We start from the raw sequence: 50,888 nt of genomic DNA, 5'->3' as shown, positions 1-50,888 counted from the left end.
GGTGGGCGCCACCTGGTTCTTCATGAACAAGGGCGCATCCGCTCCGGCGCCGGACCCGGCCCTGGCCAACGTCAAGCCGGCGGCGATCTACGAGCCGCTGGCACCGGCCTTCGTGGTCAACTTCAACCAGAATGGCCGCCAGCGCTACATGCAGGTGAGCATCACCATGCAGGGCCGCAGCCAGGCCGACCTGGACGCGCTCAAGGTGCACATGCCGGTGATCCGCAACAACCTGGTCATGATGTTCTCCGGGCAGGGCTTCGACACCCTCGCCAGCAGCCCGGTAGGGCAGGAGATGCTGCGCCAGAAAGCCACCGCGGTGGTTCAGGAAGTGGCGCAGAAAGAAGTCGGCAGGCCGGTCGTCGACCAGCTGTTGTTCACCAATTTCGTATTGCAGTAGGAGCACATAGATGGCCGTGCAGGACCTGCTGTCCCAGGATGAAATCGACGCCCTGCTGCATGGGGTGGACGATGGTCTGGTACAAACCGAAAGTGCCGGCGAGCCCGGCAGCATCAAGAGCTACGACCTGACCAGTCAGGACCGTATCGTCCGGGGGCGCATGCCGACCCTGGAAATGATCAACGAGCGTTTCGCCCGCTATACCCGCATCAGCATGTTCAACCTGCTGCGTCGCTCCGCCGACGTGGCGGTGGGTGGCGTGCAGGTGATGAAGTTCGGCGAGTACGTGCATTCGCTGTACGTGCCCACCAGCCTCAACCTGGTCAAGATCAAGCCGTTGCGCGGTACCGCGCTGTTCATCCTCGACGCCAAGCTGGTGTTCAAGCTGGTGGACAATTTCTTCGGCGGCGACGGCCGCCACGCCAAGATCGAGGGCCGTGAGTTCACCCCCACCGAGCTGCGCGTGGTGCGCATGGTGCTGGACCAGTGCTTCATCGACCTCAAGGAAGCCTGGCAGGCGATCATGCCGGTCAACTTCGAGTACATCAACTCCGAGGTCAACCCGGCCATGGCCAACATCGTCGGCCCCAGCGAGGCGGTGGTGGTATCGACCTTCCACATCGAACTGGACGGCGGTGGCGGCGACCTGCACGTGACCATGCCGTACTCGATGATCGAGCCGGTGCGCGAGATGCTCGACGCCGGTTTCCAGTCCGACCTGGACGACCAGGACGAACGCTGGGTCAAGGCCCTGCGCGAGGACGTACTGGACGTGGCCGTGCCGGTGTCGGCCACCGTTGCCCGGCGCCAGCTCAAGCTGCGCGACATCCTGCACATGCAGCCTGGCGATGTGATTCCGGTGGAGCTGCCCGAGCATCTGGTGTTGCGCGCCAATGGCGTGCCAGCGTTCAAGGCGCGGTTGGGTTCGCACAAGGGCACCCTGTCGCTGCAGATCATCGACCCGATCGAGCGCCGCTGACGGCGGGCCGGTCGCTTTAAACGTATTGAAAGGTTGTCGAGGAAATCATGGCTAACGAAAACGAGATCAACTCCCCAGAGGAACAGGCGCTGGCCGATGAGTGGGCTGCAGCGCTCGAGGAAACCGGCGATGCCGGCCAGGCGGACATCGATGCACTGCTCGGTGGCGACAGCGGCGCCAGCAACCGCCTGCCGATGGAAGAGTTCGCCAGCTCTCCCAAGCCTAACGAGCATGTCAGCCTCGAAGGCCCGAACCTGGACGTGATCCTGGACATTCCGGTGAGCATCTCCATGGAAGTGGGCAGCACCGAGATCAACATCCGCAACCTGCTGCAGCTCAACCAGGGTTCGGTGATCGAGCTCGACCGCCTGGCTGGCGAGCCGCTGGACGTGCTGGTCAACGGCACCCTGATCGCCCACGGCGAGGTGGTGGTGGTTAACGAGAAGTTCGGCATCCGCCTGACCGACGTGATCAGCCCCAGCGAACGTATCAAGAAGCTGCGCTGAGTGAAGCGCATGGTGCGGGCCGTTTCGGCCCTGGCGGCGCTGCTGGCCAGTGAAGCGGTGATTGCCGTCGGCGAAACGGCTGCGGCGCCCACAGCTGTACCGGGTGGCCTGGGGGCGCAATTGGCGCAGATGGTCTTCGGCCTGCTGCTGGTGGTGGGGCTGATCTTCTTCCTGGCCTGGCTGCTGCGGCGCATGCAAGGCAGCGCGCAGCGCGGCGCCCAGGTGATCGAGATCGTCGGCAGCCGCGCCATCGGCCCGCGCGACCGGTTGCTGCTGGTGCAGGTCGGCAAGGAGCAGATTCTTATCGGCCATACGCCGGGCAGTATCGAAGCCCTGCATGTCATGGCCGAGCCTGTCGAGGTGCCCGCAGCGGCACGCCAGGCCACGCCGGAGTTCGCCCAGCGGCTGCTCGAGCTGATGGGCAAGGATCAGAAGGACAAGAAGTGATGATGGGCGCCCTGCGCATGCTGTTCACCCTGGCGCTGCTGCTGGCTGCGCCATTGGCCCTGGCCGCCGACCCTTTGTCGATACCGGCCATTACCCTGTCCAGCGGGGCGGACGGGCAGCAGGAGTACTCGGTCAGCCTGCAGATCCTGCTGATCATGACGGCGCTGAGCTTCATTCCGGCGTTCGTCATCCTGATGACCAGCTTCACCCGCATCATCATTGTCTTCTCCATCCTGCGTCAGGCGCTGGGCCTGCAGCAGACCCCGTCCAACCAGGTGCTCACCGGCATGGCGCTGTTCCTGACCATGTTCATCATGGCGCCGGTGTTCGACCGGGTGAACAAGGACGCCCTGCAGCCGTACCTGGCCGAGCAGATGACTGCCCAGCAGGCGATCGACAAGGCCCAGGGGCCGCTGAAGGACTTCATGCTGGCGCAAACCCGGCAAAGCGACCTCGACCTGTTCATGCGCCTGTCCAAGCGCACCGATATTGCCGGCCCCGACCAGGTGCCGCTGACCATCCTGGTCCCGGCCTTCGTCACCTCGGAGCTCAAGACCGCGTTCCAGATCGGTTTCATGATTTTCATCCCGTTCCTGATCATCGACATGGTGGTCGCCAGTGTGCTGATGGCCATGGGTATGATGATGCTGTCGCCACTGATCATTTCGTTGCCGTTCAAGATCATGCTGTTCGTGCTGGTCGATGGCTGGGCGCTGATCATGGGTACCCTGGCCGGCAGTTTCGGCGGTGTCTGACACCCAAATGGAGAGCCTGACATGACGCCAGAAGTCGCAGTCGACCTGTTTCGTGACGCGTTGTGGCTGACCACGCTGATGGTGGCGGTGCTGGTGGTGCCGAGCCTGCTGGTCGGCCTGGTGGTGGCGATGTTCCAGGCTGCCACCCAGATCAACGAACAGACCCTGAGCTTCCTGCCACGCCTGCTGGTGATGCTGATCACGCTGATCGTCGCCGGGCCTTGGCTGGTGCAGAAATTCATGGAATACATCACCGGGCTGTACACCAACATCCCGCACCTGATCGGTTGACGCCGCCATGCTGGAGTTGACCAACGCGCAGATCGGTACCTGGGTCGCCACGTTCATCCTACCGCTGTTCAGGGTGACGGCGGTGCTGATGACCATGCCGATCTTCGGCACCAAGATGCTGCCGGCCCGGGTTCGCCTTTACGCGGCCGTGGCCATCACCGTGGTGATCGTGCCGGCCCTGCCGCCCATCCCCGAGTTTGAACCGCTGAGCCTGCGCGGCCTGCTGCTGTGCGCCGAGCAGGTCATCGTCGGGGCGTTGTTCGGTTTCTCGTTGCAGCTGTTGTTTCAGGCCTTCGTGATTGCCGGGCAGATCGTCGCGGTGCAGATGGGCATGGCCTTCGCCTCGATGGTCGACCCGGCCAACGGCGTCAACGTCACGGTGATCAGCCAATTCCTGACCATGCTGGTGAGTGTGCTGTTCCTGTTGATGAACGGGCATCTGGTGGTGTTCGAGGTGCTGACCGAGAGTTTCACCACGCTGCCGGTGGGCAGCGCCCTGGTGGTCAATCACTTTTGGGAGATGGCCGGGCGCCTGAGCTGGGTGATGGGCGCCGCACTGCTGCTGATCCTGCCGGCGATCGCCGCGTTGCTGGTGGTCAACATCGCCTTCGGCGTGATGACCCGTGCCGCGCCCCAGCTGAACATCTTCTCCATCGGTTTCCCGCTCACCCTGGTGCTGGGCATGGGGATCTTCTGGGTCGGCCTGGCCGACATTCTTTCCCACTACCAGGCACTGGCCAGCGAAGCGCTGCAGTGGCTGCGTGAACTGGCACGGGCGCGCTGAGCATGGCCGAAAGCGAGAGCGGGCAGGACAAGACAGAGGAACCCACCGAGAAGCGCAAAAAAGACGCGCGGGAAAAAGGTGAGATCGCCCGTTCCAAGGAGCTGAACACGGTTGCCGTGACCCTGGGGGGCGCGGGCGGTGTGCTGGCCTTCGGCGGCTATCTGGCGGAAACCCTGATGAGCCTGATGCGCATGAACTTCAGCCTGACCCGCGAAGTGATCGTGGATGAGCGCAGCATGGGGGCGTTCCTGCTGGCATCGGGCAAGATGGCCATCTGGTCGGTGCAGCCGATCCTGATCCTGCTGTTCGTCATTTCCTTCGTCGCACCCATCGCCCTGGGCGGGTTCCTGTTCTCCGGCAGCCTGATGCAGCCCAAATTCAGCCGCCTGAACCCGCTGTCGGGGATCAAGCGCATGTTCTCGATGAATTCGCTGACCGAGCTGCTCAAGGCCCTTGCCAAATTCATCATGATCCTGGTGGTGGCGCTGGTGGTGCTGGTCAGTGACCGTGAGGCGCTGTTGGCCATCGGCAAGATGCCGATGGAGCTGGCGATCATCCAGGCGCTCCAGGTGGTCGGTTGGAGTGCCTTGTGGATGGCTGCGGGGTTGCTGCTGATCGCTGGGCTCGACGTGCCGTTCCAGCTTTGGCAGTCGCACAAGAAGCTGAAGATGACCAAGCAGGAAGTGACCGACGAGTACAAGAACTCCGAGGGCAAGCCCGAGGTCAAGCAGCGCATACGCCAGCTGCAGCGCGAGATGTCGCAGCGGCGCATGATGGCGGCGGTGCCCGATGCCGACGTGATCATCACCAACCCGACCCACTATGCCGTGGCCTTGCAGTACGACCCGGAAAAAGGCAGTTCGGCGCCGCTGCTGCTGGCCAAGGGCACGGACTTCATGGCCTTGAAGATTCGCGAGATCGGCGTCGAACACAAGGTGCAGATCCTCGAGTCGCCGGCCCTGGCGCGGGCGATCTACTACTCCACGGAAATCGAGCAGGAAATCCCCGCCGGGTTGTACATGGCGGTGGCGCAGGTGCTGGCGTACGTGTTCCAGATCCGCCAGTACCGCGCCGGCCGGGGCAAGCCGCCGGAGCCGTTGAAGAAGGACCTGCCCATCCCCGACGACCTGCGGCGCGACAGCTGAGCCGGGCGCTCGCGGCTCAGAGCTCGCTGACGAAGGTCCCGGTGCCGTCGAGGATGTTGCGCAGGGTCAGCGCCACTTCGTCCAGGTCGGTGCCGGCGGAGGTCAGGATGATCTCCAGCGCCTCATCGCCCTTCAGCGCGTCACGGTCGCCTGCGGCCACCTCGATCAGCAGCCGCGATTCACTCAAGGTCACCTTCAGCCCATCCAGGGTCGACGGCTCGTCATCCAGGGTCAGGTCGACCGTATCCTCGTCCGGGTAGCGGGTCAGCAGGAACATCTGGCCCTTGTCGCTGTGGCAGCACAGGGTCGCCATGTTGTCTTCCTCGTCGTCACAAGGGGTGGCGAAGAGCAGGGCGGTTTTCAATTGCATGGGCAGCTCGGGTCGGTAGTCAAAGGCGCAAGCTTCAGCCTCAGGGTTCGGCAGGTCAAGCGTTGCGGCCCAATTCTCGGATTTTGCCGATTGCGGCGCGAAGCTTGCAGCCCGAGGCTTGCTGCCGGTCATTGACCGAATATGTCGCAGCGCTGCAAGCCGGAGTGACCGTTCAGTCGTTAAGCTCCCCAGTCGATGGGTTCCCGTAAAGGCACAGCCACCGGGCAGTCGCTTTTGCAGGTACCCAACGCTTCCGTCTTGCCACGGGTTGGCTATGGTTGATCCGTACAAGGCGCACGCACGCGACGCTTCACCTATAAAAGCCCAAGCGGAGTACCACAGATGGCGTTCTTCACCGCAGCCAGCAAAGCCGACTTCCAGCATCAACTGCAAGCGGCCCTGGCGCAGCACATCAGCGAACAGTCCCTGCCACAAGTGGCACTGTTCGCCGACCAGTTCTTCGGCATCATCTCTCTGGACGAACTCACTCAGCGGCGGCTGTCCGACCTCGCCGGCTGCACGCTTTCCGCCTGGCGCATCATCGAGCGCTTCGACCCCGAACACCCGCAGGTGCGGGTCTACAACCCCGATTACGAACGCCACGGCTGGCAATCCACCCACACCGTGGTCGAGGTGCTGCATCACGACCTGCCGTTCCTGGTCGACTCGGTGCGTACCGAACTCAACCGCCGCGGCTACAGCATCCACACCCTGCAGACCACCGTGCTCAGCGTACGCCGTGGCAGCAAGGGCGAACTGGTCGAGCTGCTGCCCAAGGGCACCCAGGGCGAGGGCGTCAGCCACGAATCGCTGATGTACCTGGAGATCGATCGCTGCTCCAACAGCGCCGAGCTCACTACCTTGACCAAGGAGCTGGAGCAGGTGCTGGCCGAAGTGCGCGGCGTGGTCGCCGACTTCGAGCCGATGAAGGCCAAGATCCACGAACTGCTGGCACTGGTCGAGCAGAACGCCTTCGGCCCGGCGCAAAACGACAAGGCCGAGGTGAAGAGCTTCCTGTCGTGGCTGCTGGACAACCATTTCACCTTCCTCGGCTATGAAGAGTTCACCGTCCAGGCCGATGCCGACGGTGGCCACCTGGTCTACGACGACGCCTCCTTCCTCGGTCTGACCCGCCTGCTGCGCGCCGGCCTGGGTGCCGATGACCTGCGCATCGAGGACTACGCCGTCGCCTACCTGCGCGAGCCGCGCCTGCTGTCGTTCGCCAAGGCCTCGCAACCGAGCCGCGTGCACCGCCCGGCCTACCCGGACTACGTGTCGATCCGCCAGATCGACGCGGACGGCAATGTGCTCAAGGAATGCCGCTTCATGGGCCTGTACACCTCGTCGGTGTACGGCGAGAGCGTGCATACCATCCCTTACATTCGCGGCAAGGTGGCCGAAGTCGAGCGCCGCTCGCACTTCGATCCCAAGGCCCACCTGGGCAAGGAACTGGCGCAGGTACTCGAAGTGCTGCCGCGCGACGACCTGTTCCAGACCCCGGTCGACGAGCTGTTCAGCACCGCCATGTCGATCGTGCAGATCCAGGAACGCAACAAGATCCGCGTGTTCCTGCGCAAGGACCCGTACGGCCGCTTCTGCTACTGCCTGGCCTACGTGCCCCGCGAGATCTACTCCACCGAAGTGCGGCAGAAGATCCAGCAGGTGCTGATGGAGCGCCTGAAGGCCACCGACTGCGAATTCTGGACCTTCTTCTCCGAATCGGTGCTGGCCCGCGTGCAGCTGATCCTGCGCGTCGACCCGAAGAACCGCATCGATATCGACCTGCAGCAGCTGGAAAACGAAGTGATCCAGGCTTGCCGCTCGTGGCATGACGATTATTCGGCGCTGGTGGTGGAAAACTTCGGCGAAGCCCAGGGCACCAACATCCTCGACGACTTCCCGAAAGGCTTCCCGGCCGGCTACCGCGAGCGCTTCGCCGCCCATTCGGCGGTGGTCGACATGCAGCACGTGTTGAACCTGTCGGAACACAAACCGCTGGCCATGAGCTTCTACCAGCCGCTCACGCAGCTCGGTGAACGCACGCTGCACTGCAAGCTGTACCACGCCGATACGCCGCTGGCGCTGTCGGACGTGCTGCCGATCCTGGAAAACCTCGGCCTGCGCGTGCTCGGCGAGTTCCCTTACCGCCTGCGCCATGCCAGTGGCCGTGAGTTCTGGATCCACGACTTTGCCTTCACCTACAGCGAAGGCCTGAACCTGGATATCCAGCAGCTCAACGACACCTTCCAGGATGCCTTCGTCCATATCGTCAAGGGCGACGCCGAGAACGACGCCTTCAACCGCCTGGTGCTGACCGCCGGCCTGCCGTGGCGCGACGTGGCGCTGCTGCGCGCCTATGCCCGCTACCTGAAGCAGATCCGCCTGGGCTTCGACCTGGGTTACATCGCCAGCACCCTGAACAACCACACCGACATCGCCCGCGAGCTGACCCGGTTGTTCAAGACCCGTTTCTACCTGGCGCGCAAGCTCACCCAGGAAGACCTCGACGACAAGCAGCAGCGCCTGGAACAGGCGATCCTCACCGCCCTGGACGAGGTGCAGGTGCTCAACGAGGACCGCATCCTGCGGCGCTACCTGGACCTGATCAAGGCCACCCTGCGCACCAACTTCTACCAGCCGGACGCCAACGGCCAGAACAAGTCGTACTTCAGCTTCAAGTTCAACCCCAAGCTGATCCCCGAGCTGCCCAAGCCGGTACCGAAATTCGAGATCTTCGTTTATTCGCCGCGGGTCGAGGGCGTGCATCTGCGCTTCGGCAACGTTGCCCGTGGCGGCCTGCGCTGGTCGGATCGCGAAGAAGACTTCCGCACCGAAGTGCTGGGCCTGGTCAAGGCGCAGCAGGTGAAGAACTCGGTGATCGTGCCGGTGGGCGCCAAGGGCGGCTTCCTGCCGCGCCGCCTGCCGCTGGGCGGCAGCCGTGACGAGATCGCCGCCGAGGGCGTGGCGTGCTACCGCATCTTCATCTCCGGCCTGCTCGACATCACCGACAACCTCAAGGACGGTGGCGTGGTGCCGCCAGCGAATGTGGTGCGTCACGATGACGACGACCCGTACCTGGTCGTCGCTGCGGACAAAGGCACCGCGACCTTCTCCGACATCGCCAACGGCATCGCCATCGACTACGGCTTCTGGCTGGGCGATGCGTTCGCCTCGGGCGGCTCGGCCGGCTACGACCACAAGAAGATGGGCATCACCGCCCGTGGCGCGTGGGTGGGCGTGCAGCGCCACTTCCGCGAGCGCGGCATCAACGTGCAGGAAGACCCGATCACCGTGGTGGGGGTCGGCGACATGGCCGGTGACGTGTTCGGCAACGGCCTGCTGATGTCGGAAAAACTGCAGCTGGTGGCCGCGTTCAACCACCTGCACATCTTCATCGACCCGAATCCGGACCCGGCCACCAGCTTCGTCGAGCGCAAGCGCCTGTTCGACCTGCCGCGCTCGGCCTGGAGCGACTACGACACCAGCATCATGTCCGAAGGCGGCGGGATCTTCCCGCGCAGTGCCAAGAGCATCGCCATCAGCCCGCAGATGAAGGAACGCTTCGCCATCGAAGCCGACCGCCTGACCCCGACCGAGCTGTTGCACGCCCTGCTGCAGGCGCCTGTCGACCTGCTGTGGAACGGCGGTATCGGCACCTACGTCAAGGCCAGCAGCGAAAGCCACGCCGATGTCGGCGACAAGGCCAACGATGCCCTGCGCGTCAACGGCAACGAACTGCGCTGCAAGGTAGTGGGCGAGGGCGGCAACCTGGGCATGACCCAGCTCGGCCGTGTCGAGTTCGGCCTCAATGGCGGCGCCACCAACACCGACTTCATCGACAACGCCGGTGGCGTGGACTGCTCCGACCACGAGGTCAACATCAAGATCCTGCTCAACGAAGTGGTGCAGGCCGGCGACATGACCGAGAAGCAGCGTAACCAGCTGCTGGGCAGCATGACCGACGAAGTGGCCGGGCTGGTGCTGGGCAACAACTACAAGCAGACGCAAGCGCTGTCGCTGGCCGCGCGCCGCGCCCGCGAGCGGATTGCCGAGTACAAGCGCCTGATGGCCGACCTCGAGGCCCGTGGCAAGCTGGACCGCGCCATCGAGTTCCTGCCCAGTGAAGAGCAGCTGGCCGAGCGCCTGGCCGCAGGCCAGGGCCTGACCCGCGCCGAGCTGTCGGTGCTGATCTCGTACAGCAAGATCGACCTCAAGGAGCAACTGCTCAAGTCGCTGGTGCCGGACGACGACTACCTCACCCGCGACATGGAGACCGCCTTCCCGCCGTCGCTGGTGACCAAGTACGCCGACTCCATGCGCGGCCACCGCCTGAAGCGCGAGATCGTCAGCACCCAGATCGCCAACGACCTGGTCAACAACATGGGCATCACCTTCGTGCAGCGCCTGAAGGAGTCCACCGGCATGAGCCCGGCCAACGTGGCCGGCGCCTACGTGATCGTGCGCGACATCTTCCACCTGCCGCACTGGTTCCGTCAGATCGAGGCCCTGGACTACCAGGTGCCGGCCGAGATCCAGCTGACCCTGATGGACGAGCTGATGCGCCTGGGCCGCCGCGCCACCCGCTGGTTCCTGCGCAGCCGGCGCAACGAGCAGGACGCTGGCCGTGACGTCGCCCACTTCGGGCCGAAGATCGCCCAGCTTGGGCTCAAGCTCGACGAACTGCTCGAAGGCCCGACCCGCGAGCGCTGGATGGTCCGTTACCAGGGCTTCGTAGAAGCCGGTGTGCCGGAACTGCTGGCGCGCATGGTGGCCGGTACCACGCACCTGTACACCCTGCTGCCGATCATCGAGGCGTCGGACGTGACCGGGCATGATCCTGCGCAGGTGGCCAAGGCGTTCTTCGCCGTTGGCAGCTCGCTGGACCTGACCTGGTACCTGCAGGAAATCAGCAACCTGCCGGTGGAAAACAACTGGCAGGCGCTGGCCCGCGAAGCATTCCGCGACGACATCGACCTGCAGCAGCGGGCGATCACCATCTCGGTCTTGCAGATGGCCGATGCGCCGGAAGATATGGACGCCCGCGTGGCCCTGTGGTGCGAGCAGCACCGGGTGATGGTGGAGCGCTGGCGCGCCATGCTCGACGACCTGCGCAACGCCACCGGTACCGACTATGCGATGTACGCGGTGGCCAACCGCGAGCTGGTCGACCTGGCGATGAGCGGGCAGGCGGCGGTGATTCCGTCCTGATCCAAGCGTTGCAATGAAAAAAGCCCCGGCAGTGATGCCGGGGCTTTTTCATTTCATTGGGGGAGGCGTGGGAGCGGGCTTGCCCCGCGATAGCGTCCGGTCAGGCCATGGTCAATCGCGGGGCAAGCCCGCTCCCACGCTGTCCGTACCGAACCTGTTCCCACAGGTCTGCAGCGGCTTACTTGAAGCGCCGCTCCACGCCTTTCTCCACCAGGATCTTCGCCGAAATCTCTTCCACCGAAAAATGCGTGGAGTTGATGTTGGGAATGTTCTCCCGGCGGAACAGGCTTTCCACCTCGCGCACCTCGAACTCACATTGGGCGAAGCTCGAATAGCGGCTGTTGGGCTTGCGTTCGTGGCGGATGGCGGTCAGGCGGTCGGGGTCGATGGTCAGGCCGAACAGCTTGTTGTGGTGCTTCTTCAGCACCGCTGGCAGCTGCAGGCGCTCCATGTCGTCTTCGGTCAACGGGTAGTTGGCGGCGCGAATACCGAACTGCATGGCCATGTACAGGCAGGTCGGGGTCTTGCCGCAGCGCGACACGCCGACCAGGATCAGGTCGGCCTTGTCGTAGTAATGGGTGCGCGCGCCGTCGTCGTTGTCGAGGGCGAAGTTGACCGCCTCGATACGCTCCATGTAGTTGGAATTGCCGCCGATCGAGTGGGATTTGCCCACGGAATACGACGAGTGGGCAGTCAATTCCTGCTCGAGCGGGGATAAAAACGTCGAAAAGATGTCGATCATGAAGCCATTGGACGTAGCCATGACTTCGCGGATGTCCTGGTTGACGATGGTGTCGAAGATGATCGGGCGAACCCCGTCGCGCTCGGCCGCCGCGTTGATTTGCTGGACCATGGCCCGGGCCTTGTCCAGCGTATCGATGTAGGGGCGGGTGAATTTATTGAACGGAATGCTCTCGAATTGTGCGAGCAGGCTCTGCCCCAACGTTTCTGCAGTGATGCCGGTACCGTCGGAGATGAAAAACGCGGTTCGTTTCATTTGCACCTGGGGGCCTTAAGCTGCCGAAGATTTCTGGATATGATAGGTTCGGTTTGCCGAACGCGGTTGCTCGGCATTCTCACTTATTTTCCAGGTCCAGGCCACAAGCGTCCCGGCCCAGTCGCAGAGCAGACAGGCGGGCGCCCTTGAGCTTTTCCAATACAGTTAGTGGAGAGATCACCTTGGTAGAGTACGTAGTTTCCCTCGATAAGCTCGGCGTCCATGATGTGGAGCATGTGGGGGGCAAGAACGCATCCCTGGGCGAGATGATCAGCAATCTTGCCGGTGCCGGCGTTTCGGTGCCGGGCGGCTTTGCCACTACGGCTCAGGCGTACCGCGACTTTCTCGAACAGAGTGGCCTGAACGACCGTATCCACGCCGCGCTCGACGCGCTGGACGTCGATGACATCAATGCCCTGACCAAGACCGGCGCACAGATCCGCCAGTGGGTCATGGAAGCCGAATTCCCGGCACGCCTGGATTCGGAAATCCGTACGGCCTTCGCCGCAATGGCCGCCGGCAACGACAACATGGCGGTCGCCGTGCGTTCCTCGGCCACCGCCGAAGACCTGCCGGACGCCTCGTTCGCCGGCCAGCAGGAAACCTTCCTCAACATCCGTGGCGTCGACAACGTGATCCGCGCGGCCAAGGAAGTCTTCGCTTCGCTGTTCAACGACCGTGCCATCGCCTACCGCGTGCACCAGGGCTTCGACCACAAGCTGGTTGCCCTGTCCGCCGGCGTGCAGCGCATGGTCCGCTCCGAAACCGGCACCGCCGGCGTGATGTTCACCCTCGACACCGAGTCGGGCTTCCGTGACGTGGTGTTCATCACCGGCGCCTACGGCCTGGGTGAAACCGTCGTGCAGGGCGCGGTCAACCCGGACGAATTCTACGTACACAAGAACACCTTGCAGGCCGGTCGCCCGGCGATCCTGCGCCGCAACCTGGGCAGCAAGGCGATCAAGATGGTCTACGGCGACGAAGCCAAGGCCGGCCGTTCGGTCAAGACCGTCGAGGTCGACCGCGCCGAACGCGCACGCTTCTGCCTGAGCGACGCCGAAGTGGCCGAGCTGGCCAAGCAGGCGATGATCATCGAGCAGCACTACCAGCGCCCGATGGACATCGAGTGGGCCAAGGACGGTGACGACGGCAAGCTGTACATCGTTCAGGCCCGCCCTGAGACGGTGAAGAGCCGTGCCAGCGCCAACGTCATGGAGCGCTACCTGCTCAAGGAAAAAGGCACCGTGCTGGTCGAAGGCCGTGCCATCGGCCAGCGCATCGGCGCCGGCAAGGTACGCGTGATCAAGGACGTGTCGGAAATGGACAAGGTCCAGCCCGGCGACGTGCTGGTCTCGGACATGACCGACCCGGATTGGGAGCCGGTGATGAAGCGCGCCAGCGCCATCGTCACCAACCGCGGCGGGCGCACCTGCCACGCGGCGATCATCGCCCGTGAACTGGGTATCCCGGCTGTGGTCGGTTGCGGCAACGCCACCCAGGTGCTCAAGGACGGCCAGGGCGTGACCGTGTCCTGCGCCGAAGGCGACACCGGCTTCATCTTCGAAGGCGAACTGGGCTTCGACGTCAAGCAGAACTCGGTGGACGCCATGCCGGAACTGCCGTTCAAGATCATGATGAACGTCGGCAACCCGGACCGCGCGTTCGACTTCGCCCAACTGCCCAACGAAGGTGTGGGCCTGGCGCGCCTGGAGTTCATCATCAACCGCATGATCGGCGTGCACCCCAAGGCGCTGCTGAACTACGCGGGCCTGCCGCCGGAGCTCAAAGAGAGCGTCGACAAGCGCATCGCCGGCTACAGCGACCCGGTCGGCTTCTATGTCGAGAAGCTGGTCGAGGGCATCAGCACCCTGGCTGCGGCCTTCTACCCGAAAAAGGTCATCGTGCGCCTGTCGGACTTCAAGTCCAACGAATACGCCAACCTGATCGGCGGCAAGCTGTACGAGCCGGAAGAAGAAAACCCGATGCTGGGCTTCCGCGGCGCCTCGCGCTACATCAGCGAGTCGTTCCGTGACTGCTTCGAGCTCGAATGCCGCGCCCTCAAGCGCGTGCGCAACGAGATGGGCCTGACCAACGTCGAGATCATGGTGCCGTTCGTGCGCACCCTGGGCGAAGCCAGCCAGGTCGTCGACCTGCTCGCCGAGAACGGCCTGGCCCGTGGCGACAACGGCCTGCGCGTGATCATGATGTGCGAGCTGCCGTCCAACGCCATCCTGGCCGAGGAGTTCCTCGAGTACTTCGACGGCTTCTCCATCGGTTCCAACGACCTGACCCAGCTCACCCTGGGCCTGGACCGTGACTCGGGGATCATCGCCCACCTGTTCGACGAGCGTAACCCTGCGGTCAAGAAGCTGCTGGCCAACGCCATCGCCGCGTGCAACAAGGCCGGCAAGTACATCGGCATCTGCGGCCAGGGCCCATCGGACCACCCGGACCTGGCCAAGTGGCTGATGGAGCAGGGCATCGAGAGCGTGTCGCTGAACCCGGACTCGGTGCTCGAGACCTGGTTCTTCCTGGCCGAAGGCCAGGGCGCAGCCTGATGTACTGATCAGGGGCGTGTGCCGCGCCCCTGCATCGATTCGTGGGAGCGGGCTTGCCCCGCGATGGCGTCAGCGCCGACACTGGTGTCGCCTGGCCTGACGCCATCGCGGGGCAAGCCCGCTCCCACGTTTTCATCTACTAACAGTTTGTGAAGCCATGCAAAGCAGCAGCACCCAATTTCCCGTCGCGTTGCTCAGTGCCGAGCGCCGCGGCGACCTCAGCGAAGACGTCTACCGGATCAAGGCCGGCAACAGCCCCGATTCGAGCGTCGAGCTGGCCGTCACTCGCCTTGGCCTGGCCGACCAGGGTCGTGCCCAAGGCGTGCCGGTCATTCTCCTGCACGGCAGTTTTTCCAATCGGCGCTTCTGGTACTCGCCCAAGGGCATCGGCCTGGGTGCCTACCTCGCCCGCGCCGGTTTCGATGTATGGATCCCGGAGATGCGCGGCCATGGCCTGTCGCCACGCAACCGCGCCTGGCAGCACAACCGTGTGGCCGACTATGCGCGCTATGACCTGCCGGTGATTGGCGCTTTCGTCCAGGAGCAGGCCGGGCAGTCGCCGCACTGGCTGGGCCATTCCCTGGGCGGCACCACCCTGGCCGCTGCGCTGGGCGGTGGCTACCTGGCCAGCGCGCAGGTGGCCAGCGCGGCCTTCTTCGGCGCCCAGGTCAGCCGCGTGTACTGGCCGCTCAAGGTGCCGCCGGTGGCGTGGGGCGCGAAGCTGCTGCTCAAGCGTTTTGACCAGATCAGCGGTTCGCGGCTCAAGCGCGGCCCGGAAGACGAGCCGATTGGCCTGGCGCTTGAAAGCCTGCGCTGGAATTGCCTGTTCGGCAGGTTCGGCGACAAGGACCGCGACTGGTGGGCGGGGCTGGCCGAGGTCGATGTGCCGGTGTTGGCCGTGGCCGGGGCAGGGGATTTCCAGGACCCGGTGTGGGCTTGCCGCAAGCTGTTCGAGCAGTTGGGCGGTGACAGCAAGCAGTTCCTGCGTTTGGGGAAGGAGCAAGGCTTCGATGCCTTCGGGCACGTCGACATGCTGGTCAGCAAGGCGGCGCAGGCCCAGGTGTGGCCGTTGGTGGAGCGCTGGTTGCGTGACCCCTTGCTGCCGGTGCATGAATCGACGGTGGTGGCGGAGCCTGTGCCTGTCAGCTGATGCCAGGGTTGGCCCCTTCGCGGGTAAACCCGCTCCCACAGGATTTCACACCTCTCCTGTGGGAGCGGGTTTACCCGCGAAAAGGCCGGACCAGGCAAAAATAAATTGACTGCTCGGTCCCGGATGACTGCCATGCCTTGCAAGGTGTAGCCTTGGTCCCACCTTCGCTTTCGTTGTGACTGACAGGAGTTTCCCATGCAGCATTACGTAACGCCCGACCTCTGCGACGCCTACCCAGACCTCGTCCAGGTGCTCGAACCCATGTTCAGCAACTTCGGTGGCCGCGACTCGTTCGGCGGCCAGATCGTCACCATCAAATGCTTCGAAGACAACTCGCTGGTCAAGGAGCAGGTCGAACTCGACGGCAAAGGCAAGGTGCTGGTGGTCGATGGCGGTGGTTCGCTGCGCCGTGCGCTGCTGGGCGACATGCTCGCCGAAAAGGCGGCGAAGAGCGGCTGGGAAGGCCTGGTGATCTACGGCTGCGTGCGCGACGTCGACGTGCTGGTGCAGACCGATGTGGGTGTGCAGGCCCTGGCCAGCCACCCGATGAAGACCGACAAGCGCGGTATTGGCGACCTCAACGTCGCGGTGACCTTTGCCGGGGTGACCTTCCGCCCGGGCGAATATGTGTACGCCGACAACAATGGCGTGATCGTCTCGCCAAGCCCGCTGAAGATGCCCGAGTGACGCGCGGCGCGCGCTGATGGAGCTTTGATGTTCGAGGAAGACAACGCGCAGTGGGGGCTGGTGCATGCCCTGGTGCTCGATGGCAAAGGCGGCGCGCGTTCGATTGCCCGTACCGAGCTGGACGATCTGCAGCTGCAGCCGCTGGAGAGCCTGTGGCTGCACTGGGACCGTAGCCATCCGCAGACCCGCACCTGGTTGCTGCACGACAGTGGCCTGAGCGAGTTCGCCTGCGACCTGCTGCTGGAAGAGAACACCCGACCGCGCCTGCTGCAGCTGGCCAACGAGCAGATGCTGCTGTTCCTGCGTGGGGTCAACCTCAACCCGGGTGCAGAGCCCGAGGACATGGTTTCGGTGCGCATTTTTGCTGAGGCGCAGCGGGTCATCTCGCTGCGCCTGCGGCCGCTGCGCGCCAGCGACGAGGTGCTGCAGCAACTGGACGAGGGCAGGGGGCCGAAGTCGGCGTCCGAGCTGTTGCTGCTGATGGGCGAGTTGCTCACCGAGAAGGTCCAGGCGCTGGTCAGCGACCTGTCCGAGGCGGTCGATCTCGAAGAAGAGAAGGTGGAGGCCGACGAACGGTATGCGCCTGAGCAAGGCAGCCTGCAGCAGATTCGTCGACGTGCCGCCGGCCTGCGCCGATTCCTTGCCCCGCAGCGGGATATCTACGCCCAGTTGTCGCGCAACAAGTGCAGCTGGTTCGCCGATCCCGACAGCGACTACTGGAACGAGCTCAACAACAGCCTGATCCGTTATCTAGAAGAGCTGGAACTGGCCCGCGAGCGCGCAGCCCTGGTGCTGGAAAGCGAGGATCGGCGTCGCAGCGAGCGGATGAACCGGACCATGTACCGCTTCGGCATCATTACCTGCATCTTCCTGCCCATGAGCTTCATCACCGGCTTGCTGGGCATCAATGTCGGCGGCATTCCGGGCTCGAACAGCCCTTATGGTTTCCTGTTCGCCAGCTTGATCGTGCTCGGCCTGGCGGTGGGGCAGTGGCTGTTGTTCCGCAAGCTGCGGTGGGTCTAGATGGCGTGCGGCCTGTTCTGTTCTCATCCTGAAACATTCGTCCCACATCCCTGTGTGACCCATCGCTCGCAGCTCTCGTCTTTGACTGACACTGCGCGAGGTGCCCATGCACGATCCGTTTGAAGAATCCCTGCGTGACCTGCTCAAGGCGTCACCCTCCGGCCAGGAGCGCGACGACGCCGCCTGCCTGGGTCGCGTGCTCAAGACCGCCAACCGCCAGGTCGGCGCGGGCGATCTGTTCAGCCTGCTGGGCCGTTGGAGCCAGGCACTGATGATCGCTGTCAACAATGGCTCGGCGCATGTCGCGCCAGTGCGTCGCAATGCCACCCGCAACCCTGCCTCCGGCAGAAACGTAGATAAGGCCGATTGAATATGGAACTCGATCTCTGGACCCAGAGTCTGGTCACTGCCATGACTGCCCTTTGGACCAAGGTGGCGAACTTCATCCCCAACCTGTTCGGGGCGCTGGTGGTGGTGCTGCTTGGTTTCGTCGTGGCGAAGCTGCTCGACACCCTGCTGTCCAAGCTGCTGGCAAAATTTGGCCTGGATCGCCTGATGAGCGGTACCGGGCTGACCAAGATCCTTGCTCGGGCGGGGATTCAGGTGCCGATTTCGACGCTGGTCGGCAAGATCGTCTACTGGTTCGTGCTGTTGATCTTCCTGGTCTCTGCCGCGGAATCCCTGGGTCTTGAGCGGGTCTCGGCTACGCTGGACATGCTCGCCCTGTACCTGCCGAAGGTATTCGGTGCGGCGCTGGTGCTGCTGGCCGGTGTGCTGCTGGCACAGCTGGTCAACGGTCTGGTGCGCGGCGCTGCCGAAGGTATCGGCCTGGAGTACGCCGCCGGTGTCGGGCGGATTGCCCAGGGCCTGGTGATCATCATCAGCATCTCGGTCGCGATCAGCCAGTTGGAGGTCAAGACCGACCTGCTGAACCATGTGATCGTCATCGGATTGATTACCGTTGGTCTGGCAATTGCATTGGCAATGGGCCTCGGCAGCCGTGAAATCGCCGGGCAGATTCTTGCCGGAATCTACGTGCGCGAACTCTATCAGGTCGGCCAGCAGGTGCGGATTGGCGAGGTCGAAGGGCATATCGAAGAGATTGGCACGGTCAAGACGACGCTGCTCACCGATGATGGCGAACTGGTGTCGCTGTCCAATCGCGAGCTGCTCGAGCAGCGCGTAAATAGCCGCTAACCGCACAAAAGCTGTTAATGTATGCCGCCGCGAAAATCGGCCCTAGGGGCTGAGCGGCGACATTGACCCGACTGTCGGCCAGATCCGCATTGAATAAAGTTCATTTGCCGCCCATGCGCTATGACCCCCGGGAGCTCACCGACGAGGAGTTGGTGGCGCGTTCGCATGAGGAGCTGTTTCACGTTACCCGCGCCTATGAGGAGCTCATGAGGCGCTATCAGCGCACGCTGTTCAATGTGTGTGCGCGGTATCTGGGGAACGACCGGGATGCTGACGATGTCTGTCAGGAGGTGATGCTCAAAGTGCTGTACGGGCTGAAGAACTTCGAGGGTAAATCCAAGTTCAAGACCTGGCTCTACAGCATCACCTACAACGAATGCATTACCCAGTACCGCAAGGAGCGTCGCAAGCGCAGGTTGATGGATGCCCTGAGTCTGGACCCTGTCGAAGAGGCGTCCGAGGACAAGGCTCCGAAACCGGAAGAGAAAGGCGGGCTGGATAAATGGCTGGTGCATGTGAACCCGATCGACCGGGAAATCCTGGTGCTGCGATTTGTCGCGGAGCTGGAATTCCAGGAGATCGCCGACATCATGCACATGGGCCTGAGCGCCACGAAAATGCGTTACAAGCGCGCGCTCGACAAGCTTAGAGAGAAATTTGCTGGGCTCACTGAAACTTAGTGGCGATCAAATATCTCTAACCACCCGGCGAGTTCTGCTAGACTTGCCGTCGAGTTGTCCCCCGGATGTTGGTGGGACTGCTTAACTATCACCAGATGGGGATTTAACGGATGAAATTGAAAAACACCTTGGGCTTGGCCATTGGTTCGCTTGTAGCCGCCACTTCGTTTGGCGCTCTGGCACAAGGTCAAGGCGCCGTTGAGGTTGAAGGCTTCTACAAGAAAGAATTCTTCGACAGCCAGCGCGACTTCAAGAACGACGGCAACCTGTTCGGCGGTTCGGTCGGTTACTTCCTGACCGACGACGTTGAACTGCGTCTGGGCTACGACGAAGTACACAACGCCCGTGGCGAAGACGGCAAGAACATCAAGGGCTCGAACACCGCCCTGGACGCTCTGTACCACTTCAACAACCCGTACGACGCCATCCGTCCATACGTTTCGGCCGGTTTCTCCCACCAGTCGCTCGGCCAGACCGGCCGTGGTGGTCGTAACCAGTCCACCTTCGCCAACGTTGGCGCTGGCGCCAAGTGGTACATCACTGACATGTTCTACGCCCGTGCCGGCGTTGAAGCTCAGTACAACATCGACCAGGGCGACACCGAGTGGGCCCCGAGCGTTGGTATCGGCCTGAACTTCGGCGGTAGCCCGAAGCACGCCGAAGCCGCTCCAGCTCCAGTTGCTGAAGTCTGCTCCGACAGCGACAACGACGGCGTTTGCGACAACGTCGACAAGTGCCCTGACACCCCAGCCAACGTTACCGTTGACGCTGATGGCTGCCCGGCTGTTGCCGAAGTCGTTCGCGTTGAGCTGGACGTCAAGTTCGACTTCGACAAGTCGGTCGTCAAGCCAAACAGCTACGGCGACATCAAGAACCTGGCTGACTTCATGAAGCAGTACCCACAGACCACCACCACCGTGGAAGGTCACACTGACTCCGTCGGCCCAGACGCTTACAACCAGAAGCTGTCCGAGCGTCGTGCTGGCGCTGTCAAGCAGGTCCTGACCCAGCAGTACGGCATCGAATCCAGCCGTGTTGACTCGGTTGGCTACGGTGAGACCCGTCCGGTCGCCGACAACGCCACCGAAGCTGGCCGCGCCGTTAACCGTCGCGTAGAAGCTCAGGTAGAAGCCCAGGCCAAGTAATTGGTTTGAAGCTTCACGAAAAACCCGGCCTCGGCCGGGTTTTTCTTTGCCTGGGATTTTTGGGGCGTGTCAGCCCGCCAAAGCACGAAAGCGCTCGATACCCGCCTGTACCGCCCCCACCACCTCACCGATCACCAGAATTGCCGGGCTGCGCAAGCCAAAGGCCAATGCGTCCTCTTCCAGCGCCGCCAGGTGGCTGCGGCACTCGCGCTGCTGCGCCAATGACGCATTCTCGATCATCGCCACTGGCGTGCCGGGCGCCATCCCGCCTTCCAGCAAACCGCGGCGAATCTGCTCCAGCCGCGCTACGCCCATGTACAGCACCAGCGTCGTGCCGCCCTGGGCCAGCGCTTGCCAGTTCAATTCGCTGTCGTCCTGGGTGTGCGCGGTCAACAGCGTCACGCCACGGCTGACGCCGCGCAGCGTCAGCGGAATGTCGCACTGGGTGGCCCCGGCCAGCCCGGCGGTGATGCCGTTGACCACCTCCACCTCGATGCCGTGGCCGCGCAGCCACAGCGCCTCTTCGCCGGCGCGGCCGAAGATGCATGGGTCGCCGCCCTTGAGCCGCACCACGCAGCGCCCCTGGCGGGCGTGGCGCAGCATCAGGCGCTGGATGAAGGCCTGGGGCGTGGAGCGGCAACCGCCGCGCTTGCCCACGGCAATGACCCGTGCCTGCGGGCAGTGCGCCAATATGGCTGGGTTGACCAGATCGTCGATCATCACCACCTGGGCCTGGCCCAGCGCGCGCACAGCCTTGAGGGTGAGCAGTTCGGGGTCGCCAGGGCCGGCGCCAACCAACCAGACTTTCGCATTCATCGGGTGTTCCTCATCGACAGGTGCCATTCAACCCTTGAGCAGGGCGAACAGCAGGATCAGGTTGAACAGCAAGGACAGCAGCGCCAGGCTGCGCCAGACCTTCAATGGCTCACGCTCCAACAGCGGGCGCGGGCGGTCGGGCAGCACCTGGCGGTCGCCACGTTCGAGCAGCAGCAACCACTGCTCGGCGGTCTCGAAGCGTTGCGCAGGGTCGGCGGCCAGCCCCTGCTCCAGGTTGCGTTGCAACCAATCGGGCAGGTCGGGGCGGTAGCGGCCGGGGTTGATTGGCAGGGTGAAGCGCGGGCGCTGGAACGCCTCGATTTCGCCGTAGGGGTAGTGGCCCGTCAGCAGGTAATAGAGCGTCACGCCCACGGCGTAGAGGTCTTGGCGCGGGCTTGGCGGTTGGCCTTCGAACGCCTCCGGGGCAATGTAGGACGGGGTGCCGGGCAGGCTGTGCGGCTGGTCTTCGCATAGGCCCGGGCAGTACGCCAGGCCAAAGTCCAGCAGGCGCAGCTGACCGTCACTGCCCAGGTGCAGGTTCTCAGGCTTGATATCGCGGTGCAGCAGGTTGCGCCGGTGCAGCACACCGACGGCCTGCAGCAACTGGCGCGCCATCTCCAGCCACTGGGGCAGGGGCAGCGGGCCGTGTTGTGCGAGCACCGCGGCCAGTGTCGTGCCGGGGTATTCACGCATCAGGTAATACAGATGCTGGCGCTGGCCCGCCGGGTGCACCTCGGGGAAGTGGCGGCCGGCTACCCGGCGCAGGAACCATTCCTCCAGCAGCAGGGCCTGGGCGGCCCCCGCTTCCTGATCACGGGCTTGCGGCAGGGTCTTTAGCAGCCAGGCCTGGCCGAGTGCGTCGTGGACCCGGTACAGCAATGATTGCCGACTCTGTGTCAGCAGCCCATCGACCCGCCAGCCATCGATCATCTGCCCGTCACGCAACGGGCCGGGCAAGGGCCACTGCTGCAATTGCGCCAGGGTGTCGCCGAGGTTGGCGGCGCCCAGTGCGTCGACACTGACCAGCAGGGCGCTGGCATTGTCCTGGCTGCCGCTGTGGTGGGCGGTGGCCACCAGGGTGTCGACGGCGTCCTGCAGGTCGGGGTGTTCGCGCAGGATGGCCAGGATCCGCTGGTCGCCCAGGCTGGCCCAGACACCATCGCTGAGCAGCAGGAAGCGTTCACCGTGGTGCAACTCGCCGTCCAGGTAGTCGACCAGCAGGTGCTGGTCCAGCCCCAATGCGCGCTTGAGCACGTGCTGCATGCCGGGCTGGTCCCAGACATGGTCCTCGCTCAGGCAGTGTAACTGGCCGTCATACCAGCGGTACACGCGGCAGTCGCCGACGTGGGCGAGGGTGAAGCGTCGCCCGCGCAGGACCAGGGCGCTGAGGGTGGTCAGCAGCGGCTGGCCGTTGCCCTGGGCGCGCAGCCAGCGGTTCTGTGCCAGCAACAGCCGGTCCAGGGCCTGGGCTACGCCCCAGGTGGCGGGCGTGGCGTAGTAGTCCAGGGCCAGGGCCTGCAGGCTGGCGCGTGCCGCCAGGCCGCCATCGGCGCACTGGCTGACGCCGTCGGCGAGGGCGAACAGATAGCCTTTGCTGGCGGCCAGTTCCGGCGCCGGCGTGACCAGGCGCAGAGCGTCCTGGTTCTCGGCGCGGGGCCCGGTGGCAGAGGCCTGGGCGAAGCTCAGTCGCAGGCTCATGGCGGCAGCTCAGACCCGCGCCGCAGTGACGGCCGCCGAGCCCCAGGTGGTGCGCCAGCGCTGCTTGACGCCGTGCAGGCCGAACCAGGCGAGCAGGCCCAGGCTGGCGAACAGCCACAGGCCCATCTGGTAGTCGCCGGTGTGTTGCTTGACGGTGCCCAGGCCAGCGGCCAGCAGGAAACCACCGATACCGCCGGCCATGCCGATCAGCCCGGTCATCACCCCGATCTCCTGGCGAAAGCGCTGCGGCACCAGCTGGAACACCGCGCCATTGCCGGCGCCCAGCCCGAGCATGGCGCTGACGAACAGGGCTAGTGCCGCTGCGGCACTGGGCAGGTTGAAGCCGACTGCGGCAATGCACACCGCCGCCACGCTGTACATGCCCAGCAGGGTGCGGATGCCGCCGAAGCGGTCGGCCAGTGCTCCGCCCAGCGGGCGCATCAGGCTGCCGGCGAACACGCAGGCCGCGGTGTAGTAGCCGGCGGTCACCGGGCTCAGGCCGTACTGGTCGTTGAAGTAGCCGGGCAGGGTGCTGGCCAGGCCGATGAAGCCGCCGAATGTAACGCTGTAGAAGAACATGAACCACCAGCTGTCGCGGTCACCCAGCGCTTTGAGGTAATCGGCCATGGCCTTGGGTTTTGGCCGTTCGGGTGCGTTGCGGGCCAGCAGGGCGAACAGCGCCAGGGTCAGCAACAGCGGCAGCAGGGCGAAGCCGAACACGTTGTTCCAGCCGTAGGCCGCTGCCAGCACCGGCGCCAGCAGCGCGGCGAACACGGTGCCGGAGTTGCCGGCACCGGCGATGCCCATGGCCTTGCCCTGATGCTGGGGTGGGTACCACTGCGATGCCAGGGGCAGCGAAACGGCGAACGAGGCGCCGGCAACGCCGAGGAACACGCCCAGCAACAGCACCTGCTCGAAGCTGTGCACGCCCAGGTGCCAGGCGCAGGCCAGGGCGACGATCACCACCACCTGGCCGATCAGGCCGGCGGTCTTGGGCGACAGGCGATCGACCAGCAGGCCCATGGCGAAGCGCAGCAGCGCTCCGGCAAGGATTGGCGTGGCGACCATCAGGCCACGTTGCTGGGCGCTCAGTTGCAGGTCGGTGGCGATCTGCACCGCCATGGGGCCGAGCAGGTACCAGACCATGAAGCTCAGGTCGAAATACAGGAAGGCAGCGAACAGGGTGGGCACATGCCCGGATTTCCAGAAGCTCGTATTCATCGAACACCTCGTTCGGCGTGCAACACAGGGGCGGAAACGAAAAAGACGCCGCTGCCCGGTCCACTGGCGTGGAGGGGGAGCGACGTCTTTGTCGGGGTATGGGGGCAACCGCCGTTGGCTACCTGAGTCGTTTACTGAGCAAGAGGCGGGCCAATGTTGCCTGCCGGCTTTTGTGGGGGGCGTGGGAGCGGCGGTGCGCCGATGCGACTTGCCCCGCGATGGCGCCAGCCCTGGAAACACGGGATGGCGCATCGCACGCCATCGCGGGGCAAGCCCGCTCCCACGCCTGTTAGCTCCCACGCCTGTCAGGGCAAGCCCGCTGCCACGCCTGTTAGCTCATACGCCTGTCAGGGCAAGCCTGCTCTCAGGCCTTTCAGGGCGGGCCCTCAGCCCAGCATCTCCGACATGGCGATGATCTGTTCGGCCACCTGGATCAGCTTCTGCTGCCGGCTCATGGCCTGGCGCCGCATCAGGGTGTAGGCCTGCTCTTCGTTGCAGTCTTTCATCTTCATCAGCAAGCCCTTGGCCTGCTCGATGCGCTTGCGCTCGGCCAACTGCAGGTCGCGGGCCAGCAACTGGGCCTTGAGCGCCTGGTCGCTTTCGAAGCGGGCCATGGCCACGTCGAGGATCGGCTGCAGGCGCGCGGCATGGATGCCTTCGACGATGTAGGCGCTGACCCCGGCCTGGATCGCCTGGCGCATCACCCCCGGGTCGTGTTCGTCAGTGAACAGCACGATGGGGCGGGGCCGGTCGCGGCTGACCAGCACCACTTGCTCCATCACATCGCGGCCCGGTGACTCGGTATCGATCAGCACCACGTCGGGGTGCACCGTTTCGACGCAGGCCGGCAGGTCGATGGTCAGGCCTGGGGCTTCGATCACCTCGAAGCCGGCCTCGACCAAGGCGGCCTTGAGGCGGCCGACTTTCTTTTCGGTATCGTCGATCAGCAGGATGCGCAGCATGGTCGGCTCCTCACAGGCCGACGCGGGCGTCGCGCGCCGCGTCCAGAGCGTGCAGGTTGAAGCTGCGCGCGTAGCCGTACGGGTCGCTGCCGTCCCAGCGGCCACCGTCGATCAGCTGGCTGCTGCGCATCGGCAGGTCGGCGCAGGGTACGCCCAGTGCGTCGGCGGCCTCGCGGTACAGCGCCAGTTGCTGGACCTGACGCGCCACGGCGAGGTAGTCCGGGTCGTCGCGCAGGATGCCCCAGCGGCGGAACTGGGTCATGAACCACATGCCGTCGGACAGGTAGGGCAGGTTCGCCCGCCCCTGGTCGAACAGGCGCAGGGCATGGCGGTCTTGCCAGCGGTTGCCCAGGCCGTCCTGGTAGTCGCCCAGCAGGCGTGGCTCGATGCTGCTGGCCGGGGTATCCAGGTAGGCGCTGCCACTGAGCAACTGGGCGGCGCCACGACGGTTTTCGGTGCTGCTTTCGATGAAGCGGCTGGCGGCAAGGATCGCCTTGATCAGGGCGCGTGCGCTGTTGGGGTATTGCTCGGCGAAACTGCGCGCGCAGGCCAGGACCTTTTCCGGGTGGTCCGGCCAGATCGACTGGCTGGTGGCGAGGGTGAAACCCTGGCCCTGGGCGATGGCTTCGGCCGCCCACGGCTCGCCGACACAAAAGCCATCGATGCGCCCGGCCTGCAGGTGGGCGACCATCTGTGCCGGCGGCACAACCACGCTGTCGACGTCGTGCAAGGGGTGGATGCCCTGGCTGGCCAGCCAGTAATACAGCCACATGGCGTGGGTGCCGGTGGGGAAGGTCTGGGCGAAGGTCAGGCGCGCACCGCCCTGGTGCGCCAGCCGCGCCAGTGCCTCGGGGTTGGTCACGCCCTTGCGCTGCAAGGCGGCGGACAGGTTGATGGCCTGGGCGTTCTGGTTCAGGCCCATGAGCACCGCCATGTCACTGGCCGGCCCGCCGCCCACGCCCAGTTGCACGGCGTAGACCAGGCCGTACAGGCAGTGCGCGGCGTCCAGTTCGCCGCTGACCAGCCTGTCGCGCAGCCCGGCCCAGGAGGCCTGGCGCTGCAGGTTGAGGGTAAGGCCCTGTTGCTGGGCGAAGCCCTGGGTGGCAGCGACCACCACCGAGGCGCAGTCACTCAGGGCCATGAAACCGATGTTCAGGCTGGGCTTTTCCGGTGCGTCGCTGCCGTTGACCCAGGCCAGTGGCGATGTCGGGGGAGCTGTATTCACGTGGATCCTCGGGCGTTCTGCGGGGCTGCATGGGGTTGTCGAAGCAACCCATGTGCCATGGCCCTGTCGCCCCGGCGATGCGCTGGCTATAATCGCACCCCTCACACACCGCGAGTCCGCCCGCCCATGTATACCCTGGCCCGCCAGCTGCTGTTCAAGCTCTCCCCGGAAACCTCCCACGACCTGTCGCTGGACCTGATCGGTGCCGGTGGCCGCCTTGGCCTCAACGGCCTGCTGTGCAAGCAGCCGGCGGCATTGCCGGTGAGCGTCATGGGCTTGAACTTCGCCAACCCGGTGGGCCTGGCCGCTGGCCTGGACAAGAATGGCGCGGCCATCGACGGCTTCGCCCAGCTGGGCTTCGGTTTCGTCGAGATCGGCACCATCACCCCGCGCCCGCAGCCGGGCAACCCCAAGCCACGCCTGTTCCGTCTGCCGGAAGCCACCGCGATCATCAACCGCATGGGCTTCAACAACATGGGCGTCGACCACCTGTTGGCGCGGGTGCGGGCCGCACGCTACACCGGCGTGCTGGGCATCAATATCGGCAAGAACTTCGACACCCCGGTCGAGCGGGCCCAGGACGATTACCTGATCTGCCTGGAGAAGGTCTACAACGACGCCAGCTACATCACCGTCAACGTCAGCTCACCAAACACTCCCGGCCTGCGTTCGCTGCAGTTCGGTGATTCGCTCAAGCAGTTGCTCGATGCCCTGGCCGAGCGCCGTGAGCAGTTGGCGGTGACCAACGGCAAGCGCGTGCCGCTGGCGATCAAGATTGCCCCGGACATGAGCGATGAAGAAACCGCTCTGGTGGCTGCTGCGCTGATGGAGTCGGGGATGGACGCGGTGATCGCTACCAACACCACCCTGGGCCGTGAGGGTGTCGAAGGGCTGCCGTTCGGTGGCGAGGCGGGCGGCCTGTCGGGCGCGCCGGTGCTGGAGAAGAGCACCCACACTGTGAAAGTGCTGGCGGGTGAGCTGGGTGGCAGGCTGCCGATCATCGCGGCTGGCGGCATCACCGAAGGCCGTCACGCGGCAGAGAAGATCGCCGCCGGTGCAAGCCTGGTGCAGATCTACTCGGGCTTCATCTACAAGGGCCCGGCGCTGATCCGCGAGGCGGTGGATGCTATCGCGGCCATGCCTCGGCAATAAGCGGCCATAAAAAAGGGGCCCCGCATGGGGCCCCCTGGGCCGTAGCCCGCCGCCCGGATGGGGCGCGCATGGTAACTCGAATTCAGTGTCCTCGATCAGCCAACGGCGTGATTTTCGTTGAGTCTATGGATGCCAGCGGTGCCGGTCATGCCGTCCCAGTTATCGCCGCGACCTTCGCGCCAGCCGTTGATCCAGGCTTGGCGTACGGAAGGTAGAGTAAATGGGCAAAGTTCGCGGGATTTGCCGGTGACCCCATACTGGTAGCCACGTGAAAATGCTCTTTCCAACGGATCACGCTTAAGTCTTCTCATAGGGTGTTGCCCTCACTTGTTGACTGTAATGTCCCGTCGGCCTCTACGAGGCCGGGCAGAATCGTTCTGCCGGTGTGCGCCCGCTGCCGGCGTGGCGGGCTGAAGGTGTCGCCCCGTTGCGAGGCGACCTGAGATCAGTTCTAACGAATGCGAGTCACAGTGTGAATGATCGTTTTGTCATAAGGACGTAACCTTTCCAAGGGTGAAAGGATAAGTAAATAAATGCGACTCAACCTTGTTTGCCGTTGGGCCCGCTATGATCAGGGTTTAGTCAGCTTTGACGTCAATTGGCCAGCGTGACTGGTCGATGACTTGTAATAATTGGTAATGCGACGAAGGGTCACATCTGGGCCCAGAGTGCGCGAATTTTCATACTGCTCGACGATCAAAGCCTCTTTCGCCCCCCGGCCAGAGCAGGTTGCGTCGGGCGGCCAGGCCTGGCGAGACCGCTCGCGGGCCGCCCGGGCGCCTGCTGAAAGGGCGTGCGGGAAAACCTCGGCAGGCCGATGCGTCGGCTGCCATCTACTTAGCCAAAGGCTCTGGATTACCCATGTCGGACCGTATCGAACTTTATCTCACCTGCCCCAAGGGCCTCGAAGGCCTGCTCGTCGAAGAGGCCCGGGAGCTGGGCCTGACCGAGGTGCGCGAGCACACCTCGGCCATCCGCGGCGAGGCCGACATGGAAACCGCCTACCGCCTGTGCCTCTGGTCGCGCCTGGCCAACCGCGTGCTGCTGGTGCTCAAGCGCTTCCCGATGAAGAACGCCGATGACCTTTATGACGGGGTCAACGCAGTGGACTGGGCCGACCACCTGGCCGCCGATGGCACCCTGGCGGTGGAATTCAGCGGCCATGGCTCGGGAATCGACAACACTCACTTCGGCGCGCTGAAGGTCAAGGATGCGATCGTCGACAAGCTGCGTAACCGTGAAGGCCTGCGCCCGTCGGTGGAAAAGATCGACCCGGATGTGCGCGTGCACCTGCGCCTGGACCGTGGCGAGGCGATCCTCTCCCTGGACCTGTCCGGCCACAGCCTGCACCAGCGCGGCTACCGCCTGCAGCAGGGCGCGGCGCCGCTCAAGGAAAACCTGGCGGCGGCGGTATTGATCCGCGCCGGCTGGCCGCGCATCGCCGCCCAGGGCGGCGCCCTGGCCGACCCGATGTGCGGTGTGGGTACCTTCCTGGTCGAGGCGGCCATGATCGCCGCCGACATGGCCCCCAACCTCAAGCGCGAGCGCTGGGGGTTCAGCGCCTGGCTCGGCCATGTGCCGGCGCTGTGGCGCAAGCTGCACGACGAAGCCCAGGCTCGTGCCCAGGCCGGCCTGGCCAAGCCGCCGCTGTGGATTCGTGGCTATGAAGCCGACCCGCGGCTGATCCAGCCAGGGCGCAACAACGTCGAGCGCGCCGGCCTGGGTGACTGGGTGAAGATCTACCAGGGTGAGGTGGCCAGCTTCGAGCCGCGCCCGGACCAGAACCAGAAAGGCCTGGTGATCAGCAACCCGCCCTATGGCGAGCGTCTGGGCGACGAAGCCAGCCTGCTGTACCTCTACCAGAACCTCGGCGAGCGTCTGCGCCAGGCCTGCATGGGCTGGGAAGCGGCGGTGTTCACCGGCGCGCCGGAGCTGGGCAAGCGCATGGGTATCCGCAGCCACAAGCAGTACGCGTTCTGGAACGGCGCATTGCCGTGCAAACTGCTGCTGTTCAAGTTGCAGCCCGACCAGTTCGTCACCGGCGAGCGGCGCCAGGCCCAGGTTGAAGAAGGCCAGGAGCGTCGCCCGGCGCCGCAGGCCAGCGAGCCGGCGCGCCTGTCCGAAGGCGCGCAGATGTTCGCCAACCGCCTGCAGAAGAACTTCAAGCAGCTGGGCAAGTGGGCCCGCCGTGAAAAAGTCGACTGCTACCGCGTCTACGATGCCGACATGCCCGAGTACGCCGTGGCGGTCGACCTGTACCACGACTGGGTACATGTGCAGGAATACGCCGCCCCGCGTTCCATCGACCCGGACAAGGCCCAGGCGCGTCTGCTCGATGCCCTGGCGGCCATTCCTCAGGCGCTGGGTGTCGATCAGCAGCGCGTGGTGCTCAAGCGCCGCGAGCGCCAGAGCGGCACGCGCCAGTACGAGCGTCAGGCCACCGAAGGGCGCTTCCAGGAAGTGAGCGAAGGTGGCGTCAAGCTGCTGGTCAACCTCACCGATTACCTGGACACCGGCCTGTTCCTCGACCACCGCCCGATGCGCATGCGTATCCAGCGCGAGGCCGAGGGCAAGCGCTTCCTCAACCTGTTCTGCTACACCGCCACGGCCACCGTACACGCGGCCAAGGGCGGCGCGCGCAGTACCACCAGCGTCGACCTGTCGAAAACCTACCTGGATTGGGCGCGGCGCAACCTGTCGCTGAACGGCTTCTCCGAGCGCAACCGCCTGGAGCAGGGCGATGTCATGGCCTGGCTGCAGAGCGCGACGGACAGCTACGACCTGATCTTCATCGACCCGCCGACCTTCTCCAACTCCAAGCGCATGGAAGGTGTGTTCGACGTGCAGCGTGACCATGTCGAGCTGCTGGACCTGGCCATGGCGCGCCTGGCGCCGGGCGGCGTGCTGTATTTCTCCAACAACTTCCGCAAGTTCCAGCTCGACGAGCACCTGGCGACGCGTTATGCGGTGGAGGAAATCAGCGCCCAGACCCTGGACCCGGACTTCGCCCGCAACAACCGCATCCACCGCGCCTGGCAACTGCGTCTGCGCTGAGACGACGAGGTACGTTGCGCGACTGCTGGCCAGTGGCTATAAAGCACTTAAGGGTTAATACATTCGCAGGACGCTGATGTTGTCGAGAGTCCTTTATGGCGAATGCGGGTGTCCCTGCGAAGTGGTTTGGCCTGCTCGGTGACGAGCTATCGGCCTGGGGCGTGGCCCTGGCGGCGCTGGTCGCCGGCGGCCTGCTCACGGCCGCATTGGCCATTGCCACCCAGAGCTTCTACAAGCAGCAGTTGCGCCAACGCTTCGAACTGCTGGCCGGCGAGCGCTACAGCCGTATCGCCGAGCGGTTCCAGGAACAGGAGCAGCGCCTGGATGGCCTGCGCCGGTTCTTCGACTTCTCCAACGAAATCACTCCCCGCGAGTTCGACGGCTATGCTCGCCCGCTGCTGCACCGCACCCAGGCCTATTCCTGGGCGCCGCGGGTGGAGGCAGGGCAGCGTGAAGCCTTCGAGCAGCGCGCCAGCGGTTTGCTTGCGCAGCGCTACCAGATCCGTGACCAGGGCGCGCAAGGCGGCTGGCAGGCAGCCCCCGCGCGCGACCACTACTACCCGGTGCTGTACAACCAGGCCTCCAGCCAGCAAGGGCAGCCCTATGGCCTGGACCTGCTCGGCCAGCCGAAACGCGCGGCGACCCTGGACAGGGCCATTACCCCCGGCAGCATGGCGGTGTCCGAGCCGCTGGACATGCTCAGCGTCGATCCGGCCTACAGCCGTGGCCTGCTGATGGTGGCGCCGGTGTTCGCCGAATCTGTGCCGGCCGGTGGCCCGCCCAGCGGCTATGTCATGGCGCTGCTCAGCCTGCGTCAGTTGATCGTCGAGAGCTTGCCGACTGTAGCGGACGACAACCTGGTGGTGCGGATCCTCGATCTCTCCACCGAGGGTGGCCACGAGGTGCTGTTCGATTCTGGCAACCAGATGGCGCGCATGGCCCTGGCCAGCAGCCACCTGCTGCACCTGGCCGATCACCACTACCAGCTCGACATCCGCCCCAGCGTGGGTTTCATGGCCGCCAACCGGTCGGCGGCGGTGCAGGTGGTCGGCCTGCTCGGCGGTTTGCTCAGCCTGTTGCTGGCGACCTTGCTGTACAGCCTGTTCAGCCAGCGCCAGCGTGCCCTTGATCTGGTGGCCCGGCGCACCACCGAGCTGCGCATCAGCGAGCAGTCGTTGCGTGAAACCCACAACCAGTTGCGCAGTGTGCTCGACGCCGCGACTCAGGTGGCGATCATCGCCACCAGCCTCAAGGGCGTGATCGGTACTTTCAATGCCGGTGCCGAACGCCTGCTTGGCTATTCGGCCGAGGAAGCGCTGGGCGTGCTCACCCTCGAGGACCTGGTGCAACCCGAAGAGCTGCATCGTCGTGCCCATGCCCTGAGCCTGCGTTATGGGCGCGAGGTTGGCGCGGGCCAGGCGATGTTCGCCGAGACCGTGCAGGAGGGCGGTGGCGAGCCCGGCGAATGGACCCTGGTGCGCAAGGATGGCAGCCACCTGCTGGCCAATATGCTGGTGACCGCGGTACTCGATGAGCAGGGGCTTTGGGTGGGCTACCTGGCGATCTGCATCGACGTCACCGAGCGTCGTCGGGTGCATGAGGCGCTGGCAGCGCGCGATCGATTGCTGGAAAAACTCAGTGCCGAGGTGCCCGGCGGCATCTACCAGTACCGCCTGGATGCCGACGGGCGCTCGTGTTTCCCTTATGCCAGCCAGGGCCTGCACGACATCTACGAAGTCGACCTGGCGCTGTTGCGGCAGGACGCCACGGTGGTGTTCGAGCGCATCCATCCTGATGATCTGGAACGGGTGCGGCGTTCGGTATGGTATTCCGCCGAGCACCTGACACCCTGGCGCGAGGAGTACCGGGTGTGCCTGCCCCGGGCCGGCCTGCGCTGGGTGCGCGGCGAGGCAACGCCGGAAATCGGCGACCACGGTTGCACCCTCTGGCATGGCTACCTGACCGATATTTCCGACCTCAAACGGGTGGAGGAGGAACTGCGCGCGCTGTCGATCACCGATGCCCTCACCGGTATCCACAACCGCCGTTATTTCCAGGAGCGCCTGCGCAATGAGCTCGATCGTGCCCAGCGCGACGGCCTGGATCTGGCGGTGATCATGCTCGATATCGACCATTTCAAACGGATCAACGACCAGTACGGCCACGCGGTGGGCGACCTGGTGCTGCGCAGCCTGTGCCAGCGGATCAGCCAGCGTTTGCGGCGCACCGATGTGTTCTGCCGCTTGGGCGGTGAGGAGTTCATGGTGCTGTGCCCGGGCAGCAATGCCGAGCAGGCGCGGATGCTGGCGCTGGAGCTGTGGCAGGGCGTGCGCAACGTGCCGATCGAAGGTGTCGGGCGGGTGACGGCGAGCTTCGGGGTGGCAGGCTGGCGCGACGGGGAGGGGGCCGATGCGCTGTTGCTGCGGGCGGATGCCGGGGTGTATGCGGCCAAGCAGGGTGGCCGGGATAGGGTCGAGGCGGAGCTTGCTTGACACCCAGGCCCGGCACCAGCGCCAGGCCAGGGTGTCAGCGCTTTACAGGAACACGAACTTGGCGATGAAGATCACGCTGAGCACCCACAGGCTCGGCGAAACCTCCTTCAACTTGCCGGTGCCCGCCTTCAGCGCCACATAGCTGATGAAGCCCAGGGCGATGCCGTCAGCGACCGAGAAGGTCAGCGGCATCATGATTACCGTGACGATCGCCGGGATGCTGTCGGTGGCTTCGTCCCACTCGATGTGCGCCATGCTGCCCATCATCAGCATCGCCACATAGATCAGCGCACCAGCCGTGGCATAGGCCGGGATCATGCCCGCCAGCGGCGCGAAGAACATCGCGGCGACGAACAGCAGGCCGACCACCACGGCCGTCAGGCCGGTGCGGCCACCGGCGGCGACGCCTGCGGCGCTCTCAACGTAGCTGGTGACCGGTGGCACGCCCACCGCGGCACCGAACACGCTGGAGGCACTGTCGGCCTTCAACGCCCGCGACAGGTTCTCGATGCGCCCGTCGGCCGCTACCAGGCCGGCGCGCTGGGCGACGCCCATCAGGGTGCCGGCGGTGTCGAACATGTGCACGAACAGGAACGCGAAGACCACGCTGATCATGCTGACGTTGAACACACCCGCCACATCCATTGCCATCCAGGTTGGCGCCAGGCTCGGTGGCATCGACATCACCCCGCCGAACTTGACCAGCCCCAGGCCCCAGCCGGCCAGGGTGACGCTGATGATGCTGATGAGGATCGCACCGAACACCCGTTTGTAGCTGAGGATCGCGATCATCAGGAAGCACACGGCCGCCAGCAGCGGGCCGGGCTCATGCAGCGAGCCGAGCTTGATCAGGGTGGCCGGGCTGTCGACGACGATGCCTGCGGTTTTCAGGCCGATCAGCCCGAGGAACAATCCGACGCCGGCCCCCATGGCATGGCGCAGGCTCACCGGGATGCTGTTGAGCAGCCACTCGCGCACCCGCGACAGGGTAAGGAACATGAACAGCACGCCGGAGATGAATACAGCCCCCAGTGCGGCTTGCCAGGTGTAGCCCATGGTGCCGACCACGGTGTAGGTGAAGAAGGCGTTGAGGCCCATGCCGGGCGCCAAGCCCACCGGCCAGTTGGCGTACAGGCCCATCAGCAGGCAGCCCAGTGCCGCGGCGATGCAGGTGGCGACGAAGGCCGCCCCGTGATCGATGCCGGCGTCGGCCATGATGTTGGGGTTGACGAAGATGATGTAGGCCATGGTGATGAAGGTGGTCACCCCGGCAATCAGCTCGGTTCGGACGGTTGTGCCATGTCGCTTGAGTTTGAAAATCCGCTCCAGCCAACCCGTTTCGGGCGGCGCAGCGAGATCCAGCGTAGGGGCTTCGGATTTGCGGCTTTCCACAGCGAGTACTCCTCAAGTCTTTCTTGTTGTTCGAAGCCTGATCCTGAGCAATGCACTTGGGGGCTTCGCGAGGGGGTGTGGCAGACGTCCGACCATTTTGTTGACTTGCGGGTCAGGAAGTTGCTCGCAGGATTATGCTTTTGTGTACAAAGAATGCAAATAATGTTTTATCTTTTGTGCGCACAAACTGCCGTACAACGGCTATATAGGTTAAAGGCCCCCTGCAGAAACGGGTCAGCCTGTGTACAATGGCGCCATACCTTGGTCCACCACCTACTTCCAGGACTTGCCCTCCACCCGCTGACAGGTAGTACAGTCACGGTCCGACAGGCAGATCCTTTGTGCTCGAGAGCCCATGAACGAACAGCTGCAACCTCTGAAAAAACCTGTGCGCACTGGCAAGGCCGGCCGCAGCGGTACCCAGGACGACATCGTCTACGCGCACATCTTCGAGGCGATCCTCGAGCAGCGTCTGGCGCCGGGCACCAAGTTGAGCGAGGAGGCACTGGGCGAGATCTTCGGCGTCAGCCGTACCATCATCCGCCGTGCGCTGTCGCGCCTGGCCCATGAAAGCGTGGTGCTGCTGCGGCCCAACCGCGGCGCGGTAGTGGCCAGCCCCACGGTGGAAGAAGCGCGCCAGGTGTTCTTTTCGCGGCGCATGGTCGAACGTGCCATCACCGAATTGGCCGTTCAGCACGCTACCCTCGAGCAGCTCAACGAATTGCGCCAGATGGTGCGCGAGGAGCGTGACAGCTTCTCCCGTGGCGACCGTGGCGCCGGCATCCGCCTTTCCGGCGAATTCCACCTCAAGCTGGCCGAAGCCGCAGGCAATGCCCCGCTGGTGAGCTTCCAGCGCAGCCTGGTGTCGCAGACCTCGCTGATCATCGCCCAGTATGAAAGCGGCAACCGCTCGCACTGCTCGTACGACGAGCACATGCAACTGATCGACGCCATCGAGGCCCGTGACGCCCAGCAGGCGGTAAGCCTGATGATGCATCACATGGACCATATCGACAGCAAGCTCAACCTCGACGAGGAGAGCGCGTCGGACGACCTGCATGCAGTGTTCTCGCACCTGCTGAAAAAGCCCAAGGCCACCGCCAAGGGTTGATCGTTTGCCTGGATGACCGAGGGGCCGCTTTGCGGCCCTTTCGCCGGCAAGCCGGCTCCCACAGGTACAGCGCAAGTCTTGAGAATGGCGCGGTCAAGGTGGGAGCCGGCTTGCCGGCGAAAGGGGCGCGAAGCGGCCCCTGGCGTTACTGGCCCTTGGCCAAAGCTCTGCTAGATTTCAAACCAGCAAACCTTCATCAAGCAGTTGGGCTTGCGCAGTCGTTGCGTCCAATTACTTGAGGAAGGGTCCATGAGTTCGTCTTTGGGTGTGCGCATGGGTGCCGAGCTGGTCGGCACTTTCTGGCTGGTGCTTGGCGGGTGCGGCAGTGCCGTGCTGGCTGCCAGCTCTCCCGTCGGCATCGGTGTTCTGGGTGTCGCCTTCGCGTTTGGCCTGACTGTCCTGACCATGGCTTTCGCCATTGGCCATATCTCTGGTTGTCACCTCAACCCGGCCGTGTCGTTCGGTTTGGTGGTGGGCGGGAGGTTCCCGGCAAAAGAGTTGCTGCCCTATGTGATCGCCCAGGTGATCGGCGCCATCCTGGCAGCAGCGGTGATCTATTTCATCGCCAGTGGCAAGGCCGGCTTCGAACTGGCCAGCGGCCTGGCTTCGAACGGCTATGGCGAGCATTCGCCGGGCGGCTACACGCTGGCGGCAGGCTTCACCAGTGAGGTGGTGATGACCGCGATGTTCCTGGTGATCATCATGGGCGCCACCGATGCCCGGGCACCGGCCGGCTTCGCACCGATTGCCATTGGCCTGGCGCTGACCCTGATCCACCTGATCTCGATCCCCATCACCAACACCTCGGTCAACCCGGCGCGCAGCACCGGGCCGGCGCTGTTCGTCGGCGGCTGGGCGCTGCAGCAGCTGTGGCTGTTCTGGCTGGCGCCGCTGATCGGGGCGGCGATTGGCGGCGCGCTTTACCGGGGGCTGGCAAAACAACCCTAGCGCCAGGCAAAGATTCATCGCGGGGCAAGTCGCATCGGCGCACCGCCGCTCCCACGCTGTATAGCTGTGGGAGTGGGCTTACCCTGCCTGCCTCAGCGCTGGTGCACGCAACGCCCAGCGGCGTAGGTTTCGCGCACGGTGCGGTCGTCGCCCAGGGTGGTGAGCACGAACAGGGTTTCCTCGATGCTGTTGGACTGCTGGATGCGGTAGTCCAGCAGCGGCGTGGCCTTGTAGTCGAGCACCACGAAGTCGGCGTCGTTGCCCGGGCGCAGGCTGCCGATCCGGTCGTCCAGGCGCAGTGCCCGGGCGCCGCCAAGGGTGGCCAGGTACAGCGACTTGAACGGATGCAGGCGCGCGCCCTGCAGCTGCATCACCTTGTACGCCTCGTTGAGGGTGTTGAGCAGCGAGAAGCTGGTGCCGGCGCCCACGTCGGTGCCCAGGCCCACATTGACCTTGAAACGCTCGGCCTGGGGCAGGTTGAACAGGCCGCTGCCCAGGAACAGGTTGGAGGTCGGGCAGAAGGCGATGGCCGATCCGGTTTCAGCCAGGCGCTTGCATTCGTCGTCGCACAGGTGCACGCCGTGGGCGAACACCGAGCGCTCGCCCAGCAGCTCGAAGTGGTCGTACACATCCAGGTAGCCATTCTGCTCGGGGAACAGCGCCTTCACCCATTCGATTTCCTTGAGGTTCTCGGACAGGTGGGTGTGCATGTACACGCCCGGGTGCTCCTTGAGCAACTGGCCGGCCAGGGCCAGTTGTTCGGGGGTGCTGGTGGGGGCGAAGCGCGGCGTGACCGCGTAGTGCAGGCGGCCCTTGCCGTGCCAGCGTTCGATCAGCGCCTTGCTCTCGGTGTAGCCGGATTCGGCAGTGTCGGTCAGGTAGTCGGGGGCGTTGCGGTCCATCATCACCTTGCCGGCGATCAGGCGCAGGTCCAGGCGCTCGGCTTCTTCGAACAGGGCATTGACCGACTCCGGATGCACGCTGCCGAACACCAGGGCGGTGGTGGTGCCGTTGCGCAGCAGCTCCTGCAGGAAGATCTTCGCCACCTTGTCGGCATGGGCCTTGTCGGCGAACTGCTTCTCGCAGGGGAAGGTGTAGGTGTTCAGCCAGTCCAGCAGCTGTTCACCGTAGGAGCCGATCATGCCGGTCTGCGGGAAGTGGATATGGGTGTCGATGAAGCCTGGGGTGATCAGGGCATCCTGGTAGTGCACCACCTCGATGTCGGCCTCAAGGGTCGGCAGCAGCTCGCTGGCGTGGCCGAGGGCCTTGATGCGGCCGTTGTCGATTACCAGCAGGCCATCCTCGTAGTATTCCTGGGAGGCTTCCAGGCCGACCTCGGCGGGGTCGGCGATGCTGTGCAGGATGGCGGCTCGGTAGGCTTTGCGGGTTGCGGTCATGAATACGCTCGTCAAAGGGTCTGGCTGCGCCGGGAAGGCGGCAGCAACTGGGTGATCTGGCCGGCGTTGGCGGCACTGTCGTGCTGGCCGAAGCAGGCGTTGTAGGTGGCAATGATTTCGGCGGCGATGGACACGGCGATCTCGATCGGCAGCTTGCCCTTCACTTCGGCCAGGCCCATCGGGCAGCGCATCCGCGCCATCAATGCGTCTTCGTAGCCGCGTTCGCGCAGGCGGTGCTCGAACTTGGCCCGTTTGGTCTTCGAGCCGATCAGGCCGAACCAGGTGAAATCATTGCGTTTGAGAATGGCGGCGGTCAGTTCCAGATCCAGCTGGTGGTTGTGGGTCATGACGATGCAGTAGCTGCCTGGCGGCAGGTCCGCGACTTCGTCGACCGGCTCCTCGCTGACGATCTTGCTCACCCCGTTGGGGATGTGCTCGGGGAATTCCTGCTCGCGCGAATCGATCCAGCGCACCCGGCAGGGCAGCGCGGCGAGCAAGGGTACCAGAGCCCGGCCGACATGGCCTGCGCCGAACACGGCGATCTGCGCCTGCACGCCGCTCATCGGTTCGAACAGCAGTACCGTGGCGCCGCCGCAGCACTGGCCGAGGCTGGCACCCAGGCTGAAGCGCTCCAGGTGTGGCGTGTAGCGGTGTTCCTCGAGCATCTGCCGGGCGATGTGCAGCGCCTTGAATTCCAGGTGGCCACCGCCAATGGTGTCGTACAGCGCGCTGGCGCTGACCACCATCTTCGAGCCTGCGTTGCGCGGGGTGGAGCCGCGCTCTTCGATGATGGTCACCAGCACGCAGGGTTCGCCGCGGGCTTGGTGGTCGGCGAGGGCGTTGATCCATTGGTGCATGTCTTCAATCCTCCTCGTTCCCCTGTGTAGGAGCGGCCTTGTGTCGCGAAAGGGGCGCGTAGCGGCCCCAAGATCTCGGCTGATGCACAGATTTTTGGGGCTGCTGCGCAGCCCTTTCGCGACACAAGGCCGCTCCTACAGAGGGCGGCGCTGTCAGTGCGTTACGGGTTCCAGTTGCTGTTCGGCGGGCTGCTCGGCAGCCACCGCCTTGCGCATCTGCTCGCAGCCCCACAGCACCCGCTCCGGCGTCGACGGCGCGTCGATGTTCGGCTGCACGCGGTAGTCGGCGATGCTCGCCACCGCATCCTTGATCGCGCACCAGGCAGCGATGCCGAGCATGAACGGCGGCTCGCCCACGGCCTTGGAGTGGAACACCGTGTCCTCGGGGTTCTTGCGGTTTTCCACCAGCTTCACGCGCATGTCGATCGGCATGTCGGCCACCGCCGGGATCTTGTAGCTGGCCGGGCCATTGGTCATCAGCTTGCCCTTGGCGTTCCACACCAGTTCCTCGGTGGTCAGCCAGCCCATGCCCTGGACGAAGCCACCCTCGACCTGGCCGATATCGATGGCCGGGTTCAGCGAGTCGCCCACGTCATGCAGGATGTCGGCGCGCAGCATCTTGTACTCACCGGTCAGGGTGTCCACCACCACCTCGACGCAGGCGGCGCCGAAGGCGAAGTAGTAGAACGGCCGGCCACGCGCCTGGCTGCGGTCGTAGAAAATCTTCGGCGTGCGGTAGAACCCGGTGGTCGACAGCGAAACCTGGGCGAAGTAAGCCTGCTGCACCAGTTGCTCGAAGCTGACGATCTGGTCGCGGGCGCGCACATGGCCGTTGCGGAACTCGATGTCTTCCTCGGTGACGTTGTAATGCCGTGCGGCGAACTCGGTCAGGCGCTTCTTGAGGATCTCGGCGGCGTTCTGCGCGGCCTTGCCGTTCAGGTCGGCGCCACTGGACGCAGCGGTCGGCGAGGTGTTGGGCACCTTGTCGGTGTTGGTGGCGGTGATCTGGATGCGGTTGAAGTCCACCTGGAACACCTCTGCCACCACCTGGGCAACCTTGGTGTTCAGGCCCTGGCCCATCTCGGTACCGCCGTGGTTCAGGTGGATACTGCCGTCGGTGTAGATGTGGATCAGCGCGCCGGCCTGGTTGAGGAAGGTGGCGGTGAACGAAATGCCGAACTTCACCGGGGTCAGCGCCAGGCCTTTTTTCAGCACCGGGCTGTTGGCGTTGAATCGGCGGATCGACTCGCGGCGCTCATGGTAGTCGCTGCTGGCCTCGAGCTCTGCGGTCATCTCCTCGAGCATGTTGTGCTCGACGGTCTGGTAGTAGTGGGTGACGTTGCGTTCGGTCTTGCCGTAGTAGTTGGCCTTGCGCACCGCCAGCGGGTCGAGCGCCAGGTGGCGGGCGATATGGTCCATCACCTGCTCGATGGCGACCATCCCCTGTGGGCCGCCGAAGCCGCGGTAGGCGGTGTTGGAGGCGGTGTTGGTCTTGCAGCGGTGGCCATGCACCGTGGCATCGCCCAGGTAGTAGGCGTTGTCGGAGTGGAACATGGCGCGGTCGACGATCGAACCGGACAGGTCCGGCGAGTAGCCGCAGTTGCCGGCTAGGTCGAAGTTGATGCCGTGCAGGCGGCCAGTGTCGTCGAAGCCCACGTCGTACTCGACGTAGAACGGGTGACGCTTGCCGGTCATGGTCATGTCTTCGACCCGTGGCAGGCGCATCTTGGTCGGCTGGCCGGTCAGGCGCGCGATCACCGCGCACAGGCACGCGGGGCTGGCGGCCTGGGTTTCCTTGCCGCCGAAACCGCCACCCATGCGGCGCATGTCGACGACGATCTTGTGCATCGGCACGTCGAGCACTTCGGCAACCAGCTTCTGCACTTCGGTGGGGTTCTGGGTGGAGCAGAACACGATCATGCCGCCGTCTTCAGCGGGCATCACCGAGCTGATCTGGGTTTCCAGGTAGAAGTGCTCCTGGCCGCCGATGTGCAGGGTGCCCTGGATACGGTGCGGGGCGCTGGCCAGGGCGCTGGCCGAGTCGCCGCGCTGGTGGGTGTGGCTGTCGAGCACGAAGTGCTTCTTGCGCAGGGCCTCGACCACGTCGAGCACCGGCTCCAGGTCTTCGTATTCGATGATCGCCGCCATGGCCGCGCGGCGTGCGGTTTCCAGGTCGCGGGCAGCGACGGCGAGCACCGGCTGGCCGAAGAACTCGACCTTGTCGATGGCCAGCAGCGGGTCGCCGGCCACCACCGGGCCGATGTCCTTCAGGCCCGGAATGTCTTCATGGGTGATGGCGATGCGCACGCCTTCGAACTGGTAGCACGGCGTGGTATCGATGCTCAGGATACGCGCGTGGGCACGGTCGGCGGTGCGCGCATAGACGTGCAGCTGGTTGGGGAACTCCAGGCGGTCGTCGATATACACCGCTTCACCCGCCACATGCTTGTCGGCGCTGTCGTGCTTGAGGCTGCGGCCGACCCCGGTGGTCAGGTCCTGGCTGAACAGTGCGGCCATCTCGGCCTGGCTCTTGACGGCGTGATGGTTAGACATAGTCGGTCACCCGGGTTTCGATGTGCGGCGATTGCAGTTCGATGAAGTACTTGCGCAGCAGGTTCTGCGCGGTCAGCAGGCGATACTCGCGGCTGGCGCGGAAGTCGCTGAGCGGGGTGAAGTCTTCGGCCAGGGCCTGGCAGGCACGCTCTACGGTGGCCTGGTTCCAGGGCTTGCCGCGCAGGGCAGCTTCGCAGGCGCGGGCGCGCTTGGGGATTGCGGCCATGCCGCCGAAGGCCACGCGCACGCCGCTGACCACACCGTTCTCGATGCTCAGGTTGAACGCGGCGCATACTGCCGAGATATCGTCATCCAGGCGCTTGGACACCTTGTAGGCGCGGAACGCCCAGTCGTTGGTAGCGCGGGGCACGATGATCTTCTCGATGAACTCGCTGTCCTGGCGTGCGGTGATGCGGTAGTCGATGAAGTAGTCTTCCAGGGCCAGGGTGCGCTGGCGCTCGCCCTGGCGCAGCACCACCTGTGCATCGAGGGCGATCAGCAGGGGTGGCGAGTCACCGATCGGCGAGGCGTTGCCGATGTTGCCGCCCAGGGTGCCCTGGTTGCGGATCTGCAGCGAAGCGAAGCGGTGCAGCAGGTCGCCGAAGTCGGAGTACTCCTCGTTCAGGGCGGTGTAGCAGTCGGTCAGCGGCGTGGCAGCGCCGATTTCCAGGTGGGTGGCGGTCTTTTCGATACGCTTGAGCTCGGCAACATGGCCGACATAGATCATCACCGGCAGGGTCCGGTGGAACTGGGTGACTTCAAGTGCCAGGTCGGTACCGCCGGCCAGCAGGCGCGCCTCGGGGTGCGAGCTGTAGAGGTCGGCCAGGTCCGCCACGGTGAGCGGGACCAGGCAGCGCTTGTCGCCGCTGTTGAGTTCACCGGTCTGTTGCGGGGCGATGGCCTTGAGGCGGGCGATGGTCTGCGCCTGCTGCGCGTCGAACTGATCGCGGCAGGGGCGGGCGCAGCTCTGCTCGGCGGCGTCGAGGATCGGCCGGTAGCCGGTGCAGCGGCAGAGGTTGCCGGCCAGGGCTTCCTGGGCCTGGTGCAGGTCGTGGCCTTCGCTGTTCTTTTGCAGGGCGAACAGCGACATGACGAAACCGGGGGTACAGAAACCGCACTGCGAGCCGTGGCAGTCGGCCATGGCTTTCTGCACACTGTGCAGTTCGCCCTGGTGTTTGAGGCCCTCGACGCTGATCAGCTGTTTACCGTGAAGGGAAGAGACGAACGTCAGGCACGAGTTGAGGCTGCGGTAGCGGATGCTGTCACTGCCCAGCTCGTCGGCGACGAGTTCGCCGACGACCACGGTGCAGGCGCCGCAGTCGCCGCTGGCGCAGCCTTCCTTGGTGCCGGGTTTGCCCAGGTGCTCACGCAGGTACTGCAACACCGTCATGTTCGGGTCCAGGGCATGCTCGTTGCGCAGCTCCTGGTTGACGAGAAACTGGATCACGGGGAGGGCCTCGCAATGGTTTTATTGTTGTTCGGGCGGACTCTAAGCAAGGGCTGACCTCTTGGTCAATAATTTTCTGACTCAAAGGTCAAGAAATTGCCTGCATCACGTCGGAGCCGCCTCAAGGAACCTTTCCCAAGCATAGTTCGCGCCGGGCAACCGGGTTGACCGGGCAGTCGCACAAAGCACTCGATCCCCCCTGCGCGAGCGCAGGGCAAGTGCGCTACAATCGCGCGCTTGTGCACAGCGACCCGATTTCGAAGGAAAACCATGACGTTCAAGGCGCCGGACAGCCTCTCCGAGCAAATTGCCCACTACCTGGCCGAGCGGATCATCCGCGGCGAACTCGCACCCGGCGAGCGCATCCAGGAGCAGAAGGTCACCCAGGCCCTCAACGTCAGCCGTGGTTCGGTGCGCGAGGCACTGCTGATCCTCGAACGCCGCCACCTGGTGGCGATCCTGCCGCGGCGCGGTGCCCATGTGACCGAGCTCGACGAGAACAGCGTGCGCAGCCTGTGCGCGCTGATGGGCGAGTTCTACATCCTGCTGGGCAACGCCGTTGCCCTGCATTGGCGCACCGAGGCCGACTTGCGCCCGTTCCTGGAAATCCAGCAGCGCCTGGCCCAGGCGCACGCCAAGCAGGACATCAAGGCCTTCGTCGCCGACAGCTTCGCGGTAATGCGCGCCGCTTACCCGTTTGCCAACAACCCCTATCTGCAGGAAACCGTCGAGAACCTGCAGCCGGCCATGAGCCGCGCCTACTACCTGGCGCTCGACCAGCGCCAGGCCAACATGGTCGACTACCTCAACCTGTTCGCCCGCCTGCTCGAAGCGGTGGTCGCCCGTGACCAGCCACGCATCCGCGAGGTGCTCACCGCCTATTGCCAGCGCAGCTGCGAGCTGGTGCTGGCGGCCTTGGCGCGGATCTGACCGATGCGCCTGAAGTGCATTCGCCTGGCCGGGTTCAAGTCGTTCGTCGACCCGACCACGGTCAACTTCCCCAGCAACATGGCGGCCGTGGTCGGCCCCAACGGCTGCGGCAAGTCCAACATCATCGACGCGGTGCGCTGGGTGATGGGCGAAAGTTCGGCGAAGAACCTGCGCGGCGAGTCGATGACCGACGTCATCTTCAATGGCTCCACCAGCCGCAAGCCGGTCAGCCAGGCCAGCATCGAACTGGTGTTCGACAACAGCGACAACACCCTGGTAGGCGAGTACGCCGCGTACGCCGAGATCTCGATCCGGCGCAAGGTCACCCGCGACGCGCAGAACACCTACTACCTCAACGGCACCAAGTGCCGCCGTCGCGATATCACCGACATTTTCCTCGGTACCGGCCTTGGCCCGCGCAGTTACTCGATCATCGAGCAGGGCATGATCTCCAAGCTGATCGAAGCCAAGCCTGAAGAGCTGCGCAACTTCATCGAAGAAGCGGCCGGCATCTCCAAGTACAAGGAGCGCCGCCGCGAAACCGAGAACCGTATTCGCCGCACCCAGGAAAACCTGGCACGCCTGACCGACCTGCGCGAAGAGCTGGAGCGCCAGCTCGAACGCCTGCACCGCCAGGCCCAGGCCGCCGAAAAGTACCGTGAATACAAGGCCCAGGAGCGCCAGCTCAAGGCGCGCCTGGCGGCCCTGCGCTGGCGCGACCTGGATGACCGCGTGCGCCAGCGCGAAAGCGTCATCGGTGACCAGGAAATCGCCTTCGAGGCCCTGGTGGCCGAGCAGCGCAATGCCGATGCCAGCATCGAGCGCCTGCGTGATGGCCATCACGAGTTGTCCGAACGCTTCAACCAGGTGCAGGGCCGCTTCTATTCGGTGGCCGGCGATATCGCCCGGGTCGAGCAAAGTATCCAGCACGGCCAGCAGCGCCTGCGCCAGTTGCAGGACGACCTGAAAGAGGCCGAGCGCACCCGCCTGGAAACCGAATCGCACCTGGGCCATGACCGCACCTTGCTGGCTACCCTCGGTGAAGAGTTGCAGATGCTCGAGCCCGAACAGGAACTTACCCTGGCCGCCGCCGAAGAAGCCGCTGCGGCGCTGGAGGAAGCCGAGCTGGGCATGCACGGTTGGCAGGAGCAGTGGGACAGCTTCAACGCCCGCTCCGCCGAGCCGCGCCGTCAGGCAGAAGTGCAGCAGGCGCGCCTGGCCCAGCTTGAAACGAGCCTGGAGCGCCTGGGCGAACGTCAGCGCAAGCTGGGCGAGGAAGACGAGCAACTGGTCGCCGACCCGCAAGATGCTGAGATGCTCGACCTGGCCGAGCAGGTACTCGGCAGCGAACTGTTGCTCGAAGAGTTGCAACTGCAGGAGCAGCAGGTGGTCGAGCAGCTCGAGGCGCTGCGTGAACAGCTGCAGCAGTCCAGCCAGGCGCAGCAGCAACAGCAAGGCGACCTGCAGCGACTCGGCGGCCGCCTGGCGTCCCTGGAGGCCTTGCAGCAAGCTGCACTGGAGCCGGGCGCTGGCGCAGCCGACTGGTTGCGTGGGCAGGGCTTGCAGCAGCGTCCGCGCCTGGCCGAAGGCCTCAGGGTCGAGCCCGGCTGGGAGCTGGCGGTGGAGACGGTGCTGGGTGCCGATCTGCAGGCCGTGCTGCTGGAAGGGTTCGACAACCTCGAATTCACCGCGCTGGAGCAGGGCGAACTGCGTCTGCTGCTGAGCGCGGGCAAGGGAGCAAGTATTCCCGGCAGCTTGCTCGACAAGGTCGAGGGGCGCACCGATCTGTCGCCCTGGCTTGGCCTGGTCAAACCGGTGGAAAGCCTGGAGCAGGCGCTGGCCCTGCGCCCGGCATTGGCCGAGGGCCATAGCCTGGTCAGCCGCGACGGCTACTGGGTTGGGCAGCACTTCCTGCGCATCAGCCGCGGCGGTGAGTCCCAGGGCGGCGTGCTGGCCCGAGGCCAGGAAATCGAGCGCCTGGGCCAGGAACAGTTGGAGCAGCAGGCGCAGCTGGAACAGCTGGACGAGCAGTTGCAGCGTCTGCGTGAGCAGCAGCTTGACCTGGAAGAGCAGCGCGAACAGCTACGCCGCCGCAGCCAGGATGAGAGTCGCCAGCATGGCGAACTCAAGGCGCGGCTGTCCGCCGGCCGCGCCCGCGCCGAGCAGCTCGAACTGCGCCGCAAGCGCCTGCAAGAAGAACTGGCCGAACTGCAGGAGCAGCGCGCCCTGGAACACGAGCAGTTGGGTGAGTCGCGCCTGCTGCTGCAGGAAGCCCTCGACCTGATGGCCCAGGACACCGAGCAGCGCGAACAGCTGATGGCCCGGCGCGACAGCCTGCGCGAAGGCCTCGACCGTATCCGCCAGGAAGCCCGCCAGCACAAGGACCATGCTCATCAACTGGCCGTGCGCCTGGGCTCGCTGCGTGCCCAGCACGACTCCACCCGCCAGGCCCTCGAACGCCTGGAGCAACAAGCCGCGCGCTTGGGCGAACGTCAGGAACAGCTGAGCCTGAACCTGGAGGAGGGTGAGGCGCCCCAGGAAGAACTGCGCCTCAAACTCGAAGAACTGCTCGAGCGGCGCATGAGCGTCGACGAAGAGATGCGCCAGGCCCGCCTGCACATGGATGAAGCCGACCGCGAACTGCGCGATGCCGAGCGCCGTCGCACCCAGGCCGAGCAGCAATCGCAGTTGTTGCGTGGCCAGCTGGAGCAGCAGCGCCTGGAGTCCCAGGGCCTGGATGTACGGCGCAAGACCTTGCAGGAGCAATTGCTGGCTGACGGCTACGATCTTCCGGGCGTGCTCGCCACGCTCGATGAACAGGCCAGCGAGCAGGGCACCGAACAGGAACTGGAGCAGCTCGATGGGCGTATCCAGCGCCTGGGCGCGATCAACCTGGCGGCCATCGAGGAGTACGAGCAGCAGTCCGAGCGCAAGCGTTACCTGGATGCCCAGAATGCCGACCTGGTCGAAGCACTGGAGACCCTGGAAAACGTCATCCGCAAGATCGACAAGGAAACCCGCAACCGCTTCAAGGATACCTTTGATCAGATAAATGCCGGATTACAGGCACTTTTCCCAAAAGTTTTCGGTGGCGGCAGCGCTTATCTGGAACTGACGGGCGAAGATCTACTCGATACAGGGGTGACGATCATGGCGCGCCCACCGGGCAAGAAAAACAGCACGATCCATTTGCTGTCCGGTGGCGAGAAGGCGTTGACAGCCCTCGCCCTGGTGTTCGCCATCTTCAAGCTGAACCCGGCGCCGTTCTGCATGCTCGACGAAGTCGATGCACCGCTGGACGACGCCAACGTCGGGCGTTATGCGCGCCTGGTGAAGGAAATGAGCGAGAGCGTGCAGTTCATCTATATCACCCACAACAAGATTGCCATGGAAATGGCCGATCAATTGATGGGGGTGACCATGCACGAGCCGGGTTGTTCACGCCTTGTGGCGGTGGATGTCGAGGAGGCCCTGGCCATGGTCGATGCGTGATGAGGGAAGATTGGGTGCGATCAAGCAGGTAAAATCCGCAGCAGGTGCGACAGACGGTGTAAAGTTGCCTTTGGTCGTGCTAGCTTTACGTCACTTGTTTTTGCGTGGGTAAAACGCCTGTCAGAACATAGAGTTGGCGCCACGTGTTAAAGGCCTTTGAAGCCTTTGTTTTCAAGCATATTTTTTATAGAGGCACGGGATTACATGGAAATCGGTCTGCGCGAGTGGCTGATCCTCATCGGCGTCATTGTCATTGCCGGGATTCTTTTCGACGGCTGGCGCCGCATGCGCGGCGGCAAGGGCAAGTTGAAATTCCGTCTGGACCGTAGCTACGCCAATGCCCAGGACGATGAAGGCAGTGCCGAGGTGCTCGGCCCTTCTCGTGTGCTGGATACGCATAAAGAGCCCGAGCTGGACGAGACCGACCTGCCATCGCTGAGTGCGCCGGCGCGTGAGCGCGAGCGTGAACGTGAAGCCAAGCCGGCCAAGCAGCCCAAGCGCGGCAAGCGCAACAACAGCGAGCCGCAGCAGGGCGACCTCAACCTCGCCGCCGAGCGCGAGCCCGACCTGTTCGCCGAAAGCGACGATGAGGTGGTTGTCGACAACAGCAGCCGCAACAGCACCGCAGCCAGCAGCGCCAGCGCCCCGGCCCGGGAGCTGCCGCCGATGGAAGAAGTGCTGGTGATCAGCGTGATCTCCCGCGATGAAGGCGGCTTCAAGGGCCCGGCCCTGTTGCAGAACATCCTGGAAAGCGGCCTGCGCTTCGGCGAGATGGACATCTTCCATCGCCACGAAAGCATGGCTGGCCACGGCGAGGTGCTGTTCTCCATGGCCAACGCGGTCAAGCCCGGCGTGTTCGATCTGGACGACATCGACCACTTCAGCACCCGTGCCGTGAGCTTCTTCCTTGGCTTGCCTGGCCCGCGCCACCCCAAGCAGGCTTTCGACGTGATGGTCGCCGCCGCGCGCAAGCTGTCCCACGAGCTCAACGGCGAGCTCAAGGACGACCAGCGCAGCGTGCTCACCGCCCAGACCATCGAGCACTACCGCCAGCGTATCGTCGAGTTCGAGCGCCGGGCGCTGACGCAGAAACGCTGATCCACACCAGCGGTCGGATCCCGCCTCGGTCCGCACCGCGATGATTCAAGCAAAAGAGCAGCCTGGGGCTGCTCTTTTACTTTGCACGAGAAGATGAAAAATGAACGCCGAATCCCGAATCCATGAACTGCGCGCCGAGCTCGACCAGCACAACTATCGTTACTACGTGCTCGACGAGCCTAGCGTGCCTGACTCCGATTACGACCGGCTGTTCAACGAACTCAAGGCGCTGGAGGCCGAGCACCCGCACTTGGTGACCCCCGACTCGCCCACCCAGCGGGTGGGCGGCTCGGCCCTGGCGGCATTCGGCCAGGTGCGCCACGAAGTACCCATGCTCAGCATGAGCAACGCCTTCGATGAGGATGACCTGCGCGATTTCGACCGTCGCGTGGTCGAGCGTCTGGACCTGCCCGCTAACGACCTTTTTGCTGATCACGCCATCGTCGACTACAGCTGCGAGCCCAAGCTCGACGGCCTGGCGGTCAGTCTGCTGTACCGCGACGGCCAGTTGGTGCAGGGTGCCACCCGCGGCGACGGCACCACCGGCGAAGACATCAGCGCCAACGTGCGTACCGTGCGCAACATCCCGCTCAAGCTGCGGGGCGAGGGCTGGCCGGCAGTGCTGGAGGTACGTGGCGAGGTATACATGAGCAAGGCCAGCTTCGAACGGCTCAACGCCGACCAGGCCGAAGCAGGTGGCAAGACCTTCGCCAACCCGCGTAACGCCGCCGCTGGCAGCCTGCGCCAGCTGGACTCGAAGATCACCGCCAGTCGCCGGCTTGAGTTCTGCTGTTATGGCATCGGCCAGGTGTCGGAGCTTTTTGGTGACAGCCATATCGGCATCCTCAAGAAGCTCAGGGCCTGGGGCATACCCATCAGTCGCGAACTCCGGCACGCGGCAGGCATCGAAGAGTGCCTGGCCTATTACCGGGATATCGGCGCACGGCGCAATAACCTGCCCTACGAGATCGACGGGGTGGTCTTCAAGGTCAACAGCCTCGCCTCGCAACGAGAGCTGGGTTTCCGCGCCCGTGAACCGCGCTGGGCGATCGCCCACAAGTTCCCGGCCATGGAAGAACTCACCGAGGTGCTCGACGTCGAGTTCCAGGTCGGCCGTACCGGCGCGGTAACGCCCGTGGCGCGGCTGAAACCGGTCAAGGTGGCCGGGGTCACCGTGTCCAATGCCACCCTGCACAACATGGACGAAGTCGCCCGTCTTGGCCTGTGCATCGGCGACACGGTCATTATCCGCCGTGCCGGCGACGTGATTCCGCAGGTGATGCAGGTGGTGACCGAGCGTCGCCCGGCCGATGCCCGGCCGGTGCGGGTGCCCAGCGCCTGCCCGGTGTGCGGCTCGCAGGTCGAGCGCACGCAGCTGGTCAAGCGCAGCAAGGGCAAGGCGACCACCAGCGAGGGCGCGGTGTACCGCTGCGTCGGCCGTTTGAGCTGCGCAGCCCAGCTCAAGCAAGCGATCATCCACTATGTGTCGCGCCGGGCCATGGACATCGACGGCCTGGGCGAGAAAAGCGTCGAGCAACTGGTCGACGAAGGCCTGATCCGCTCGCCGGCTGACCTGTACAAACTTGAGTTTGAGCAAGTGGTCGCGCTGGAAGGCTTCGCCGAGGTGTCCAGCCGCAAATTGCTCGAAGCCATCGAGGCGAGCAAGCGTCCACCCCTGGCGCGCTTCATCTTTGCCCTGGGCATCCCCGATGTCGGCGAGGAGACCGCCAAGGTGCTGGCCCGCTCGCTGGGCAGCCTGGCGCGGGTACAGGTGGCGCTGCCCCAGGTGCTCACCTACCTGCCGGACATTGGCCTGGAAGTGGCCCACGAGATTCACAACTTCTTCGAGGCCGAGCACAACCGCGAAGTGATCGCGCAATTGCTCGCCAGTGGCATGCAGCTGCAGGACGAGGGTGAGCTCGCCGCCGAGTTCGCCGCCTGCACCACCCTGGCCGGGATGCTGGCCAAGCTCGACATCCCTTCGGTCGGCCCGACCGGTGCCGAGAAGCTGGTGGACAAGCTGGGCACGCTGGACAAGATTATCGCCGCCGATGGCATCGACTTGCGTCAGGCGTTGAATACCAAGCAGGCCGAGGGTGTGCGCGAGTTCTTCAAGGACGAGGCCAACCAGCAGCTGGCTCGGGCCATCGAAGCCCAGTTGCTCGAATTCGGCATGCACTGGTCCTGCGAGAAGAAAACCGCCGAGGGCCTGCCCCTGGCCGGCCAGACCTGGGTGCTTACCGGTACGCTGGAGCGCATGAGCCGGGATGTCGCCAAGGAGAAGCTGGAAAGCCTGGGGGCGAAAGTGTCGGGCTCGGTCTCCGGCAAGACCCACTGCGTGGTCGCCGGCCCCGGTGCTGGCTCCAAGCTGGCCAAGGCCGGTGAGCTGGGAGTCAAGGTGCTGGACGAGGAGCAGTTCGTAGCCTTCATGGCCGGGCAGGGCATTGACCTCTAGCATTGATGGCCAGGCACTCGTGGGAGCGGGCTTGCCCCGCGATGAGGCCATCACAAGTCCTTGAGAAATGATGGTTTTTTCTCAAGCAAAGGTTGTAACTTCAGCGCAGAACGGTACAATGGCGCGGCTCGTCGCTTGGCGAGCCGTCGTGGTGGCCCCATCGGTCCCCCCGCATTGATTACCCGTTAACCTGGTCAGGCCCGGAAGGGAGCAGCCATAGCGGGAACATCGAGTGCCGGGGTGTGGCTGGTGGGGCCGCCTCCATT

General features: G+C 64.6%; 39 protein-coding genes and 1 other RNA gene. 27 read left to right on the top strand and 13 right to left on the bottom strand.

What is annotated here, in order from left to right; all coding sequences use genetic code 11:
* The 8 genes from F6X61_RS01745 to flhB form a co-directional block, all read left to right on the top strand.
* A partial coding sequence (locus F6X61_RS01745) for a flagellar basal body-associated protein FliL (protein ID WP_153785107.1) occupies positions 1-400 on the top strand: 400 nt, incomplete at its 5' end.
* A gap of 10 nt (positions 401-410) precedes the next feature.
* Positions 411-1,379, top strand: a complete 969-nt coding sequence (fliM, locus tag F6X61_RS01740) for a flagellar motor switch protein FliM (RefSeq protein WP_110991849.1) — start codon at positions 411-413, stop codon at positions 1,377-1,379.
* 47 nt (positions 1,380-1,426) lie between these two features.
* The gene (gene fliN, locus F6X61_RS01735; protein ID WP_125464967.1) at positions 1,427-1,885 is read left to right on the top strand and encodes a flagellar motor switch protein FliN; all 459 of its coding nucleotides are present in this window, start codon (positions 1,427-1,429) and stop codon (positions 1,883-1,885) included.
* A gap of 9 nt (positions 1,886-1,894) precedes the next feature.
* A complete protein-coding gene (gene fliO, locus F6X61_RS01730) occupies positions 1,895-2,332 on the top strand; it encodes a flagellar biosynthetic protein FliO (protein ID WP_371923645.1) in 438 nt (145 codons plus the stop codon).
* A 2-nt stretch (positions 2,333-2,334) separates the two neighbouring features.
* Complete coding sequence (gene fliP, locus F6X61_RS01725) at positions 2,335-3,087, top strand: flagellar type III secretion system pore protein FliP (protein WP_110991958.1); 753 nt, start codon at positions 2,335-2,337, stop codon at positions 3,085-3,087.
* A 21-nt stretch (positions 3,088-3,108) separates the two neighbouring features.
* A complete protein-coding gene (gene fliQ / locus F6X61_RS01720; protein WP_110991846.1) occupies positions 3,109-3,378 on the top strand; it encodes a flagellar biosynthesis protein FliQ in 270 nt (89 codons plus the stop codon).
* A gap of 7 nt (positions 3,379-3,385) precedes the next feature.
* Positions 3,386-4,162 carry a flagellar biosynthetic protein FliR gene (gene fliR, locus F6X61_RS01715; RefSeq protein WP_110991845.1) on the top strand — a complete coding sequence of 259 codons (777 nt, stop codon included), beginning with the start codon at positions 3,386-3,388 and terminating at the stop codon, positions 4,160-4,162.
* 2 nt (positions 4,163-4,164) lie between these two features.
* Entirely contained in the window at positions 4,165-5,307 is a 1,143-nt protein-coding gene (flhB, locus tag F6X61_RS01710) for a flagellar biosynthesis protein FlhB (protein WP_153785105.1), read from the top strand.
* Positions 5,308-5,323: 16 nt separating this feature from the next.
* Here flhB and F6X61_RS01705 read toward each other — a convergent pair whose 3' ends face one another.
* Entirely contained in the window at positions 5,324-5,677 is a 354-nt protein-coding gene (locus F6X61_RS01705) for a hypothetical protein (protein WP_153785104.1), read from the bottom strand.
* A gap of 342 nt (positions 5,678-6,019) precedes the next feature.
* Between F6X61_RS01705 and F6X61_RS01700 the strand changes: the two genes are divergently transcribed.
* Entirely contained in the window at positions 6,020-10,885 is a 4,866-nt protein-coding gene (locus F6X61_RS01700; RefSeq protein WP_153785103.1) for an NAD-glutamate dehydrogenase, read from the top strand.
* Between the two features lie 178 nt (positions 10,886-11,063).
* Here F6X61_RS01700 and F6X61_RS01695 read toward each other — a convergent pair whose 3' ends face one another.
* A complete protein-coding gene (locus F6X61_RS01695) occupies positions 11,064-11,882 on the bottom strand; it encodes a pyruvate, water dikinase regulatory protein (protein WP_110991838.1) in 819 nt (272 codons plus the stop codon).
* 182 nt (positions 11,883-12,064) lie between these two features.
* On the opposite strand from F6X61_RS01695, the gene ppsA reads away from it, so the two are divergent.
* From ppsA to F6X61_RS01655, 8 genes are all read left to right on the top strand, one after another.
* The gene (ppsA, locus tag F6X61_RS01690) at positions 12,065-14,440 is read left to right on the top strand and encodes a phosphoenolpyruvate synthase (protein ID WP_153785102.1); all 2,376 of its coding nucleotides are present in this window, start codon (positions 12,065-12,067) and stop codon (positions 14,438-14,440) included.
* A 157-nt stretch (positions 14,441-14,597) separates the two neighbouring features.
* Positions 14,598-15,590 (top strand): alpha/beta fold hydrolase, encoded by a 993-nt coding sequence (locus tag F6X61_RS01685; RefSeq protein WP_153785101.1) that lies wholly within the window; start codon positions 14,598-14,600, stop codon positions 15,588-15,590.
* Positions 15,591-15,785: 195 nt separating this feature from the next.
* A complete protein-coding gene (gene rraA, locus F6X61_RS01680) occupies positions 15,786-16,277 on the top strand; it encodes a ribonuclease E activity regulator RraA (RefSeq protein WP_125464957.1) in 492 nt (163 codons plus the stop codon).
* Positions 16,278-16,304: 27 nt separating this feature from the next.
* Positions 16,305-17,300, top strand: coding sequence for a zinc transporter ZntB (locus F6X61_RS01675; protein WP_153785100.1), 996 nt, complete (start codon positions 16,305-16,307; stop codon positions 17,298-17,300).
* Positions 17,301-17,406: 106 nt separating this feature from the next.
* On the top strand, positions 17,407-17,670 hold the full coding sequence (locus tag F6X61_RS01670; protein WP_153785099.1) for a CrfX protein: 264 nt from the start codon (positions 17,407-17,409) through the stop codon (positions 17,668-17,670).
* A gap of 2 nt (positions 17,671-17,672) precedes the next feature.
* The gene (locus F6X61_RS01665; protein ID WP_153785098.1) at positions 17,673-18,497 is read left to right on the top strand and encodes a mechanosensitive ion channel domain-containing protein; all 825 of its coding nucleotides are present in this window, start codon (positions 17,673-17,675) and stop codon (positions 18,495-18,497) included.
* Between the two features lie 113 nt (positions 18,498-18,610).
* The gene (gene sigX / locus F6X61_RS01660; protein ID WP_110991831.1) at positions 18,611-19,177 is read left to right on the top strand and encodes an RNA polymerase sigma factor SigX; all 567 of its coding nucleotides are present in this window, start codon (positions 18,611-18,613) and stop codon (positions 19,175-19,177) included.
* 110 nt (positions 19,178-19,287) lie between these two features.
* Positions 19,288-20,322: an OmpA family protein gene (locus F6X61_RS01655; protein WP_110991830.1), complete on the top strand. Its 1,035-nt coding sequence runs from the start codon at positions 19,288-19,290 to the stop codon at positions 20,320-20,322.
* 69 nt (positions 20,323-20,391) lie between these two features.
* Here F6X61_RS01655 and cobA read toward each other — a convergent pair whose 3' ends face one another.
* The 5 genes from cobA to F6X61_RS01630 all read right to left on the bottom strand — a co-directional run bounded on the left by cobA (position 20,392) and on the right by F6X61_RS01630 (position 26,244).
* A complete protein-coding gene (cobA, locus tag F6X61_RS01650) occupies positions 20,392-21,138 on the bottom strand; it encodes a uroporphyrinogen-III C-methyltransferase (RefSeq protein ID WP_153785097.1) in 747 nt (248 codons plus the stop codon).
* Between the two features lie 27 nt (positions 21,139-21,165).
* Positions 21,166-22,836 (bottom strand): bifunctional protein-serine/threonine kinase/phosphatase, encoded by a 1,671-nt coding sequence (locus F6X61_RS01645; RefSeq protein WP_153785096.1) that lies wholly within the window; start codon positions 22,834-22,836, stop codon positions 21,166-21,168.
* Between the two features lie 9 nt (positions 22,837-22,845).
* Positions 22,846-24,057 carry a NarK/NasA family nitrate transporter gene (locus tag F6X61_RS01640; protein WP_153785095.1) on the bottom strand — a complete coding sequence of 404 codons (1,212 nt, stop codon included), beginning with the start codon at positions 24,055-24,057 and terminating at the stop codon, positions 22,846-22,848.
* 386 nt (positions 24,058-24,443) lie between these two features.
* Positions 24,444-25,019 carry an ANTAR domain-containing response regulator gene (locus F6X61_RS01635; RefSeq protein ID WP_125464952.1) on the bottom strand — a complete coding sequence of 192 codons (576 nt, stop codon included), beginning with the start codon at positions 25,017-25,019 and terminating at the stop codon, positions 24,444-24,446.
* 10 nt (positions 25,020-25,029) lie between these two features.
* Positions 25,030-26,244, bottom strand: coding sequence for a CmpA/NrtA family ABC transporter substrate-binding protein (locus tag F6X61_RS01630; protein WP_153785094.1), 1,215 nt, complete (start codon positions 26,242-26,244; stop codon positions 25,030-25,032).
* Positions 26,245-26,370: 126 nt separating this feature from the next.
* On the opposite strand from F6X61_RS01630, the gene F6X61_RS01625 reads away from it, so the two are divergent.
* Entirely contained in the window at positions 26,371-27,396 is a 1,026-nt protein-coding gene (locus F6X61_RS01625; protein WP_153785093.1) for a quinone-dependent dihydroorotate dehydrogenase, read from the top strand.
* Between the two features lie 95 nt (positions 27,397-27,491).
* Here F6X61_RS01625 and rmf read toward each other — a convergent pair whose 3' ends face one another.
* Entirely contained in the window at positions 27,492-27,707 is a 216-nt protein-coding gene (rmf, locus tag F6X61_RS01620) for a ribosome modulation factor (RefSeq protein ID WP_023533691.1), read from the bottom strand.
* Positions 27,708-28,257: 550 nt separating this feature from the next.
* Between rmf and rlmKL the strand changes: the two genes are divergently transcribed.
* The gene (gene rlmKL / locus F6X61_RS01615; protein WP_153785092.1) at positions 28,258-30,450 is read left to right on the top strand and encodes a bifunctional 23S rRNA (guanine(2069)-N(7))-methyltransferase RlmK/23S rRNA (guanine(2445)-N(2))-methyltransferase RlmL; all 2,193 of its coding nucleotides are present in this window, start codon (positions 28,258-28,260) and stop codon (positions 30,448-30,450) included.
* Between the two features lie 95 nt (positions 30,451-30,545).
* Entirely contained in the window at positions 30,546-32,942 is a 2,397-nt protein-coding gene (locus F6X61_RS01610; RefSeq protein WP_153785091.1) for a diguanylate cyclase, read from the top strand.
* A 42-nt stretch (positions 32,943-32,984) separates the two neighbouring features.
* Here F6X61_RS01610 and F6X61_RS01605 read toward each other — a convergent pair whose 3' ends face one another.
* The gene (locus tag F6X61_RS01605) at positions 32,985-34,334 is read right to left on the bottom strand and encodes an NCS2 family permease (RefSeq protein WP_153785090.1); all 1,350 of its coding nucleotides are present in this window, start codon (positions 34,332-34,334) and stop codon (positions 32,985-32,987) included.
* Positions 34,335-34,689: 355 nt separating this feature from the next.
* Here F6X61_RS01605 and F6X61_RS01600 point away from each other — a divergent pair, with 355 nt between their 5' ends.
* Positions 34,690-35,445: a GntR family transcriptional regulator gene (locus F6X61_RS01600; RefSeq protein WP_110991818.1), complete on the top strand. Its 756-nt coding sequence runs from the start codon at positions 34,690-34,692 to the stop codon at positions 35,443-35,445.
* Between the two features lie 249 nt (positions 35,446-35,694).
* Complete coding sequence (gene aqpZ, locus F6X61_RS01595; RefSeq protein WP_153785089.1) at positions 35,695-36,393, top strand: aquaporin Z; 699 nt, start codon at positions 35,695-35,697, stop codon at positions 36,391-36,393.
* Between the two features lie 92 nt (positions 36,394-36,485).
* Here aqpZ and guaD read toward each other — a convergent pair whose 3' ends face one another.
* From guaD to xdhA, 4 genes are all read right to left on the bottom strand, one after another.
* Positions 36,486-37,790 carry a guanine deaminase gene (gene guaD, locus F6X61_RS01590; protein ID WP_153785088.1) on the bottom strand — a complete coding sequence of 435 codons (1,305 nt, stop codon included), beginning with the start codon at positions 37,788-37,790 and terminating at the stop codon, positions 36,486-36,488.
* 11 nt (positions 37,791-37,801) lie between these two features.
* On the bottom strand, positions 37,802-38,647 hold the full coding sequence (gene xdhC, locus F6X61_RS01585; RefSeq protein ID WP_110991815.1) for a xanthine dehydrogenase accessory protein XdhC: 846 nt from the start codon (positions 38,645-38,647) through the stop codon (positions 37,802-37,804).
* A 153-nt stretch (positions 38,648-38,800) separates the two neighbouring features.
* Positions 38,801-41,200 (bottom strand): xanthine dehydrogenase molybdopterin binding subunit, encoded by a 2,400-nt coding sequence (xdhB, locus tag F6X61_RS01580; protein WP_153785087.1) that lies wholly within the window; start codon positions 41,198-41,200, stop codon positions 38,801-38,803.
* Positions 41,193-42,647 carry a xanthine dehydrogenase small subunit gene (xdhA, locus tag F6X61_RS01575; protein ID WP_153785086.1) on the bottom strand — a complete coding sequence of 485 codons (1,455 nt, stop codon included), beginning with the start codon at positions 42,645-42,647 and terminating at the stop codon, positions 41,193-41,195. Before xdhA ends, xdhB begins: the two co-directional genes overlap by 8 nt.
* Positions 42,648-42,917: 270 nt before the next feature.
* Here xdhA and F6X61_RS01570 point away from each other — a divergent pair, with 270 nt between their 5' ends.
* The 5 genes from F6X61_RS01570 (at position 42,918) to ffs (ending at position 50,877) form a co-directional block, all read left to right on the top strand.
* Positions 42,918-43,577 (top strand): GntR family transcriptional regulator, encoded by a 660-nt coding sequence (locus F6X61_RS01570; protein ID WP_153785085.1) that lies wholly within the window; start codon positions 42,918-42,920, stop codon positions 43,575-43,577.
* Between the two features lie 3 nt (positions 43,578-43,580).
* On the top strand, positions 43,581-47,069 hold the full coding sequence (gene smc, locus F6X61_RS01565) for a chromosome segregation protein SMC (protein WP_153785084.1): 3,489 nt from the start codon (positions 43,581-43,583) through the stop codon (positions 47,067-47,069).
* Positions 47,070-47,273: 204 nt separating this feature from the next.
* Positions 47,274-48,167 carry a cell division protein ZipA gene (gene zipA, locus F6X61_RS01560; RefSeq protein ID WP_153785083.1) on the top strand — a complete coding sequence of 298 codons (894 nt, stop codon included), beginning with the start codon at positions 47,274-47,276 and terminating at the stop codon, positions 48,165-48,167.
* 100 nt (positions 48,168-48,267) lie between these two features.
* The gene (gene ligA, locus F6X61_RS01555) at positions 48,268-50,622 is read left to right on the top strand and encodes an NAD-dependent DNA ligase LigA (RefSeq protein ID WP_153785082.1); all 2,355 of its coding nucleotides are present in this window, start codon (positions 48,268-48,270) and stop codon (positions 50,620-50,622) included.
* A 158-nt stretch (positions 50,623-50,780) separates the two neighbouring features.
* An RNA gene (gene ffs, locus F6X61_RS01550) (signal recognition particle sRNA small type) lies at positions 50,781-50,877 on the top strand.
* Positions 50,878-50,888 lie beyond the last annotated feature (11 nt).

The organism is Pseudomonas sp. EMN2, assembly GCF_009650555.1.
In the GTDB taxonomy this organism is placed as follows: Bacteria; Pseudomonadota; Gammaproteobacteria; order Pseudomonadales; family Pseudomonadaceae; genus Aquipseudomonas; species Aquipseudomonas sichuanensis.
Note: the sequence above shows the minus strand (reverse complement) of the source record. Positions and strands in the feature narration are given on the sequence as shown.

Bases quoted from the DNA above. Each gene is read 5' to 3' on its own strand.
- rmf (WP_023533691.1), bottom strand. From the start codon at position 27,707: ATGAGAAGACTTAAGCGTGATCCGTTGGAAAGAGCATTTTCACGTGGC.
- F6X61_RS01675 (WP_153785100.1), top strand. From the start codon at position 16,305: ATGTTCGAGGAAGACAACGCGCAGTGGGGGCTGGTGCATGCCCTGGTG.
- rlmKL (WP_153785092.1), top strand. From the start codon at position 28,258: ATGTCGGACCGTATCGAACTTTATCTCACCTGCCCCAAGGGCCTCGAA.
- zipA (WP_153785083.1), top strand. From the start codon at position 47,274: ATGGAAATCGGTCTGCGCGAGTGGCTGATCCTCATCGGCGTCATTGTC.
- F6X61_RS01570 (WP_153785085.1), top strand. From the start codon at position 42,918: ATGACGTTCAAGGCGCCGGACAGCCTCTCCGAGCAAATTGCCCACTAC.
- smc (WP_153785084.1), top strand. From the start codon at position 43,581: ATGCGCCTGAAGTGCATTCGCCTGGCCGGGTTCAAGTCGTTCGTCGAC.
- fliN (WP_125464967.1), top strand. From the start codon at position 1,427: ATGGCTAACGAAAACGAGATCAACTCCCCAGAGGAACAGGCGCTGGCC.
- F6X61_RS01665 (WP_153785098.1), top strand. From the start codon at position 17,673: ATGGAACTCGATCTCTGGACCCAGAGTCTGGTCACTGCCATGACTGCC.
- F6X61_RS01670 (WP_153785099.1), top strand. From the start codon at position 17,407: ATGCACGATCCGTTTGAAGAATCCCTGCGTGACCTGCTCAAGGCGTCA.
- F6X61_RS01625 (WP_153785093.1), top strand. From the start codon at position 26,371: ATGTATACCCTGGCCCGCCAGCTGCTGTTCAAGCTCTCCCCGGAAACC.
- aqpZ (WP_153785089.1), top strand. From the start codon at position 35,695: ATGAGTTCGTCTTTGGGTGTGCGCATGGGTGCCGAGCTGGTCGGCACT.
- fliO (WP_371923645.1), top strand. From the start codon at position 1,895: ATGGTGCGGGCCGTTTCGGCCCTGGCGGCGCTGCTGGCCAGTGAAGCG.
- F6X61_RS01600 (WP_110991818.1), top strand. From the start codon at position 34,690: ATGAACGAACAGCTGCAACCTCTGAAAAAACCTGTGCGCACTGGCAAG.
- fliQ (WP_110991846.1), top strand. From the start codon at position 3,109: ATGACGCCAGAAGTCGCAGTCGACCTGTTTCGTGACGCGTTGTGGCTG.
- cobA (WP_153785097.1), bottom strand. From the start codon at position 21,138: ATGAATGCGAAAGTCTGGTTGGTTGGCGCCGGCCCTGGCGACCCCGAA.
- fliR (WP_110991845.1), top strand. From the start codon at position 3,386: ATGCTGGAGTTGACCAACGCGCAGATCGGTACCTGGGTCGCCACGTTC.
- F6X61_RS01705 (WP_153785104.1), bottom strand. From the start codon at position 5,677: ATGCAATTGAAAACCGCCCTGCTCTTCGCCACCCCTTGTGACGACGAG.
- fliP (WP_110991958.1), top strand. From the start codon at position 2,335: ATGGGCGCCCTGCGCATGCTGTTCACCCTGGCGCTGCTGCTGGCTGCG.
- rraA (WP_125464957.1), top strand. From the start codon at position 15,786: ATGCAGCATTACGTAACGCCCGACCTCTGCGACGCCTACCCAGACCTC.
- fliM (WP_110991849.1), top strand. From the start codon at position 411: ATGGCCGTGCAGGACCTGCTGTCCCAGGATGAAATCGACGCCCTGCTG.
- flhB (WP_153785105.1), top strand. From the start codon at position 4,165: ATGGCCGAAAGCGAGAGCGGGCAGGACAAGACAGAGGAACCCACCGAG.
- F6X61_RS01685 (WP_153785101.1), top strand. From the start codon at position 14,598: ATGCAAAGCAGCAGCACCCAATTTCCCGTCGCGTTGCTCAGTGCCGAG.
- F6X61_RS01635 (WP_125464952.1), bottom strand. From the start codon at position 25,019: ATGCTGCGCATCCTGCTGATCGACGATACCGAAAAGAAAGTCGGCCGC.
- F6X61_RS01695 (WP_110991838.1), bottom strand. From the start codon at position 11,882: ATGAAACGAACCGCGTTTTTCATCTCCGACGGTACCGGCATCACTGCA.
- xdhC (WP_110991815.1), bottom strand. From the start codon at position 38,647: ATGCACCAATGGATCAACGCCCTCGCCGACCACCAAGCCCGCGGCGAA.
- xdhB (WP_153785087.1), bottom strand. From the start codon at position 41,200: ATGTCTAACCATCACGCCGTCAAGAGCCAGGCCGAGATGGCCGCACTG.
- F6X61_RS01655 (WP_110991830.1), top strand. From the start codon at position 19,288: ATGAAATTGAAAAACACCTTGGGCTTGGCCATTGGTTCGCTTGTAGCC.
- ligA (WP_153785082.1), top strand. From the start codon at position 48,268: ATGAACGCCGAATCCCGAATCCATGAACTGCGCGCCGAGCTCGACCAG.
- F6X61_RS01645 (WP_153785096.1), bottom strand. From the start codon at position 22,836: ATGAGCCTGCGACTGAGCTTCGCCCAGGCCTCTGCCACCGGGCCCCGC.
- F6X61_RS01700 (WP_153785103.1), top strand. From the start codon at position 6,020: ATGGCGTTCTTCACCGCAGCCAGCAAAGCCGACTTCCAGCATCAACTG.
- guaD (WP_153785088.1), bottom strand. From the start codon at position 37,790: ATGACCGCAACCCGCAAAGCCTACCGAGCCGCCATCCTGCACAGCATC.
- F6X61_RS01610 (WP_153785091.1), top strand. From the start codon at position 30,546: ATGGCGAATGCGGGTGTCCCTGCGAAGTGGTTTGGCCTGCTCGGTGAC.
- sigX (WP_110991831.1), top strand. From the start codon at position 18,611: ATGCGCTATGACCCCCGGGAGCTCACCGACGAGGAGTTGGTGGCGCGT.
- F6X61_RS01640 (WP_153785095.1), bottom strand. From the start codon at position 24,057: ATGAATACGAGCTTCTGGAAATCCGGGCATGTGCCCACCCTGTTCGCT.